Below are 57,474 nucleotides of genomic sequence, written 5' to 3'. Positions count from 1 at the left end.
AGCTGCTCGGCCTCGGCCTCATACCGCTCAGCATGCGCCGTGTAGCGACGGCGCTCAGCCAGCAACGCCTGTCGCTGCTTTTCGAGAAACGCATCGCCGAAGCGGGGCTTTGGAGACTTGCGGCGGGGTGCGGCCTTCTTCGCAGATGCCTTCTTGGCCGTGCTCGCCTTCTTTGCTGCGGTGTTCTTTGCTGCGGTCCTCTTCGCAGCACCTGCCTTCTTCGCGGCGGTCTTGGTCTTCGAGGAATTCGCTGCCCGCTTCCGTGCGGGAGCCTTCTTCGCAGCAGCCTTTCGGGCGGAAGCCTTCTTCGCAGTGGCCATGGCTCCTCCCCACAGAAGCGACGCGGCAGTCTAGGTCGCCGATTTCGACTGCGTTTGGCAGCTCGCAACTCCGTTGATTTCCCTGCCTCAGGGGTACCCTCGCTGTCTCGTGGACTGGCTCGTGGGCTCGAGCGAGGCCCAGGAGGCGCTGGTGAAGCGAGAGCCGACCGAGACCGTGTACCCACGTGTACCTGCGCAAGCAGACTTCCCGCAGATCGAGGAACGGATCCTTGTGCGCTGGCACGAGCAGAGCACCTTTGAGACGTCGATCGCCAACAGGTCCGCGGACGACGAGTTTGTCTTCTACGACGGTCCTCCCTTTGCGAACGGACTGCCGCACCACGGCCACCTGCTGACCGGTTACGTCAAGGATGTGGTCCCTCGGTACCAGACGATGCGTGGCCACCGCGTCAACCGCCGCTTCGGCTGGGACTGCCATGGCCTGCCTGCCGAGATGGAAACCGAACGTGAGCTCGGCGTGAGCGGACGCGCTGCGATCACGGAATTCGGCATCGAACGCTTCAACGCCCAGTGTCGTGATTCAGTGCTGCGGTACACGGCGGAGTGGCGCAAGACCGTCACCCGCCAAGCACGATGGGTCGACTTCGACGACGACTACAAGACGATGGACCTGCCCTACATGGAATCGGTCATGTGGGCGTTCAAGCAGCTCTGGGACCGCGGTCTCGTCTACCAGGCGTTCCGGGTCATGCCCTACTCGTGGGGCGCGGAGACTCCTCTGTCAAACTTTGAGATCAGGCTCGACGACGCCACGAGACCTCGTCAGGATCCTGCCATCACGGTCTGGTTTGAACTAGCGGACACCGATGAGCCAACCGGCGCAGGCAGCACGGCTGGCACAGGCGGTCCGTTGCGACTGCTCGCTTGGACCACAACGCCGTGGACCCTGCCGTCCAATCTCGCGGTGGCCGTCGGCGAGGAGATCGCCTATGCCGTCGTGCAGTCGGAGGTGCTCGGTGCTGGCCGCTACGTCCTCGCGTCGGACTGTCTCGAGCATTACGCAGCAGACCTCGAGCCGTACACCGTCGTGGGCACGATGAGCGGCGCTGAGCTCGCCGGCCGCCGCTACTCGCCCATGTTCGACTTCTTCGCTCATCGCACCGAGGCGTTCCGGGTGCTCGCCGGCGATTTTGTGGACACCGCCGAAGGCACCGGTGTGGTTCACCTGGCGCCCGGCTTCGGCGAGGAGGATCAGCTTCTCTGCGAGGCCCACGGCATCGAGATCGCCGATGCAGTACCGGTGGATGACCGGGGTTGTTTCACGCAACCGATCACACCGTGGGCCGACCTCAACGTCTTCGAGGCAAACTCGCAGATCATCGCCGAGCTCAAGCGACGCGACAGGGTGCTGCGCCACGACAGCTACGAGCACAACTATCCGCACTGCTGGCGCACGGACACGCCGATCATCTACAAGGCCATCAGCTCGTGGTACGTGAAGGTCACCGAGATCTCCGATCTCCTGGCCGAGACCAACCAGCAGATCAACTGGGTGCCCGGCCATGTACGCGATGGCCGGTTCGGCCAATGGCTGGCAGGTGCCCGTGACTGGTCCATCAGTCGCAACCGATTCTGGGGCTCGCCTATCCCGATCTGGGTCAGCGACAACCCTGACTACCCCCGAATCGATGTCTACGGCAGTCTCGACGAGATCGAGGGCGATTTCGGCGTGCGCCCGACGGATCTGCACCGGCCGTTCATCGACGAGCTGACTCGCCCCAACCCGGACGACCCCACGGGCCGCTCGACCATGCGGCGTGTGCCCGAAGTGCTCGACTGCTGGTTCGAGTCGGGGTCCATGCCCTTCGCGCAGGTGCACTACCCGTTCGAGAACTCCGAGTGGTTCGAGAAGAACTTCCCGGCCGATTTCATCGTGGAGTACATCAACCAGACCCGCGGCTGGTTCTACACGCTCCACGTTCTGGCGGGAGCACTGTTCTCCCAGCCGGCGTTCCAGAACGTGATCTGCCATGGCGTGCTGTTGGCCGCCGACGGCAACAAGCTGTCCAAGCGGCTGCGGAACTACACCGAGCCCACCGACATCTTCGCCAACCAAGGCTCCGATGCACTTCGGTGGTACCTCATGGCGACGAACATTGTCCGGGGCGGCGATACGCGCATTTCCGACAACGGCATCGACGAGGTCGCCCGGCAGGTGCTGATCCCGATCTGGAACTCATACGCCTTCTTCACGCTGTACGCGAATGCCGATGGCTACGAGGCCAAGGTGCGAACCGACTCTCCTCATGTGCTCGATCGCTACTTGCTAGCCAAGACCAGGGCCACGCTGGAATCAGTGACGGCAAGTTTCGAGGCCTACGACTTGCCGGGGGCCGCCGCCGAGCTGCAGTCATTCATCGACGCGCTCAACAACTGGTACATCCGCCGCAGCCGGACACGCTTTTGGGGCGAGTTCACCCGCGTCCTGTCCGCCGAAGGCGGGACCACGGGCGAACCTGACGCTTTCGACACGCTGTACACGGTGCTGAGGATCTTTGCGGCCATGGCGGCCCCGCTGCTGCCGATGATCACCGAAGAGATCTACAGCGGGCTGACCGGCGGTGACAGCGTGCACCTAAGCGACTGGCCTGACCCTGAGATGCTCCCGCTGGATCCTGATCTCGTTGAACACATGGATGCTGTTCGAGCTGCGGCCTCCGCAGCGCTGCGAGTGCGCGAGGACGCCGGCTTGCGCGTCCGGCTGCCGCTGCACAGCGTGACCGTGGCCGGCGCCGGTGCCGAGCTGCTCGAACCGTTCGCCCCGCTTCTTGCTGATGAGATCAACGTCCGGGAGGTGAAGCTCCGAGATGAGCTCGGCGACCTCGCGACCCACGTGCTGCGCCCAGACGGCTCGGTGCTGGGGCCGCGGTTGGGCGCCGCTGTTCAGGAAGTCTTCATGGCCGCCCGAAGGGGCGACTGGAACGTCACTGCCGAAGGCGGGGTGGTGGCCGGAAGCCACGAACTGCGCGACGGCGAATACCAGCTCACCCTGCAACCATCGGACCCGGCTACGACTTCGGTGCTGGAAGACCAGCAACTGGTCGTGACGCTGGATGCCACGGTCACACCCGAGCTGGAGGCCGAAGGTGCAGCTCGCGATCTGATTCGCCACATCCAGCAAACGCGCAAGGAGCACGGTCTCGAGGTCACCGACCGCATCAATCTGACGATCCGCTGGAGTCCGCCGAATCTGGCTGCGATCCGTCAGCATGAGCCATTGGTGGAAGCCGCCGTGTTAGCGGAGGAGATCCACTGGCTCGACGGCAGCGACGAGCCCGACCTCGATCTGGCGGTCTGCTCGCGGGCGGCTGTCTAAGCAGACAGCGGTTCCTTGCGGATCAGCGCATCAAGGAAGGGATCATCGAGTTCGTCGAGTGCGAGCGGTGCCCGATCCGCGTCGATGAGATCACCGTCGGCCTCATCGGTGTCGTCGTCACCAGTGTCGCCCTCCGAGCCGGACCCGATTGATTCGTACGCGGCGTCAACCCGATCCGCTGCGGCCAAGGGCGCGACGATCGACGGCATGGCAGCAGCATCTGGCCCAGAGCGAACGGAGGCCGCAATCGGTTCTGGCTCGGTCAGCTCATCCAGGTCGTTCTCGGCGGCAGCATCGGAGCCTGTGCCGTCCTCGAACGGCTCATCGTCGATGTCAGATTCAGCGACCTCGGTGACCTCGACGGTGTAACCGGCGTCAGTCAGCGTCCTCGATATCTCGGACCGCACGAGACCGGACAGCGCCTCGGTGAGGTCGTCGCTCGCCGTCTTGAACGCTTCGTCCAGTGCCTGGCTGCCGGCCGCCTGCAGTGCTGCGAGTGCATCGGCAATCTGCGCCACCGTCTCGGGCGATAGCCGTACTTCCACCGGTTGTGATGGCGCTCCCGATTCCACGCTGCTCATTCGCTGGTCGATCTCGGACACTTGCGCCGCGAGCGTCGCAAGCTGCGCGCCGATGGTTTCGAGCAAGCCCTCGCCCTCGGTATCGGAGGGTTCGACGGGAGGAGAATCAGGACTCGCCATGGCGCGGAATGTACCAGCGTCTCAGCATCCCAGCAGCATGCCCGCCACGAAGACCTGCAGTCCGATGATCAGCACGATCGGTGACAGGTCGAGCGCCACCCGGCCCAGTCGCACCGCGGGCAGTGCTCGCCGCAATGGACCCATGACAGGTTCAGTAATGCGCACCAGCCAAGTTCGCACAACCATGACCGGGCTCTCTGGAGCAAGCGGGATCCAGCTGAACAGCACACGCGCAAAGATGGCGAACACGTAGAGCGATATCAGCGTGCACAGCATTTCATCGCTCCGGTTGGTGGTCCGCGCCGGAGCGTCTCAGCGGCCGACGTCTTGCACGGAAGCGTCCTGTGCAGCAACTGCATGATGCTCGCTGTCGGTGACCACGACATTTGCCGGCACGAGCATGTACACGGCGTTTGCGACCTTGCGCATCTCGCCGTCGCGGGCATAGCACAGCCCGCTGGCGAAATCGAGGAGCCGGCGAGCGGTATCGCGATCGAGGCCCTGCAAGTTCAAGATGATCGGCTGATCGCGCTTGAAGCGATCTCCGATCTGCTGTGCATCATCGAACATCCGCGGCATCAGTACGAACGGCTGCGCTGTCGATGTGGCGACACGGCGCACGGCCGACGTCGGTGCGCCGGATGCAGCTTGCGGCGTCGCCGCCGCTGGCCGTTCAACCACGGTGACACCGCTCTGGCTGGTCTGGTCGGCGAAGGCCTCAGCCGCGGGCATCTCGCCCGGCATGGCGCGTTCGGGCGGCGGGGCATAGCTGTCATCCGGACCCAAGCCCAGATAGCTCATTGCCTGCTTCATGAACGATGCCATGCAGAACCTCAGTGACAACAGTCCCGATCAGAAAACTGCCTCAATCGCACAGGGTACCGACTTGTCAAGTTGCGGTCAGGCACCCCGCGTGGAGATATTTCGCGGCGGGCGATTGCCGAAGAGGGCAGTCCCGATGCGTACCATCGTCGAGCCAGCTCTGATCGCCGCCTCGAGATCCGCACTCATCCCCATGCAGCGGTGCTCGAGCTCATGGCGATCTGCGAATCGGGCAACCTCGCCGAAAGCCCGTTCGATCTCAGGCGGCGAACCCTGCGGGCCAATGGCCATGCAACCGGCTACATCGAGCCCCTCCCGACGGGCGGCAGCCACCAGTGACGAGGCCTCGTCGGGCGGACAACCGCCCTGCGTGGCACTGCCGCTTACATCGATCTGCACGAAGATGGCGGCACCCGGATCGTGGCGCGCTATCTCGGATACCAACCGCGACCGGTCCACGCTCTGCCACACGTCCACCAGTCCAGCCAGTTGCCGGACCTTGTTCGACTGCAGCCGCCCAATGAAGTGGACCTCCACAGCCGTCTTGGTCGCGGTGGCCATCTCGTTCCACTTGCCGTGCAGTTCCTGGGCGTAGTTCTCACCGATCATCGCCAAACCGGCATGAGCCGCAGCTTCGATTGCCGAGCTGTCGAAGCCCTTGGTCACTGCCACGATGCCGACGTGAGCAACATCGCCGCCGGCATCGGCTATCCGCTGCTTGACGCGCTGGGTGCGGCGGCGGACCTCCTCGGCGTCAATCATCGATCAGCACCCCTGCCCGCTCAGTCTCCAGGCCTACCAGCACCGCCGTCCGGCCCTGTTCGGCACGGGCTCGATGCGAGAAATAGCGCTCATCCGAAGCAGTGCAACGGCCGATCTCGCTGTCGATGACGGCCCCGTGCCGTCGCAGCTCCAGCCGCGTGGCCTCGCCGAGATCGAGCGACGGGGTGCCCCAGTGCGTCGTGCTCGACACCGAGGGCCCGAGTGCCGCGCTGGCAGTCTCCAGTTGGTCGGCGCCGAATTCGTACTGCAGCGGGCCGATGTGGGGCCCGACGATGGCTCGGGTGTGACGGATCCCGTGACGGCCGAGTTCGGCGAGGGTCGCCGCGATGACGCCGTCGAGCAGGCCTCGCCATCCTGCGTGGATGGCTGCGACAGCCGCACAGTCCGCTCCATCGGTGCCGTACAGGGCAATCGGCACGCAGTCGGCGGTTCTCACAGCCAGTGTGGCCCGTGGTATCGATGTCCACGCGGCGTCCGCGCAGGCACCCCGATGCTCTCCTGGTCGCCCGACCTCGACAACTCGCGTGCCATGGACCTGCCGTAGGACGGTCACGTTGCTGGGGGCGGATCCGTCGATGGGAGCGCAGTCGCCGTCGGAGCGCTCAGTAACCGAGATCCGCACCAAGCTGTTCCCGCAGCGGCGGCGCAGGGTCAGCATCCGAAGCGCCCGCCGGTGTGGCTTGTCGAGCCGTGCAGCCCCGCTGGGAGTCCGCGACCGGCGTCGATGTGCAGCAGTCTGGAGTGATTGCGACGTAACCCAGGCGTCACCGCAGGAAGCTGGGCACGTCGAACGACTCGTCGTCCTCGTCGAGGTCGCCGAACGGGTCAGCCACATCGCCGGACTCCTCCGAGGCTGCGTAGTCGCCCAGCGCAGCACCTCCAGAGCGACCCGGTCCATATCGGTCGAATCCTGCAGCGATGACCGTTACACGGATCTCTTCCCCGAGTGAATCGTCGATCACCGTGCCGAAGATGATGTTGGCCTCGGCATGCGCCACTTCGCGGATGACTTCCGCCGCTTCATTGACTTCGAACAGCCCGAGCTCCGGCCCCGCGGCAATGTTCAGCAGGATGCCGCGGGCACCGTCGATGGACTCCTCGAGCAGCGACGACGAGACTGCCTGCCGGGCCGCATTCTTGGAGCGGTTCTCGCCATGGGCACGACCGATCCCCATCAGGGCGGTGCCAGCGCTCGACATGATCGCCTTGACGTCGGCGAAGTCGGTATTGATGAGTCCTGGCGTGGTGATCAGTCCCGAGATGCCGGACACGCCCTCGCGCAGCACGTCGTCCGCCATGCGGAAGGCATCGATGATCGACGTGTGCTCGCTCGCCACCGTCAGCAGCCGATCATTCGGGATCACGATCAGCGTGTCGACGCGCTCCTTCAGCCGCTCGATGCCCTGTTCGGCCTGGATCTGCCGACGCTTGCCTTCGAACGCAAACGGGCGCGTGACCACTCCGATCGTCAGCGCTCCTACCTCTTTGGAGACTTCTGCCACCACCGGAGCGCCTCCGGTGCCGGTGCCGCCGCCTTCCCCGGCCGTAATGAACACCATGTCGGCACCCTGCAGTGCTTCGGCGATCTCGTCACGGTGCTCTTCTGCGGCTCGAGTGCCGATTTCAGGATCGCTGCCGGCGCCGAGCCCGCGCGTCAGCTGGCGGCCGATGTCCAGCTTGACGTCGGCGTCGCTCAACAGCAGGGCTTGGGCGTCGGTATTGACGGCGATGAACTCGACCCCGCCCAAACCGAAATCGATCATGCGGTTAACGGCATTCGAGCCGCCGCCCCCGACGCCCACCACCTTGATGACTGCCACGTAGTTCTGTGGTGAGGCCACAGGGCTCCTTGTGTTCACTGGCCGGCCGCGACATCAGACGTGCCGCCGACGGGCACCTTCTACGGGAAAATAGCGCAATTGACGACAGTACTGATGCCTCTGTCAATCGGCAAGACCCTGCGCTCAGCCTCTCAACCCGACGGGCGGAGCACCGGCAGGTGCGGAACCGACACATCCAAGATGGCATCAGAGGCCGTCATCTCTCCGATGACCGCGGCAATCGCCGCCGTCTTGGCCCCGATCGCCGACTCGTCCCCCAGCGCGACTTCCAGCACAAGATCTCCTGGCTGTTGCCGTACGCGCGCACGCAGGTCACCGCGCCTGTCCCGCCACAGCGCAGCAACCTCGAACTCCGGCTGCCCTTGCGCTGCACTCAACGCGGCGAGCAGCGCATTCGCATCGCTTGCGAGGAAAGCACCCGGTTCTGGCGCAGCAGCAATGCCTGACAGGCGCGGCAGCTCAGGCACGACAGTGAGCGGCGAAGTGAGGATCCGACCTTCGATGTCCAAGAGAACCCAGCTGCTGGGAGCGGCGAGCGCAACCGCCGCTGGGGCGCGCTCGACGACATCCACGTCCACCGTTGCAGGCCATCGACGTCGGACACGCGCGTCGGCGACCCAAGGCAGGCTCTCGAGTGACCGTTCTGCTCCGCCGGTGTCGAGTGTTCCCATGAAGTCCCCAGGACGGATGCCGGCGGCTTCGTATGCCTCGTCGTAACTCACGCGATGCAGGCCGCTGAAGTGGATCCGGTCGGTCTCGAAGGTGCCTGCTGCGAGAAGGATCGTCGCGACTGCTGCGGCAACCGCAGCAAGCGCCGTCACGGTCAGCCACCGGCGCCGGCGTTGCTGATCGGCAGACTTCGTATCCCCCCTCGACATCATTCAAGACGGTGTCGGCGTCGCCTCGAAGCCGACCATGCGGACTTCGGGCTGCAGCACGATGCCGGTCGACTCGGCGACACGGCGCCGGATTTCGGCCATGAGTGCGACGACATCGGCCGCCGTGCCGCCGGGATCCGAGACGATGAAGTTTGCGTGCAGGCGTGACACCTCGGCAGTGCCCATGCGCAATCCGCGAAGACCTGTCTGGTCGATATGGGCTCCTGCGGACACTGTTCCAGTCGAGGTCAGGGGCGGGTTCATGAAGACCGAACCGGAGTTCTGCCCGCCGGGCTGGTGTTCTCTGCGCCAACGGACGATGTCCGCTATCTGATCCGTCACCGTCGAAGGGGGCGCTTGCCGCCCGCTCAACCGCGCACGAACCACGACGTGACGGTTCTGGAGGCCGCTGCTGCGGTACTTCAGGTTCAGCGCGCTGACATCGTGGACAGCTCCGGTCCCGGCTTCCAGATCGACGATGTCAGCGTCGATCAAGCACGACGCCATATCGCTGCCGTGCCCCCCTGCGTTCATGCGCACGGCTCCGCCCACGGAACCCGGCACACCAACAGCCCATTCCAGGCCGCCGAGCCCTGCCGCGGCACACTGGCGTGCGAGCACTGGCAGCGCCACAGATGCGCCCGCAGTGACCGTGGCGTCCGCGCTGTCGAATTCGACTTTTGCATAGGCATCGCCGAGAAAGAGTGCGATGCCCTCGAATCCTCGGTCTGCCACCAGCAGGTTCGATCCTCGCCCGACGACGAGTATCTCCAGCCCGGATGCTGCTGCGGCCTCAGCCGCGCGTTGCAGGTCGGGCATGCCGTTTGCCACATAGGCCACCGCTGCCGGGCCGCCGACTCTTGAGGTGGTCAACGCTCCCAGCGGCGCATCGACGCGGGCTGCATCGCCCAGCACTGCCACCGCACGTTGGACTGCATCGGGGTTCGACCATGGCCCCGGAGAGCGGCATTCAGGCGACATGCAGCAGCTCGTCTGGGAGCGTCGTCAGGTCGCCGGCGCCCAACGTGAGGCACAGGTCGCCGGGCCGCAAGTTGGTGCGCAGGTACGAGCGCAGTTCAGTCCGGCCCGGAAGATAAGCCACAGACGCATATGGATGGGAGTCGAGCAGGGCGCCGAGCACCAGCTCGGCGGACACGCCGGGCAGAGCCAGCTCGCCGGCACCGTAGATGCCGGTGAGCACCACCTGGTCGGCATCTGCGAAGGAGTCCGCAAAGTCCTGCCAGAGTGCTGCGGTCCGCGAGTAGCGGTGCGGCTGGAAAACGGCGACTATCCGCTTCCAGCCTCCGCTGCGAGCAGCGGCAATCGCAGCGGCCACCTCGGTGGGCAGATGCGCGTAGTCGTCGATGAACGACACCCCGTCGCGCTCGCCGCGTCGTTCGAACCGCCGGGACACGCCGGCAAATCGACCGAGGGCGTCGATCATCGGTGTGGCTGCGGCCCCGAGCTCGAGCGCTGCCGCAAGAGCACCTGCCGCATTCGTCACGTTGTGCAGCCCGGGCAGCGGCAGCTCGCAACGGCCGATCGACGTGGTGCCGTTGCTCAATTCGAAGCCGGCGCCGGTGCGCGAGCTGTGCATGTCGGTGATCCGGTAGTCAGCGTGGGGGACCGTCCCATAGGTCACGCAGCCACCGACGCGCTCGGCCATGGCGGCCGCTCGCTGGTCATCGGCACACACGATGCGCGGCCCTCCAGCGTTGCCGGCGAAGGCTTCGAATGCGGCTGCGAGCTCGTCGAAGCTCCCGTAGTGGTCGAGATGGTCGGGTTCGATGTTCGTCACGACCACCGCATCGGCGCCCAGTGCCAGGAACGTCCCGTCGGATTCGTCTGCTTCGACAACGAACCACTCCCCTGCTGTGTCCCAGACGGCGCCGGAGCCGATCTCGTTCACCTCGCCGCCTACGAGGAATGAGGGGTGTTCGCCGGCCGCGACCAGGCACAGCGCCAGCATCGACGAAGTGGTCGTCTTGCCATGGGTTCCGCCGACCGCCAGCGTCTGCTTGCACCGGCAGATCCCTGAGAGCAGCTCAGCCCGGCTGAGCACCGGAATGCCCCGGCGGCGGGCCTCGACGAGCTCCACATTGCCTTGGGGCACCGCACTCGAATGGGCCACGATGTCTGCCGAGCCGATGTTGGCGGCGTCGTGGCCGATCATGACCTGGGCACCGTGAGCTGCGAGCCGAGTCATGCCGGGGCCCGCCCTCAGGTCGCTGCCGCTGACGCCGTGGCCCATCTCGGCGAGCACCAGCCCGATGGCATTCATGCCCGCGCCACCGGCACCCACCAGGTGGATGCTGCGAGGCTCCTCAAGATCGGGTGACCGGCCCGACGGCCCCTGGGTCAGGAGCGCTGGCTCGATGGACGGCGAAATGGTCACGTTGTGTGCTTTCTCGGTGCAGGATCCGCGTGCCTCACTGAGCCAGGAACCGCTGAACTGTGCTGTATCACGAGCTCTGCGACCCGTTGAGCGGAGTCTTGGCGACCGAAGGTCGCTTCGGGGAGACGCCCGGCCGACGCCCGGTGCTGCCATCCCAGCATCTGATCAAGCTCGGCGAGCATTCGGCCCCCGTCGAACTCGGCATCGACGACGACACGTGCCCCGCCCATTGCCACCAGCTCTTCCGCATTGCGACGCTGGTGGTCATTGGTCGCTATCGGCAAGGGCACGAGCACTGCCGGCGTGCCGATGACCGACAGCTCTGCCACCGTCGATGCACCGGCGCGGCAGATCGCCAAATCGGCTGCGGCCAATGCCACGGGCAGCTGCTCATCGAACGGCACGGCCCGGTACCAATCGCGCACCCGCGAACCGTCGGGGCGCGGAGGCGGCGGCGATGGACGCTCGTCCCAGTCGCGCTTGCCCACCACGTGGTATATGAACAGGCCGTCGCGGTCGCGCAGCGACGCCAACGCCATCCAGACAGCGGTGTTGATCCGGCGCGAGCCCAGCGAACCACCGAATACGACCACGGCGGTGGCGTCCGAGGGCCAGCCGAGCCGGGTGCGGGCATCTGCCGCTTCGTGTGCAGCCTCGACGACTTCCGGGCGCACTGGATTCCCGGTCACCACCTCCCGGTGCAGCCCTGTCCCGCGGACCGGTACGGCCGCAGCACGTGCAAATCGGCCCAGCAGGCGGTTCGTTGCCGATGCCACTGCGTTCTGCTCGGCGATCACCAACGGCACCCGCCAGATCACCGCTCCCACCGTCGCGGGAAGCGCGGCGTAGCCGCCCAGCGACAGCACCGCGGCTGGACGCCGCCGTCTCACGAGCGCGATGCCGCGCACTGTGGCCCACGCCAAGCTCGCTGCAGCGCGCGCGTTGGTCAGGTTCACCCGGCGTGCAGTGAGGCCACGACCTCCCAGCAAGGTCACGCCGAAGCCGGCGTCCGGCACGATCTGCGAATCGATGCCACGGGCGCTGCCGACGAAGTGGATGCGCTCTGCGGGCCAGCCGCGCTCAGTCAGCGCGGAAGCCACCGCCAGGCCAGGCATCAGGTGCCCCGCGGTTCCGCCTCCCGCGATCAGGAGGCTGGGGGCGCTGCCGGGTGTGGCCACGGCTCAGCCGGATCGCCGCGTCACATTCAGCAGCAAACCGGCGGCCGCTGCCGTCACCACCAGCGACGAACCGCCGAAGGACAGGAACGGCAGAGTCACACCAGTCACCGGAAGCAATCCAACCACACCGCCGACGTTCACCAGCGTCTGGAGCACGAACCAGATGGCGATGCCGGCTGCGAGCAGCGAACCGAACAGCTCTGGCGCTTTCTGGCTCGTCCGGAGCCCCCCGATGCCGACAACCCCCAGCAGCGTCAGGAGCCCGAGGGCGCCGAGGAGGCCCATCTCCTCTCCGACTATGACAAAAATGAAGTCGGTGGGTGCATTGGGCACCCAGCCCCACTTGGCCTGGCCTGCGCCCAACCCAGTGCCGCGCAGTCCTCCCTGCGCCAGACCCACCAGGCTCTGGAATGTCTGGTAGCCGCTCTCGGACCGTTCTGCGATCGGGTCCAGGAAGCCCGCCAGCCGCGCGCGGCGGTACGGCGCCGCATACGCCAGCAAGGGTGCCGCCACAACGACCATTGCCGCGATCTTCGCCAGATCGCGGCCTGGCAGGCCGGCGACGAAGAGCATGCCGACCCCGATGCCCGCCAGGATGAGGGTGGTTCCCAGGTCCGGCTGCAGCAATACCAGCGAGCACCCGGCGGTGAGCAGGAGCATGGCGGGCCGCAGGATCCGGTCGGGTCGCTCGATCTGATCCTGGCGGGCGTCGAGGAAAGCGGCCAACGCCACGATGAGCGCCAGTTTGGCTGTCTCCGATGGCTGAATGCTGAACTGGCCGATTTCAATCCAGCGTCGGGCGCCGCCGGTGCGTTGGCCCACCGCCAGCACGATGACCAACAAGCTCACGCTCGCAGCTGCGAGGGGCAATGCCATGCGCCGCCAGTGCCGGTAATCGACGCCAAGCGTGACGAGCAGCACGGCAACAGCGATCCCAACCGACCACAGGTGCCGGGTGAAGTACTGCAATGGACGGTCAGACGATTCGATTCCGGTCGCCGAGGTGGCCGACAGCACCAGCACAACACCGGTGAGCAGCAACAGGAACACCGCAGACAGGACGGCGGCATAGCGCACCGACGGACCTGAGCGAGCCCGTCCCGGTGGCGTGCGCGGAAGATCCAGCTTGCTCATTGCTTGTCACCCGTCGGAGCGTGCGAGCGCGTGCGCTCGGCGAGGCCGGCCACGGCCGTACTGAAGTGCTCCCCTCGCTGTCCATAGCTTGAGTACCAGTCGAACGAAGCGCACCCGGGCGACAGCACCACGTCGCGGTCGGGTTGCGCCATCCGGTGGGCAGCCTCCACAGCCTCGTGCATCGAGTCGGCCCGGACGAGCTCGATCTGGCCGCATGCAGGTTGGCTGAAGCAGTCGACAACCTCGCCGGCGGCCTCACCTATCGCCACGACGCCGTGAACGTGTGGGGCAACGGCGGCAAGCTCCCCGAGATCGAGACCCTTGTTCCGGCCGCCCGCGATCAGCACCGCGTCGGAGAAGCCGCGCAGCGCTGCCACCGTCGCGTGCGGCGCTGTGGCCTTACTGTCGTCGTAAAAGCTCACCTCGCCGACGCGACCTGCGAATGCCAGTCGGTGAGGCAGCCCATCGAATGACCGCAACTCCGTCGCCACCGCCTCGGCGGATGCACCCATCTCCAGCGCAACAGCCGTTGCAGCGGCGGCATTCGACAAGTCATGGGGACGCCGTCGGGGCAAGTCCGCCGCCGCCACGATGCTGTCGCCATGCGCGACCAAGACGCCGCGCTCGTAGTGCACATCGCACGGTGCCTCAAGTTGCTGGGGCGTCGCGAACGTCACGCGCCGTGAACGGATCCCGGACGTCCACGGTTCGATATCGGTGTCGCCTAGGGGAACCACTGCGACGTCGTCGGGACCCTGGGCCGCCCAGATCCTGGCTTTGGAAGCGGCGTAATCGCGCAGGTCAGGATGCCAGTCGAGATGATCGGGAGCCAGATTCAGCCACGCAGCGACAGCGGGAGCGAATCTGCGCGCCCGGTGCAGCCTGAATGACGATGCCTCCACTACGAACGTGGAGATCTCACGGTCAATAGCGTCCACCAGAGCGATATCTGTATTGCCGGCGCCGACAGCGGAGACTCCACTCCGGTTCAGCATTCGCTCAGTGAGGACCGTGACCGTCGTCTTGCCATTGGTGCCCGTGATTGCCGCGAGGGGTCGGCTGTCCCACTGCGCTGCCAGATCCAACTCGCTCACCACCGGCACTCCGGCCGCATCCGCCAGCGTGTAGCTGAGGTGTCGCGGCGGCACGCCCGGAGCGGGCACGACGGCCGCGGCGCCCGATACCAGCTTCCTGAGCAGGGTCGCATCGGTGGAATCGTGAATCTCGCCGAACGCAGCATCTGCGCCGACCCCTCTGCGCGCCGCTTCGCCTGGTCGGTCGTCCGCCGCGATCACCTCATGACCGCGCGCCGCGAGCGCGGAGGCCACTGCGCGTCCGGTCACTCCCATGCCCACCAAGACGACCGGCCCGTCTGCGGGCGTCAAGTCGTGGACGCTCACAACGAACCAACCGGCAGTCGGTAGCAGCAGCACAGCACTGAAGTCCACGAGAGAACGCATGTTGGCGGAGTCACAACGAACCAACCGGCAGTCGGTAGCAGCAGCACAGCACTGAAGGCCACGAGAGAACGCATGTTGGCGGAGTCACAACGAACCCGCCGGGATTTCGACGAGATCCAGGCTCAGAAAGTCCGCGTAGTACATGCCCAATGCCAGCGCGACGAGCAGGCTGTTCACGACCCAGAGACGGATGAGCACGGTGGTTTCCGGCCATCCGCCCAGCTCGAGGTGGTGGTGCATCGGCGCCATCCGGAACAAGCGGCGGCCGAAGAGCCGGAATGAGCCCACCTGGATGATCACCGATGCGGTCTCGATGACGTAGAGGCCACCGATCACAGGGAGCAGGAGATCGACGTGCAACAGCATTGCGAGCCCAGCCATCGCAGTGCCGATGGCCAGCGAACCTGTATCGCCCATGAAGATCCGCGCCGGGGGCGCGTTCCACCACAGGAATCCTGCACAGGCACCGGCCATGGCGGCGGCGATGATGGCGAGGTCCAGCGGGTGCTTGACGTCGTAGGAGATGGGGTGACGGAATGCCCAGTACCCGACAACCACGAAAGCCGCGAACGCCACTGCGGCAGCTCCGGCGGCGAGGCCGTCCAGCCCGTCTGTCAGGTTGACTGCGTTCGACGTACCGAGAACGATGATGACCGCCCACAGGATCCACACTGCGGCGGGAACCCGAAGTGCGTTGCCGTCCAGCCGTGTGAATGCGACAGCGGTATCGAGGTTCACCCACCACGCCGATGCGACGGCAAAGCCCGTGCCTACCGCGATCAGCCCGATCAGCTTGGCCCGCTTGTTCAATCCCAAGTTGCGCTCGCGGCTCACCTTGATCCAGTCGTCGGCCAAGCCCACGAGGCCTGCACCGCACACGGCTGCCAGCAGCACGATGCCCGACCGCGTGATGACCGTCTCCGCTCGCAGGTGGCTGACGACGTATCCCACGACGGCAGCGGCGACGACCGCAACGCCGCCCATGGTCGGCGTGCCCGCTTTGGTGATGTGACCTCGGGGGCCGTCGAGGCGGATCGGCTGGCCGACGCCTCGCGCCTGCAGCCACGGAATGAGGTAGCGAGTTCCCACGAGCGAAACGAACATCGCTGAGCTAGCGGCGATGAGGAGCGCGATCATCCCTGCGCACTCCTGCGCCGCCGCAAGTGCTCGGCAGCAACGACTGCGTCATCGAAGGGCACGGAATGCCCTGCACTCACCTGCGCTGTCTCGTGGCCCTTTCCGGCGACCACGATCACATCGCCCGCCTGAGCGTGCCGGACGGCGTACGAGATGGCGCTCGATCTGTCCAATTCGACGTGCAAGCTGTCGTCTGCGTCATGTCGACTGACCACGCCGGCTGCGATGCCGGCTGCGATCCGAGCAGGATCTTCGCTGCGCGGGTTGTCGGAGGTCAGGATGAGCACATCGGCATGGCGGTCCGCGGCGGCGCCCATGAGCGCCCGCTTCGACTGATCCCGATCGCCGCCCGCTCCGAACACTGCCCACAGACGGCCGCTCGCAGATCCGAGCTCACGCGCGCTGGCCAATGCGGCGGCAAGTGCATCTGGCTTGTGGGCGTAGTCGACCAAGACCGTGACGTCATCATCGGGACCGCTGACGGGCCACAGACGCCCTCGTACCGGGGACACAGCGGCGATCGCGTCGGCAATCGCGTCATCATCGAATCCGAGTGCGCTGGCCGTTGCCGCTGCGGCCGCCACGTTCGCAGCATTGAACCGGCCCAGCAGCCCACAGTGCACGGATCGGCCGCGCCAACGGCCGCTGATTCCCGCCGTGCTCACAACGATTCGGTCGATATCAGAAGGCTGCCACTCGACGACGTCGGCGGTTGTGCCGGCGGCCATCGATGCCAGGCGGCGACCCCACGTATCGGCAACGTTCAGCACCGCTATCTCGCTGCGACCGTCAAAGAGCCGCGCCTTGGCGTTGAAGTAATCCTCCATCGTCTCGTGGAAGTCGAGATGCTCATGGCCGAGGTTCGTGAACACGCCGGCAGCGAAGGAGGCACCGTCAACCCTGCCTTGGGCGAGCGCGTGAGACGACACCTCCAGCACCACCATCCCGGCGCCCGCATCGGCGGCCTGGCTGAGACGTCGGCACAGGTCGGGTGCCTCGGGCGTGGTGTGCGATCCGTCCAGCGTGCCCATGACCTCACAAGTGGTACCGCACGCGCTCGCAATGGCGGCGATTGCATGCGTGACCGTGGTCTTGCCCGCTGTCCCGGTGATGCCTACGACCTGGCAACGGTGCCATGGCTGCCCCCACACCGCAGCTGACGCCAGCCCGAGTACGTCTCGCACGTCGGGCACGACTATCTGGGGCACATCGACATCGAGGACCTGAGACACCAGCAACGCCGCAGCACCCGCATTCAACGCCTGAGCGGCAAAGTGGTGGCCGTCGTGGCGCTGCCCCACCACGCAGCCGAACAGCGCACCGGGCGTGACTGAACGGCTGTCGTGGGTGATGTCGCGCACGAGCAGCGCCGGTGCCGCGGACTGGTCGCTGCGCTGGCTCGGGGACCACACGCAGGTGCCGCCGATTGCCGCAGCCAACTCCTCCAGCGGTATCGGCTGGGCCGGCGCGCTGCCTCGCCGCTCAGGCATCTGGCGACACCTGGAGCATGCGCAGGGCGTACTCGGCGACTTCTGCGAAGACTGGTGCGGCCACGATGGCGGCCCGGTATTCGTCCGGCTCGTCAAGCACCACCACCACGGTGAGCTCAGGTCGGTCAGCAGGGAGGAACCCTGCGAAGGAGCTCGTGTAGGCCTCGGAGGAGTAACCGCCATCAGGGCTGGGTTTCTGCGCAGTGCCGGTCTTGCCCGCCACCTGGTAGCCGTCGATGGCGGCTCGCTTGCCCGTGCCCGAGCGAACGACGTCGGCCAGGATGGCCTGCATCTGCTGAGCAGTTTGCTCCGAGAGCACCCGGTGCGTCGGAACAGGGTCAGCAGGCCGCAGTGCGCCGTTGCTGCCCACGCTGCCCAGCACGAGGCGCGGTGTGACGTAGACACCGTCGTTGGCAATGGCGTTGTAGGCAGCAGCGAGCTGGATCGCCGTCATGGCGATGCCCTGGCCGAAGGCGATCGTGGCGAGGTCGGTGCCGCGCCATTGATTCGCGGCACGCAAGATGCCGCGGCTCTCGCCGGGCAGGGCCGGGGCCTCGTCGGCACCGGTCAGGCGGCCGAAGCCGAACGATCGCAGCGAACGCTGCAGCGCGGAGGCACCGATCCGCTCGGCAAGCTTGATCGTGCCGATGTTCGATGAATGAACGAGGATCTCCGAGGTCGTCATCTGGTCGCTGGGCTTGGAGTAGGGCTCGATGAACTCCTTGTCAGCGACGGTGTACCTGGCCGGCGTCGAGTGCAGTTCGACCGGCGTGGTGAGCCCTGCTTCCAGCGCTGTGGCGACGGTGAAGCTCTTCGCCACCGACCCCGGCTCGAAGGCGTCGGTGTACGCAGGGTTGTAGGCCACCGGCTTGACCTCGCCGGTCTCGGGGTCGCGGGCGACCGCCGCCAGCGCCAGCACGTCGCCGGTATCGGTCTGCATCACCACCACCATGCCGCCCTCGGCACTGGTCGCTCGGACCGCTTCGCTCACGGATCGCTCCGCCACCCATTGCATCTGGGTATGCAGTGTGAGCACCACATCGTCGCCATGGCTGACGGGCTCAAAGAGCTCGGTTCCTGTCGGCAACGGCATGCCGCTCTGGGCGATCCGTGCCACCTCACGGCCGTCTGTGCCGTCGAGCACCTCGGCGAATTGCTTCTCAGCGCCACCCAGCGGGTTCTGATCAATGTCGGTGGCGCCGAGCAGCCCGCGGGCGAAGTCGTCGCCGTTGGGCCGCAGTCGCGACGACTCCCCGCGTACGCCGATGCCGGCAAGCTGCAGTTCCTGCACCGCCAGCCCGTCTTCGGGGCTCACTTGACGCGCCACGTACACAAAATGCCGGTCGCTCGCGAGCCGTTCGGCGATGACGTCGGCGTCGACATCCAGCACCGACGCCAATATGGCAGCCGTTTGGTACGGGTCGGTCACCAGGCGAGGATCGGCCCAGACGGTGGGCAGGTTGTCCGATACCGCTAGCAGGTTCAGGTTCCGGTCGAGGATCGCCCCGCGCACCGATTCGAGCTCCCACTGTGCCGTGCCCTGACGCTCGCCCAGGGCGGCGTAGGTCTCGCGATCGAGCACCTGCACTTGCACCAAGCGAGCGCCCAGGGTGGCCAGTGCCACCGTGCTGGCGACGATCAGCAGCAGCGCCCGCCGGCGCGGCGGCCCGGCGCGAGCCGTGCGCTGGCGCGGCCTTCGGTCGGTCTGCTCTGCGGCAAGTGTCGACCTCGGTTCGCCAGGCGGTGTCTTCGCACCTGACGACGGGTGCCACCGGTGCGAGGTCGCCGCGTCAGGCCGTCGGGTTGCCGTGCGTGCCGTCGATGATCGCAACCCCGGCGGGGCACCCATCGACGGGTGCCATGACGCCGGAGTTGTGCGGCGTTCGGCGTGCTCAAGAACGTCGGTCATGCGCTGTGGACGCGTCGGTCAGCAGCGTCTTGATCGAAAGCCAGTCTCCGCCTTCATGGATGCTTCGCTGCGGCGGGTCGACGGCGGCAATATGCCGCGGCTCGATCCGCACATCGATCGGATCCGTCGCGCTCACCAGGCCGAGCGCCCCTACCCCCATCAGTTCGATCTCGGCGGGACCATGGAGCATCTGCAGCTCGTAGCGAAGGTCGATCAGGCGCTCCCGCTCCGCCGTGATCTCCGACTCCAACTCCGACAGCCGGTATTGACCCGCTGCCAGCATCGAATGGAACACCGCAAGCCCGGCGAGCACGGTGATCGCAGCAGCCGCCAGCAGCGCAGTGACGCCGACGAGACGCAGCCCTACCGCGCGCCGCGTCGACACCCGTGCCGGCGGCGCATCCGCGAAAGTGAAGTGGGCGGCGGCGAGGGCCATCGGGCTACGTCTTGTTCTCTAGGGCCGCTGGGATCAGCGACGTGCAGGCTCGAGGCGTTCCGCCGCGCGCATCACGGCACTGGCGGCACGCGGGTTCCGTTCGACCTCAGCAGCGCTGGGCCGTGTGACCTTGCGACGCAGCAGGCGAACCGTTGGTGCCGCTCCGCAGATGCATGGCAACGTCGAAGGGCATTCGCACACCCCGTCGGCTGCTTCTCGCAGGATGATCTTCACGATGCTGTCTTCTCCTGAGTGATAGGCGAGCGTTGCGAGGCGCCCACGTGGTTGCAGGCGCGCGAGCGCCGCTCGCATTGCGGGTTCGATGAGGTTCAGTTCGTCATTCACTTCGATGCGGATCGCCGCGAACGTGCGCATCGCCGGATGGCGCCGGCCGCGCCGCGCTGCGGCCGGCACAGCAGCCTTGACGATGTCGGCCAGTTGGCGAGTGGTGCGCACCGGTCTGGCGGCCACAATCGCCGCGGCGATGCGCTGGGCGTAACGCTCGTCCGCGTGACGCCTCAATAGATCTCGCAGTTCAGCGAGCTCATAGGTGTTGACGACACATGCGGCATCGAGTTCCGAGCGGGAGTCCATGCGCATGTCCAGCTGGGCGTCGTGACGGTGGGAGAAACCGCGCTCGCCCGCATCCAGTTGATGACTGCTGACGCCGAAGTCGAACAGAACACCAGTGAGCGGGCCTCCGGCGGCCGCATCGACCAGCTCGCCGAGGCGGTCAAACCGCTCACAGCGCAGCGTGACTCGGTCCCCGAAGGCTGCAAGCCGTTCCTGCGCTGATGCGATTGCTTCGGGATCGCGATCGATACCGAGCAGCTGCCGCTCCGGATGCTGCCGCAGGAGCATCTCGGCGTGACCGCCTCCCCCCAACGTTGCGTCGACGAACAGCCCGCCAGCGACGGGTGCGAAGACTTCGGCGATCTCGTCAACCATGACGGGTTCGTGGAAGGAACGAGCAGCGGTGGACACGCTTACACCTGCTCCGCTGCCTCGATGCCGCTCTCGGGTGCCGCCAGGAGCGATTCGCCTTGGGCGTTCATCTCGTGCCAGCGCGCCGCGTCCCAGATCTCGACTTCATCAATCGCGCCGATCACGACACATTCGCGCTGCAGGCCGGCGAAGCGGCGCAGCTCCTCAGGAACCGCTATCCGGCCCTGTTTGTCCGGCAGGACCCGGGCGGCTCCCGCTCCGAATGAGCGCTTGGCTGCGCGGCCGTGCGGCCCGCCGGACTGGGAGCGCTCGGACATCCGGCCTGCGATCTCGCCGAACCGGTCCGGCGTCATGAGCGCGAGACAACCCTCGCTGTGCTTGATCAGGAAGCCGGACGGTTCGAAAGCGCTGCGAAAGCTCGCCGGCAGCACGATGCGGCCCTTTGCATCGAGCGAGTGCTCGTGCTGACCGACGAACAGACTCTCCACCGCAGGGCCTCCGCAGGGTCCGAATAGGAACCTGATCTGCTTGGGCATTTCTGCCCTTACAAACCACTTCGCACCACTTTATGGGCAAAACACCCACACTGTCCACCCCTGATGTGTTGCGCTCACCCGCAGAGGGTCCTGCAGCCTCCGCTGCTGTGTCCCGCGGGACGCTTGGCTGGCGCTAGTCAGCGTCGTGCGCGGCGATGAAACTCACCATTTGCTTGGCGATTTGGGTGGGTGAAGCTGTGATGCCGAGGTCGTCCCAGCCGACTGCTTGGTTGTGGACGCGGGCGGCGGTGGCGGAATCCAAGGCAGTTTCGAGGGGGCCGAGTTCGAAGCGTTCGTAAGCGATGCACTGGAAACGGCTGCCTTCGCGTGTGCGACGCTGGGAGATGCCGACGAGCTTCCGGCCGTCCACCATTACCTCGCCTGGGCCGAGTGACCCAAAACACACCAGACCATCGGACGGCCCGGCTTCGTAGGGGCCGGGATGCACGCTTGCGGGGACACCGGCATCAGCGAAAGCCGTGGCCAACGTGCGACCCAGCCAATGAAAGGCCTTGCTGATGTCTGCATGCCAGACCGGATCACCGGCGGGCACGAAGACATCTACCCACGCGCTTGTCTCAGGATCCAACCACACCAAACCCCCACCGCTGCGCCGCCGGACGAGATCAGTCCGTACCCCGTCGAAGGGGTCAGGACTTGCAGAACCCAGGATCAGTGCAGGTGCGGCCGGGCATAACCACGAGACGCGTCGTCGACCGTCGCTCGGCATTGGACGTGCATGCAGCAGTTCGGCGCTTGCGTGCCATTCGTCGCGTACCCACGCGGCCACAAGCACACGATGGCAGACAGCCGTCCGCGCTTTCGCACAGCGCGGTTCAGACGAGCTGGGGCCGTAGGTCGCCGAGGTAGTCGGTCCACTCGGTGGGAGTATCGCTGCGCATCGCCGCCACTACGGCGAGAGGCTCGGGGGCGTAGGGAGTCTGGCGAAGCCTGTACCGGCCTTCTGACAGCAACGAGTCTCCCTTGCCCACGTTGCAAGCCCGGCAGCAGGCCACCACGTTCTCCCACGTGTGTTCCCCACCGCGGCTGCGCGGGTGGACGTGGTCGATGCACTCGGCCCGGTTCCCGCAGTACTGGCAGCGGTAGGCATCGCGCGCGAACACGGCCCGTCGGTGAAGCGGGGCACGCCTCCGGTAGGGCATTCCCGTTGACGGCATCGGCGACTGGCTGGGGCGCGTACGCGACCGTTCGAACGGAAGTCATGTCACGGCCTCAGGAGTGCCGGCTCAGGATCACGGGCTTCATGCGACGGGTGCACCGCAGCAGCGGCAGGCCAGTGTCGGCACCATTCCAGCCATTGGATCAGATCAGCGGGTTCGGCGGCAACACTGCTGTCAGGACCCACGGCGGTCAACAGCCGGAATCGCACATAGTCGCGGTGCGGCACCGGCAGGAACGGCGGGCGAACCCACCAGCGCGATGGGATCAGCCGCCTCATGGCTCGTCCAGCAGTGAGCCACAACCGCGGGCGCATCGCCACGGCGGCGAGCGCCGCCCCGATGCGGTGGCCGCGTGGAGTCCGTGTTCGGCGCACCGGGCCACTCTAGAAGCGGCAGCGGGGGGCGACGGTGACGGTGAAGCGATGCTGAGTAGCCTCACAGCGTTCTCCGAGTCCCGGCCGAGATGCCGGCTACACGGAATCTTCCAGCCCCGAAAGCCAGACGCCGTGCGCAATCACACTCCCCCGCAAACGCACGTGGCCGACGCCGAGACATTCCGGCAGACGTTCGAGCGCATCGCTGCGAATGTGGAGCGGGTCATTCGAGGCAAGCCCGACGCGGTCGGGCTCTCGCTGCTGTGCTTGCTGTGCGATGGACACTTGCTGATCGAAGACGTACCGGGGGTCGGCAAAACCAGCCTCGCCAAATCGCTCGCAGCCTCGATTGACGCACCGTTCGGCCGGATCCAATTCACCCCGGATGTGCTGCCATCGGACGTCATCGGCGTCAATGTCTGGGATGAGCGCGAGCGCACTTTCGAGTTCCGTCCTGGCGCACTCTTCTCCAGCATCGTGCTGGTCGACGAGATCAACCGGGCTTCGCCGAAGACGCAGGCGGCTCTGCTCGAAGCAATGCAGGAACGCCAGGTCACGACCGACCGCACAACACGGCCGCTCGGTCAGCCATTCATGGTGATTGCCACACAGAATCCGATCGAGCACGAGGGCACCTACCCATTGCCCGAGTCTCAGCTCGACCGGTTCCTGATGCGCGTGAGCATCGGCTACCCGGATGCGGATTCGGCCGTCGAGGTGCTCGATCTCCACGACGGCACCACGGAGATCACGCTTGAACCCGTTGCCACCGCCGGCGAGGTGTTGGCGATGACCCGTACCGTGACCGAAGTCCACGTTGCGCCGGTGCTGCGCCGCTACATCGTCGCCGTTGCCGATGCTTCTCGACAGCGCGGCACAATCACGCTGGGCATCAGCCCGCGGGCCACGCTCGACCTGCAGCGAGTGGCACAGGCGCGCGCACTCGCCGCCGGTCGGAACTACGTAGTGCCCGACGATGTGAAGGCTGTCGCTGAACCGGTGCTCGGTCACCGGATCCGCCTGAGCGCCGATGCGCAACTGCAGGGCTTGACACCCCAGACTGCCCTGCGCGACGTCTTCGGCGCTGTCGCTGTCCCCACCGCTGGCTAAGAGGCTGGGCTGCATGCTGACGCGGCGGGGCACCTCCGTCGGGATCGGCTCGGCAGTGGCCGCCGGCGCCGGTCGGCTGTTCGGCATGGGCGAGCTCTTGGTGCTCGCGTTGGCGGGGATCGCACTGATCTCGGGGTCGGTGGTGTGGACCCGGACGCGCCGGATCCGTCTCAGGATCCAGCGTTCGGTCCAACCTGCGCGCGTCCACGCCGGAGGCAAGGCACGAGTGCAACTCGTCCTCACGAACTTAGGCGGCCATGCCCCCCTGCTCCAGCTCACCGACCCGGTGACCGGCACCCTCGGCGCGCGCTTGGGGGTCGGCCCGCTGCTCGCCGCCGAGCGTCTGAGCACCTCGTACCTGCTGCCGACTCAACGCCGGGGTCGTTTGGAAATCGGACCAGCGGAGGTCGATGTCGTCGATCCGCTGGGCCTGGCCCGCACCCGGGTCGGCGAAGGCCCGCGGACGATGCTGGTCGTCTATCCGGCAACGCAGACACTGGCGCCGCCTCGCCTGGCTCGCGGGCCTGAACCGCTGGGCCTTGCTGCTGACGTCCACACCTTGCAACGCATCGGCGAGGATTTCTACGCGCTGCGCGATTACACCGCCGGCGACGATGTCCGTCGCATCCACTGGCCCTCGACGGCGCGTCTCGGCCGCCCGATGGTGCGAGAAGACGAAGTGCCCCGCCGGAGCCGGGTCACGGTGGTGCTCGACACTCGCAGCACCGCTTTTGATGCTGGCCCGCTCATCGACGAGCGCTTCGAGCTTGCCGTATCTGCTGCAGCGAGCGTCGTGCTCGCCAGTGCAACTCGGCATGACCCGCTGCGACTGCTGACGGTGGCGGGTGCAGATACCGGCTTCGTGACCTCGGGCGAAGGCTTGGCCCAAGTCTTCGATCATCTCGCCGACGTCTCCACATCGGCGCAGGGATCCCTGCGCAGCACGCTCGCTGCGGCCGCGGCAACAGCCGTCGGTGCAGTGGTCGTGGTGCTCGGGGGCACCGTATTCGATGCGGCGAGAGATGCCGAAGCAATCTCGGCAGCGGGGTCGCGCACTTCGTCTATGACCGTCATCCGCGTGTGCAGACCTGGTGATGCCCTGCCGGCGGGCGGTCCGGGAGTTGTCGACATCAGCACGCTCGCCGAGCTGGGACCCAAGTGGGCTGCAGCCCAGACATCGTCTCAAGCGAACGCGGTGAGTACATGAAAGGGCGGAGCCTGTGGCAGGTGGAGGTTTCGCTCTGGCTGCTGACGCTGCTCTCGGTTCTCACCGCCCGCCGCCTGTTCGACAGCTGGGAATTCGCGCCGCTGTGGCTCATCATGGCGTTGGGCGGCCATGCCTCGGCTGCGGTCACACGGCGCCAGCGCTGGCCCCTTGCGGCGGCCGCGACGGCATCGGCGGTGATGCTGATCATCGTCGAAGGACTGGCCCTGTACTCCGACACACTCTGGCTGCGCTTGCTTCCCACCGCCGAGACGCTGCGGCAAGCGGCCGCCGACGTGACCGCGGCCTGGGACGCCTTCGGCATCGTAGAAGCGCCGACGCCTGCCACCGCAGGCTTCCTGCTTGTCGGCGGTGCCGTCATCTGGCTAGCGGCCTTTGCCGCCGACGCACTGGCGTTGCGTACGCGCTCGGTAGGGCAAGGGCTGCTTCCCGCTTTCTGCGTGCTCGCCTTCGTGGGGGCATTGGGTACCGATGCATGGCGAATCCGCAGTGCCGCTGCGATGGTCGTCTGTGCAGCAGCGTTCGTGGCCGCACACGGCATCCACCACACCGGGGACCGGACACCGGTGGGCGCGTCCGACCGGCGGCGTGCAACCGTGCCCATGCGCACGGCACTGCGCCTGGGCATCCCCGCCGCGCTCGTTGCTGCACTGCTGGTGCCCTTGCTGCCAGGCAGCGACGCTCCTGCAATCGTCTCATGGAAGGATCTCGATGGCAGTGCCCCGGCGTCGAGGGTGACGATCAGCCCTCTGGTCAATGCCCAAGGCCGCCTGGTGGGTACCTCCGGTGCCGAGCTGTTCCGGGTTGAGGCAGATGCGCCTGCGTATTGGAGGGTTTCGGGCCTCAGCCGCTTCGACGGGACGTTCTGGGGATCCGAGCAGCTCTACGGGGATGCGTCCCGGCACTTGGACGGACGAACCAGCGACGAGCTGCTCACCCAGCAGGTCACCATCGCCGCGCTCGACAGCATCTGGCTGCCAGCCGCATACGAACCGGTCGCCTACGACGGCCCCGAGGCGCTGTACGACCCGGAGACGGGCACTTTGGTCACCGAGCACAGCAGCGAGCTGGAATCGGGCATGACCTACACGGTCAGCTCGAGCGTCGACGTTCCCTCCGTCGCAGGGCTGGTGGCCGCCAGCGGAGACGTGCCAGCGGACATCGCTCAGAAGTACCTGGACTTGCCAGACAACTTCAACCGGCGCGTGGCCGGCCTCGCTGCTGACATCACGGCCGACGCTTCCGGCCCGTACGCGAAGGCCCTGGCGTTGCAGAACTTCTTCCTCGAGAACTTCGTCTACGCGTTGAGAGTGCCGAGCGGGCACGACGCTGAGCGCATGGAACAGTTCCTGTTCTCCGAGCGGCGCGGCTATTGCGAGCAATTCGCCGGTACCTATGCAGCGATGGCCCGGGCGATCGGCTTGCCCTCGCGAGTCGCGGTCGGCTTCACCCCCGGCGAACTGATCGACGGCGTCTACGTGGTCAGGGGTGAGCACTATCACGCGTGGCCCGAGGTCTGGATTGCGGGACGCTGGGTGTACTTCGAGCCGACCCCGGGGCGGGGCGCCCCTGGGGCGGTCGTCTACACCGGTGTGGCGCCCCAGCAAGTGGTGCCAGGCGATCCTGAAGCGGCCGGCGAAGCGGGCTCGGGGTTCATCGGCGAACTGGGCCTCGAAGATCTGGAAGGCCTCTCAGGCGATCTCGAAGGCTTCGTGGACGTCCTCGACTTCGAGGGCTCGCAGGCCCCGACGGGAAGCTGGTCGGAGTGGCTCGTCGTTCCGTTCTATGCAGTGCTGGCGGTCGGGATCGGCTGGCTCATCATCGTGCCGTCGGCCGTGCGGGTTCGCCGGGCGCTGCACCATCGCCGCGCCCGTCACGATGCACGCGCTGCGATCGGTGCCGCATGGGATGACGTGGCTGAGACGCTGTTCAATCTCGGCATTGACAGGCGTACGGTCGAGACGCACGCCGAATTCGCCGATCGCGTCGATCGCCGGCTGCGCATCGATTCAGGCGAGCTGCGCTCGTTGGCGGCTGCCGCTCAGGAGGCTGCGTACGCGGCTGAGCCCCCGCCACCGCAGACGGTCACCGAGGCCAGGCTGGATGCACAGCATCTCGAAGCGCGTATCCGCTCTGCGCGCAGCCGCTGGGATCGCATCGGGACTGCATGCCGGCCTTCCGCGCTGACGGCAGGGCCCCGTTCCCGCCGCCGGAACCGAGCAGCCGTCAACGGCAGGGTTTAGCTGGGGTCGTTGCGGAAGCGGCGTCGCATGCGGTCCCCGAAGGAATCCGGATTGCTCGGCCGCGATCGCTTGGCGATCGAATCGGAGACCTTCTCGATCCCCAGCCTGCCCATCTTGCGGACGTTGCGCTCGATCACCACTGCGCTGCCAAACACCACCAGGAACGCGACGAACGACAGCGCGAAGTGCACCTGCAGACCCAGGCCGACGCCGACCAGACCCAAGACGCCACCGAGCACTGCCCAGCGGATGTTGCGCAACGCGTGGCGAGTCAGCGTGGTTTCTGACACCTCCCGCGCGAACTCGGGATCGGTGTCGTAGAAGTCCTTCTCGATCTCGAGCAGGATGCGTTGTTCGTCTTCCGAAAGCGGCACGCACAGGCTCCAAATGCTGTATTGCCGATGTTGCTGCCAGTGTAGGACCGCGCCCGGCCCTACTTCCACGCACCCTTGAGGTGCCATGTGCTCAGCGGCCCCAGCGACGCTCGCCTGGCGTGCCATCACGCAGAGCTGCTGAGCCGTGGGCAATGACAGAGCGGCCAAAACGGTTTCGGATGGCATCAAGGGCATCTGCCAGCCTGAGGTCAAGCTCGGTGTCACCGGTCGGTCCCTGAATTGTCTCGCCATCACGCTCAGTCGCGGCATCGGGCAGCGGATCCAAGTCGAGTGCCATCTGATGAGGCTGCGCTGCGGCCGCCTCGCTCTCGTCGAGTGACCTTGTCGCGGGCTCCATCTCTGCAGACGCCGTTTCTTCCAGGTTCGATACGGCAACGCCCAGCAAGCGGATTCCACTGTGGAGATCGAGCGTGCCGATCAGCTGCTGCGCAACATGGGCAAGCGCATGTCCGGTCTGGATCGGCTCGGGGAGCGTGCGTGCTCGTGTCCGCAACGAGAAGTCGGGATGCTTGATCTTTACGGTCACGGTTCGCCCCGACAGCCCGTTGGCGCGCAGGCGTGATGCGACGGCATCGGCGAGGCGTACCGCTTCGCCCCGGACGCGCTCGGCACCGGTCAGATCGGTCTCGAACGTCTGCTCGTGACTCACCGAACGCGGGAGTCCGCCCCGATGGACCGGCCGGTCGTCGATTCCCTGCGCCAGCGCTGCGAGATGCACGCCGTGCGCTGCGCCGACAGTCGATACCAGCCGATTCAGCGGCACAGCCGCCAGGTCGCCCACGGTGTAGACATCGATCTTGTTCAGTCGACGGAGCGTCACAGGGCCGACTCCCCACAACGCCTCCACACGATGAGCCTGCAGGAAGTCCAGCTCCTCCGCGACGCTGACCACACAGACGCCGAGCCCTGGCCGGGGTCCATCGGGGTGCACGGCCGGCTTTGCTGCGACCGACGCGAGCTTTGCCAGCGTCTTGTTCGACGCGACGCCGACAGAACAGTCCAGCGTCACCGCTTCCCGTACGGCGTCGCGCAGGTGCCAGGCGATCTCTGACGATGAACCAAACAAACGGTGGGCACCGGAGACATCCAAGAAGGCCTCATCCAGCGCGATGGGCTCCACGTGGGGTGTGACCGACTCGAAGACCTCCGCAATCGCCGATGAGGCTTCGATATAGCCGGAGAAGTCCGACGTGACCACGATGGCGGACGGACAGAGCCGACGTGCTTGCGCGGTCGGCATGGCTGCGTGCACGCCTGTTGCCCGGGCTTCGTAGCTGGCGGATGCAACCACGCCTCTCCTGCCGGATCCCCCGACAATCACGGGTCGCCCGATCAGCGATGGATCGCGCATGCGCTCGACTTCCACGTAGAACGCGTCCATGTCGACATGAAGGATCGGCAGCTCACCGGTTTCAAGCTCGTCCGACGGTCGGCGCTGTGGCTGGCTCATGAGGTGGCCGGCGTCACCACCAATCCGTCGCGATGGTCCCCGGTCACCGTGTACCGGAACACGTGGCCTCGCGGAGCGCTGCCTGCGAGGTACTTCAGCAATGGCTCAGCCATCCATGCGTACTGGCCGGTAAGCAGATCTTCGAGTTCGCCGACGCGTACCCACCGGGCATCGAAGACGATGCCATCGGGATCAGCGATGTCCAGATCGCCGCTCCATTGCTCGGCGCCGTGCACCTCGACCGTCAGGAACCAGCCGGGTCCGTCGCTTCCATCTGCCTCGACGGTGTACAGCGGGCCGTCCCAGGCCGATACCTGCAGACCGGTTTCTTCGGCTACTTCACGCGTCAATGCTCCGAGCACGGTCTCGCCCGGATCGACCACACCGCCCGGCGTGCTCCAGTCAGTGCTGCCGTTGCGTCGACGGTTGTTGACCATGAGCACGGCATCACCATGCGCGAGGATGCCGCCGGCGACAGCCCATCGATGCACGTCAGGCGACATTGGCGCAGTCTGCCACGCAAGGCGCGAGGCTGAGCCCCGGGCCCGAGCGGCCCGTGAGCCCGTGTCCAATCGAGACTGGGAACATGAGCGGGAAGAAAAGGGGCAATTGACGACGTGCTGCACGCACGGCCGTACCATGGCGCGGGTGAGCATGCACGACGACGGCGACGGCATTGGGCTCACTGCGGCGCCCACCGCGCTGCCGTCGGTGTTAGCCAGGGCCTTGGCATTCGGAGCGATTGTCGTTGCGGCTGTGTGCGGTGGCCTCGCGGGATATGCGACGAGTGCTCTGCAGTGCAGCGGAGGATGCGTCGGCCCGGCGCTGGGCGGAACGGCGATCGGCGCCCTCGCTGCCGCGGCCGGGGTGGCTGCGCTCGCGGCCCTCGTGCTGCGTTCCATGAGCGAGTGGGCCGACCAAGCCTCGGTACAGCTCCGCAGGAAGGGAGCACAGCGTTGACTACCAACGTTCTCGCAGTCGAAGACGACGAGCGGATCCGTACGGCGCTGCGTCTCGCGCTGGAGGACGAAGGCTGGCAGGTCAGCGAGGCCGAGTCGTGCGAGGAGGCCCTCGAGCGATTCACACCCGAGGGCACCGACGTCGTGCTCGTCGACATCATGCTGCCCGGTCTCGACGGGTTCGAGCTGTGCCGCTCCATCAGGCGGATCAGCCACGTGCCGATCATCATGGTGACCGCTCGCGACGACACGCACGATGTCGTTGCGGGGCTCGAAGCCGGTGCCGACGACTATCTCACCAAACCCTTCGCCCCGAAGGAGTTGTCGGCACGCATCAGGGCCCTGCTGAGGCGAAGCCGGACCGTGGACGGCAGTGACCTGCCACGAACCGTCGGCGACCTCGAGATCTATCCCGACGAGGGCGTCGTGACCAAGGGCGGCGACGAGTTGCACCTGACCAAGACCGAATTCCGGCTGCTCTGCGAACTGTCCGACAATCCCGGCAAGGTGCTGAGCCGCGAGCAGCTGCTCGAACGAGTCTGGGGCTACGACTACTTCGGCGACGGTCGCTTGGTGGACGTGCATGTTCGCCGGCTGCGCCTCAAGATCGAGGACGATCCAGCCAGCCCGCGCTACGTCGCAACAGCTCGCGGCCTGGGTTACAAACTGCGGGCGTGACGTGAGGCTGCGCTGGCCGCGGCCCCTGCGCCGGTTGCCGCTTCGCGCCCGCGTGGTCGGGGCATTCACCCTGGGCGCGTTGCTGGCAGCCTTCCTGCTCGTGGTGATGACCTACAGCCTCTCCCGAGGCTCAATGCTGGGTCTGCGCCAAGATTCCTCTGAGGCTCAGTTCTTCGCAAACGCCACCCAGGTGCAGGGCTCGCTACGAGCGGAGAGTCCTGACTTCGCAGTGCTGCTCGAATCGCTCCCGAGCCTCAGCGGCAGCCGTTCCATTGTCCGAACCGGGCCCGACATCTGGCGGTCACCTTCTCTCGTGCCCAGCGACCTTCCTGATGAACTCGTGGAGGCAGTCGAGCGATCCGATCAAGCCCACGCGATGCGGTACCGGCTCGACGGTGTCCCCCAGCTAGCGCTGGGCTTGCGGTTGCGCCCGGCTGCGGTATCGCAGCTCAGCGAGACGCTCTACTTCGAGGTCGTCCCCCTCTCGGAGATCGAAGCCACACTTGCGAGCCTGCGCCTGATTCTGGGTGTCGGAGCGGCCCTGACGGTGCTGATCGGCGTTGCCGTCGGGGCCTGGGCCGGCGGGCGATTGCTGCGGCCGCTCGCAACCGTGTCCGACGCCGCGAACTCGATCGCGCACGGTCGATTCGACACGCGAGTTGAACGCAGCGACGATCCCGACCTCGCCGTGATCGTCGAGTCGTTCAACGACATGGCAGATGCCATGGAGCGCCGCATTGCGCGCGATGCGAGGTTCGCGTCCGATGTGAGCCATGAGCTGCGATCGCCGTTGCAGACCCTGCGAAGTTCGATCGACTATCTGAACGGCCACCGCGATGAGCTGTCCGCTCAAGGGGCAACGGCACTGGACCTGCTCGCAGCCGAAGTCGACAGATTCCAGCAGCTCGTGCAGGACCTCTTGGAGATCTCCCGACCTGACGCCGACGGATCGGTCTTCGAGCGAGGTCTCGTCAACATCACAGAACTGGTGCAACATCGCGTCGGCACACTCGGGCCCGATGTAGAGCTGAACATCACCGCTGCTGCCACGAATGCTGTGGTGATCGGCGACAAGCGAGGGCTCGCACAGGTCTTCGACAACCTGCTGCGCAATGCCGAAAAGCACGGGGGCGGTGTCACCCGGGTGGGGATCTCACGACCCGGCAACCTGGTGCGCGTCGCCGTCGAAGACGACGGGCCGGGCGTCACGCCCTCCGAGCGTGATCTGGTCTTCGAGCGCTTTACACGCGGCGCCGCGGCGCGCAAGCGAGGCGCGGGCACTGGTGCTGGTCTTGGTCTGGCCCTGGTGTACGAGCACACCCGGCGTCACGGCGGCTCAGTGCGCGTCGAGTCACGGCCTGACGGCGAGCGCGGCGCCCGCTTCGTCGTCGAGCTTCCCATTGCGGGGCACCGGTGAGACGGACCCGCTGCAAGCGAAGCAGGCGCGTGCTGAGAAGGCCAGTGCTGAGATGCATCTGCGTGTCGATGATGTGGGCGCTCGCGGCCGCTGCGTGCGGTCTGCCGACCGATGACGCTCCGACTCACATCGAAGTGCCGGCAGGTGTGTTTCCCGACCGGAACGAACCGGTGGTCGGTGCGGGACCTGACACTCCCACCACGTCATTGCATGCTGTCTATTTCCTGCGTGACGGCTTGCTCGTGGAGCTGCAGCGACCGCTCGCCGCCCCTGTCTTCCTCGATGCTCCGCTCAACAACCTGCTGGCCGGTCCGACACCGACCGAAGCCGAGAACGGGCTGGAGTCGGCGATCCCGGCCGGCACCGAGGTGGTGGACGTGCAGCTCCTGCGCAACAACGTCGTGTCGATCCACCTCAATGAGGTCTTCTTCGAAGTCGAAGGCGCTCAGCGAGTACGCGCAGTGGCTCAGCTCGTGCTCACCGCCTCGGCGCTCGCACGTGACAGCCAGGGCGTGCTGTTCTTTCTCGACGGGGTGGCACAATCGCTTCCCGACGGCGCCGGCACGATTGCTCAAGTGCGGCCCGGTGAACTGCCCCGCGTGCTGCGGGTTGACGACTTCAGCGAGCTGATGCCGCTGACCCCGCTGCGCTCAGTCTCGTCATGATCAACCTCTCTGACGTGCCGGGAGCCGTGTGAGCCGGCGGGGTCCGCGTGTGGCGGTCGGTCGCTGGTACCGCGAGCGGGTGCCGGCACGCACCGCCGCCACGAACATCAGCATCGTGGGGAACACCTCGAGCCGGCCGAACAGCATGAGCACCATCATCACCGGCCGCGATGCACGTTCGAACGCAAGCGCTGAACTCGTCGGCCCTGCCTCGCCCAGCGCTGGGCCCACCGTGCCGATGGCGGAGACTGCACCGGAGAATCCCGTCTCGAGATCGTTGCCCAGCGCAGTCATCAGCACGCCGCCTGCCAGAGCAAGGCCCAGATACAGCAGCACAAAGCCCAGAGCCCGCGCCGCGACGTCCTCGGCCACGGTGGTGTCGCCCAGGCGCATCGGCAGCACAGCCCTGCGGTGGCGTGCGCGGATGACCTCCCGGATCGCGTAGCGGGCCACAATCTGCAGACGCAGCACTTTGATGCCGCCCGCGGTCGAGCCTGTCATGCCGCCGACCACGAACAGTGCCAGCAGCACCAGCTGCGCCGAGGGTGTCCAGAATTGCTCGTGCGCATAATCGGTAAGGCCGTAGCCGGTATTCGACCCCAGCGAGGCTGCGTAGAACGCTGCCTCCCGGAGGTTGTCGACGAGGCTGAGCTTGCCCGAATTCAGCACCAGCAGGGCAATGGCGGCACCGCCGATGAGCCCCAGGTACCAGCGCAGTTCCGAGTAGCCCCGCCGCTGCGAGGGGGTGCGCGTGATCAGGTGCCAATGGATCGAAAAGCTCGCGCCGCAGGTGATCATGCCAGCGATCAACACCAGCTCGACAGCCACCGACTCGAACTCGGCAATCGAATCCGAGTGCGTCGAGAAGCCGCCGGTAGCCACGGTGGTGAAGGCATGCGCCACCGCGTCGAACAGGCTGGTTCCCGCTGCCAGCAAAGCGAGCATCACCGCCAGCGTGAACGCCCCGTACAGCATCCACAGCCGGCGGGCCGTGGCGGCGATCCGCGGCGTGAAGCGATCAGCTGTGGGGCCGGGTGCCTCGTTGGCGATCAGCTCCAAGCCGCCCACCTTCAGTGCGGGCAGCACGCTCACCGCGAGCACGATCAAGCCCATGCCGCCGAACCACTGGGTCATGCTGCGGAAGAAGAGGACGCCGTGTGGAACGCCGTCGATGTCGGCCAGGATCGTGGCGCCGGTACAGGTGAAGCCCGAGATGGACTCGAACAACGCGTTGTCGGCCTCGCTCCATCCGATCACGTCACTGAACAGGTACGGCATCGTGCCGGCTATCGAGACCGCCAGCCATGCCCATGCCACCGAGGCAAACGCCAGCGGCGAGTCTGCCCGGCCCGACGCCGTCGTGCTGCGGTTCATGGCGCTGCCCACGCCTGCGGTGATCGCTGCCGACACCCCCAGCGCGAGCGCACCTCCGCCACCGTCGATGAGCGCGACGCCGGCGGAGATCGCCATGCCGATCCCCACGAACATCAGTGCCACCCCGCTGATGTGCACTGGGGTGGACGCGAAGCGTCGTCGCCCTAGGCCGTTCACCGCACTCTCACTCCGTGAGGCCTGCGTCGACGCCACTGCCCGTGTCGAACCGCAGCCACCGCCGGATAGACAGCGACGCTCAGCGCCACAGCCGCGGCGGTCACCGACATGCGCCCGCACATCATGAGCAGCCCGGCCGTGATGCGACCTAGCCAGTTGACCGCGTCGAGGTGGCCGGTCGATCCCTCGACGGCCAGGTGCCCGGTCGAGTCCGCGGCGGCCATCGCAGGCCCGACGTTCGACAGCGCGGACACGGCATAGGTCAGCGCATCGACGATGTTCAGCCCGCTGGCACCCAGCAGTACGGCGGCAGGGATGATCAGCAGCGCTGCAAGCAGCAGCTCGCCGGTGATGCGGCCGATCGTCGTTTCGGAGATAGTCGAGCGGCCCAGACGCAGCCGTTCGGCGAGCGACGGGTAGATGGCACGACGCAGTTCGCGTCCGATGAACGACGCCAGTGTCAGCAGCCGCACCACCTTGAATCCGCCGGCCATCGACGCGCTCATGCCGCCGATCAGCATGAGCACCATCAGCAGCGCTTGGCTGCCCGTCGACAGATCAACGAGCGATGTGGTCTGGAAGCCGGTAGTTGAGATCACCGACACCACCGCAAACAGCGATTCACGGATGTGTTCGCGGCCGAGAATGTGCGTCCAGTCGACACCGTCGCGTGGCAACAGCGCCACCGCCACCGTGGCGAAGATGATCAGCGTGATGTACAGCCTGAATTCGTAGCTGCGAATGAACCGGGCCGGGTCACGGCGCCGGATCGCCAAGAACATGAGCGGCAGGCTCACGCCTCCTGCCGCCATGCCGAAGATCGCCACCCACTCAACGGCAGCCGAGTCGAATGTGCCCAGCGAGGCCGCCTGAGTGGAGAAGCCGCCGGTGGAGGCCGTAGTCAGCGCATGCAGACCGCTCTGCAGCAGCGGCATGCCCGCCAGTGCGTAGCCGACGGCGACCAGCACAGTGAGCGCGCCGTACAGCAGGAGCAGGCGACCCATCGTGCCGGCGCTGCGGGGTGCCAGCCTGCGAGCCGAACGAGTCGCCACTCCCCCGTCGGTGTCCAGGCCGCCGACGCCGAGGTGGGGCAGCACGCGAACGAGCACCACGATGAATGCGGCCCCGCCCAGCCACTGTCCCACCGCTCGCAGGGCCAGCATGCCGCCGCCGAGATCAGCCCCCGAGATCGTCGTGCTGTTGGTGCCGGTGACCGTCGCCGCTGCCTCGGCAAATGCGGTCGCCAAGCCACCGGGCTCCACTGCGCCGGTCGCGAGATGTGCAATCGCGACGGCGGTCACCGCTGCGAACGATCCGAGCACCAGCCCCGTCAGGGTCTGGCGCTCGGTGATGCGCCGCTCGAATCGGCACAGTCGCAACAGTCCCAGAGCGAACACGGCGACGGCAGCGCCGGCAACCAGCAGCGGGACGGCATCGGTCCCAGACTCGCCGCTCGCAGCAACCCGTCCTCCGAACAGCCAGTCGAACGCCGCGCATATTGCGAACACCGGCGAGGCGGCGGCCAGCACGACCAAAGCCGTGATGGCAAGTGTCGACTCGTACGGTCCGCGTGCCCACCTGTGCAGAGCGCCGTCGGCGCCTCGCACCGCTCGCACCACCAAACGGCGAAGCCTCTCGCGCTCCCGAGCCCGGCGTACCGGACGGGGTGTCACCGAAAGGCCTGCTTGACCTCGTCCACGCAGTCAGGCGTCACAAAGGCGACCACGTGGTCCCGCGCCCTCAGCTCGCTCCGGCCCCGGGCAATGCGGGCCTTGCCGTCCCGCACGATCGCTGCGAGCAGCATCTGGCCAGGAAGGTGAAGTTCGCGCACGAACGAACCGTCGGCGCTCGAACCCGCACCCACTTCGAATTGGAGTACTTCGACATCGCCTTCGAGGAAGGTCGCCACGGCAGTGACGTCTCCGCGCACCATCCGCAGGACCATGTTGGCGCTGGCCGTGCGGGGCGACAGCGCTGCGTCGATGCCTACCTGCTCCAGCAAGGGCAGCAAGGACAGGCGATGCACGACGGCGATGGTCTCGGTGGCCCCTTCAGATTTGGCATACAGACAGGCCAAGACGTTGGCATCGTCTTCTCCGGTCACGGCCACCACAGCGTCGAAGGTGCCGACGCCCTCGCGCGCGAGCACGTCGATGTCGGTGATGTCGCCATGCAGCACGAGTGCGCCGGCGTGGCGCTCGCTGAGCTCGAGACAGCGGTCGTGGTGCTGCTCGATGATGACGACTTCAATGTGACGCTCAAGCAGCCGACCGGCCAGCAAGGCGGCTGTGCGCCCCCCGCCCAGGATCATGACGCGGCGCACGTCTGAGCGGCTCAACCCCATGATCTCCATGAGCTCACGTCGCCCCTGGCGCCGGCACACCACTCGGAGCAAGTCGTGCGGCTGCAGCGTGGTCTCGCGGCGCATGACGGTGACCTCGCCGTCGCGCGACAGCGCGCCGAAGATGAAGTCCCATTCCGGCTCGTAGTACGCGCCGATCTCGGCCATGGTCTTGCCGACCAGCGGGGCATCTTCCGCCAGGCGTGCTCCCACCACCAGCACTTCGCCGTTCGCGAGCTCGTTGATGTCGGACACGCCGTGGTACACGAGCAAGTCCATGATGGCGTCGGCGGTCTGCTCATCGGGATCGAGCACCAGGTCGACGCCAATTGCGTTTCGAAGGCTGCGACCCGGCGTGCCGCGCAAGTCGCCGTCCTGCAGCCGTGCGACGGTCGCTGGTACGCCTGCCTGCTTCGCCTGCATGCACACGAGCAGGTTGACCTCGTCGGAATCGGTGACGGCCACCACGACTTCAGCGCGTTCAAGGCCGGCTTCTGCCAGCACGCTGGGATTGGTGCCGCTCCCGTTCACGGTGAGCAGGTCGACCTCGGAGGCGAGCGCGTCGAGACGCCGCGAGTGCTGGTCGATGACGATGACATCGTTGCCCTCACGGCTGAGGCGTCCGGCGATGTAGCTTCCGACCTCGCCGGCCCCCACCACGAGAATCCTCACAATGGGCGACCCTACTTCGGGCTGTTGGAATACGAAGTCATCATGACGCGGGAGGCGCCATGGCGCTCGTGATAGCAATCGATGCAGGCACCACGGGCGTGCGCTCGATGGCGGCGGACGAGACTGGCGGCGAGGTGGCGTACGCCTACCGGCCGTTCCCTCAGCACTATCCGGGCCCCGGCCTGGTGGAGCACGACCCGAACGAGATCTGGGATGCAACAGTCGCCACCCTCGACGAGCTCTGCGCCAGCCTCCGCGCGCTCGAAGACGGGCGGATGCCTCCGGTGGCAGCGATTGGCATCACCAACCAGCGCGAGACCATCGTGGCGTGGGATCGTCGCTCATCCCAGCCGCTTGCACGATCTCTCGTCTGGCAGGACGTGCGCACGGCGTCACGCTGCGAGGAGCTGCAGGCCGCCGGTCACCTGCCAGAGGTGCGGCAGCGGACCGGCCTCGTGCTCAGCCCCTATTTCAGCGGCACCAAGGCTGAGTGGCTCTTGCGTGATGGCGGCGTTTCGGCAAATGCATCCCTGGCTCTGGGGACCGTCGACAGCTGGCTGATGTGGAAGCTCAGCGGGGGCGCCGCGTTCGTCACCGACCCGACCAATGCCTCGCGCACGCTGCTCTACGACATCAACGACGGTGACTGGTCCGAGCCAATGTGCGACCTGCTCTCGGTGCCCAAAGGGGCGCTGGCGGAGATACGCCCCTCGGCCGGACGCTTCTGCGTGACGGCGGACACCACGGCGCTGGGACCGGGCATCGCCGTCAGCGGTGTCGCGGGAGACCAGCAGGCTGCGCTGTTCGGACAGGGCTGTCACGACGTCGGGATGGCCAAGAACACCTACGGAACGGGCTCGTTCGTCCTGATGAACGTCGGAGGCGAGTGTCCCGAACCGGTCGACGGGCTGCTCACGACCGTGGCCTGGGATCTGGGGTCCGGACCGACGTTCGCGCTCGAAGGGTCGATCTTCGCAACAGGCTCCGCCGTGGGCTGGCTCACCGACGTCCTGCACGGGGCCAGCGATGCCGCAGCGATCGAGACGCTGGCCGAAAGCGTGCCCGACAGCGCGGGTGTCGTCGTAGTGCCGGCGTTCGCCGGCCTCGGCAGCCCGTGGTGGGACCCATCAGCTCGGGGAGCGATCATGGGTCTGACGTTCGCGTCCACGCCAGCGCACATCGCTCGAGCCACGATCGAGTCCATGGCACTGCAGACCCGCGACGTCGTCCAGACGATGAGTGCTGCCGCCGGGCGCGAAATCGCCGAACTCAGGATCGATGGCGGTGCAGCGGTGAACAACTTGCTGTGCAGCATCCAGGCCGACCAGCTGGGCGCGCCGGTCAGCCGGCCGATCGTGACGGAAACCACCGCCCTGGGTGCGGCGATGCTGGCCGGGCTGGCGGGGGGCGTGTGGGCTTCACCGGTCGAGGCAGCGTCGGTGTGGCGGCTGGACCGGCGTTTCGAACCCTCAGACGACCAAGCCACCCGCGACATCGCCGACCGTCTCTATGCGCTCTGGCGGCAAGCACTCGAACGCACGCTGCGCTGGCGGCCCGACGAAGGCAACCAGTAAGCCTCAGTCGGGCTGTGTCAGCTGGTCGAGAGCACCGCGGAGCTGGCTGATGGCCTGGCGGATCCGATGCTCGTTCTCGACCAGAGCGAAACGCACGTGTCCCTCGCCGCCAGGGCCGAAACCGACTCCCGGCGACAGCGCCACATTCGCTTCGTTCACGAGCAGCTTGCAGAACTCGACCGACCCCATGTGCCGGTACGGTTCGGGGATCTCGGCCCAGGCGAACATTGTGCCCTTCGGCGGTGCAAGCTCCCAGCCGATGCGGCCCAGCCCGCGCACCAGCACATCGCGCCGGTTGCAGTAGGTCTCGCGTATCTCGCTGGGATAGTCCTGCTCCTCGTTCATGACCACCGTCGCCGCGATCTGAATCGGCTGGAACGTGCCGTAGTCGAGATAGCTCTTGAGCTTGGCGAGCGCTGCGATCACCTCGGCATTGCCCAGGCAGAACGCAACCCGCCAGCCCGCCATCGAGAACGATTTCGTGAGGCTGTAGAACTCGACGGCCACATCCTTCGCTCCCTCGGCCTGCAGGATCGACGGCGGTTCGTAGCCGTCGAATCCCAGATCCGCGTAGGCAAAATCGTGAACGAGCATCACCTCGCGTTCACGCGCGAAATCCACGATGCGCTGCATGAACTCCAGATCCACGCAGGCGGTCGTGGGGTTGTGTGGGAATGACAGCACGATCACTCGTGGCCGCGGCCAGGAGTACTCGAAACGTTCCACTAGGCGCTCGAAGAAGGTATCGCCGGTGTCGAGCGGCACTTCTCGCACACTGGCGCCCGTAAAGAGCGGGCCGAAGATGTGAATCGGGTACGACGGCGCCGGCACCAGGCAGGCATCCCCAGGCGCCAGCAAGGTCCACATCAAGTGCGAGAAGCCCTCCTTCGCGCCGATCGTGTTGATGATCTCGGTGTTGGGATCGAGCTCGACGTTCCATTTGCGCCGGTACAGGTCGCCGACCGCGGCGCGCAGCTTCGGGATGCCCCGGCTGGCGGAGTACCGGTGGTTGCGGGCGTTGAGAGCAGCCTCCGCCAGCTTCTTCACGGCACGTTCGGGCGACGGCAGATCGGGGTTGCCGAAACCCAGGTCGATGACGTCGGCGCCGGCGCGCCGGCGCTCGATCTTCAGTGTGTCGATGATGGTGAACACATACGGCGGCAGGCCACCGATCCGTCGGAATTCCATGGCGCTGGCAGCGACCCTCGGGGCCCTAGTTCGCGGGACCCGACTCGAGACGCGCCGCGAAGTCGGCCAGCGCGGTATGAGCGATGCGTCGTTCCGCGCGGCGCTTGACGAAACCGGGAAGCGGCACCGCCAGCTCCAAGGCGAGCTGGTAGAGCACCTCGGTGCGACCAGGCTCTGTCGCCGGGTTGAACTCGTACCTCCCGTCGAGCTGCTTGACGACATCACCGTCGACGAGCTTCCACGAGAGGCGGTGGGGTGCCCCGCCATGGTCGTAGGCGAGGGTGTATCTCGCAGACCTTCCCAGTGCCTCCACGCGGAATGAGGCCTGCGCGGTTCGCCCGTCCGGATCGCTCTCGATCACCGTCGCCGAAGAGACATCAGTTGCCCATTCGGGATACCGCTCGATATCGGAGATCAGCGCGTAGCAGTCTTCAGGCGACGCGGTCACGACCGTGGTCATCGTCATCTCGTCGATCATCGTTGCGTTCTGTGTCCTGTGTGATGGGTCCGTGGTGCTGGTTGATTCCATTGTCTCAGGATCACGGCCGGCAGTGGCTCATATTCGCAGCATCTTCACGGATCTGACATCCGCGGTTTGCGCTGCCGGGACCTGTCATCTAGCACAGGGCAGCTTCGAGCCTGGCTGCCAGCCCGTCATAGGAGAATCGCAGTTCCGACTCTCGCCGCGCCGCTGCTCCCATGGCTGCCCGTCCGCGCTCTGAGGACAACAGGTCATCGATGGCGGCAGCGACTTCGCCTGCGTCCGCGGGCCGTTCCACCACCAACCCGGTCCGGCCGTGGACTACCGCTTCGTGGCTGCCGCCTGATCGACCGGCGACCGCAGGAACGCCGCATGCGGCGGCCTCCACGAACACGATGCCGAATCCCTCTTGCTCAAGTCCCGCCCACCTGCTGCGGCACGGCGCTGCGAAGACGTCACCCATGGCAATGAACAGGGGAACGTCGTCACCGCTGATGCGGCCCAGGAAAACGACCGGGACGCCGAGGCGCTGGGCAAGCCGCTCCAGCCGACGCCGGTCGCGCCCGGCACCTGCCATCGCCAACTGCAATCCGGGATGGGTTGACCTCAGACGCGATATGGCGTCGATGACTGCATCGAAGCCCTTACGCGGGACCAGCCTGCTCAGACAGACCACCAGCGGTCCCCCATCCAGGCCGAACCTGTGGCGGGCGCGCAGCCGGGCCTCGGCTCCGAGCGGCACAAACCGGTCGGTGTCCACCCCGGGAGGCACCTCGATGACGGGCAACTCACGAGATGCGCATCGTTCCGCCTCGCCAGCTGCGTACCCGCCGGCTGAGATCACTATCGAGGCATCTCGAAGCACCCGTGACAGCAGTGCAGACAGGCCGGGCAATCGTGCTGGCACCGTCACTTCTGCGCCGTGGAGCACCACGCCGTAGGGAACGCCAAGCCGTGGACCCACCGCTCCGAGTGGCAATGCCGGGTCGAGCAGCACGATCTCGGCACCGACCTCATTGGCCAGGCCTCGGATCCGTCTGGCCAAGCCCGGATGCGGCAACAGCACACGATCCTGGGTTCTCACAATTCGCATCGGTTGAGCGGCATCAAACGCGGCGGCGCCGCGGTGAGGCGTAGTGAGCACCGTGGTGGCATCAGGCGGCAGGCGGCGCCACAGCTCCCACAGGTAGCTCTGGATGCCGCCGATCTTCGGCGGGAAGTCGTTGGTGACCAAGAGGTGACGGCGCATCAGCCCGCTGTCTGCCGCCGGGGCACCGGTATGGCGAGTTCAGCCGCCACCAGGCCGTCCGGGTCGTGATTTCCGAGCCCTGCGGATTGTGCCTCGGCGACCAGTTCGTCCCGTCCCAGCCGGCGCGCCGCCCACACCGCATGCGCTGCGACCACGTCCGACGCAGACGAGAGCGACCTGCGCAGTATCTCCTCGACGGCCGGCGAATCGGGATCGCCCACGTTGCCGAGCACAACAAGGGCATTGCGTCGCAGGTACTCGGGACGCCGCCTGGGGATGTACCAGTGTCCGAATGCGGCCATGAGGTCGTCGTCGGTCATCCTGAGCAATTCGGCGACATCAACAGAGTTACCACGGGCCGCACCGTTGCTGCGCAAGCCGAGGTCGACGGGCTGACCGCGCGCCGGCGTGACTGCGGTGTCGTTGAAGGGGCAAACGGTCTGGCAGTCGTCGCAGCCGTAGAGACGATCGCCGAGGGCGATGCGGTGTTCAGGCGGGAAGACTCCGGGAGCCTGGACCAGCCACGCCAAGCACCGGTTTGCATCGAGCACCCCCGCTGTGTCCAGCGCGCCCGTCGGGCAGGCCGTCTGGCAGCGACGGCAGGTGCCACAGCCATCGGACTGGGCTTGGTCTGGAGCCGGCAGCTCGGCAGTGGTGACCACCGAACCCAGCACCGTCCACGAGCCAAGCTCTCGCGACAGCAGCATGGTGTTGCGGCCCAGCCATCCCAGTCCGGCGCGGGCTGCAGCAGCTCGATCGACCAGGCGGTTGTCATCGCAGACGGTCACGGCCTCGAAACCACTGCGCTGCAGGACCTCGCAGATTCGCTCGAGGCCGGCCCGCAACGCCCCGTACGCATCGCTCGCCACATATGCCGCCACGGTCCCGCTGCCGCCGGCGGCGCTCGCAGGCCCCTCGGGCGTGTGAGGATTCGGCGGTTCGTAGTTGCGAGCGCACACCACGATGCTGCGAGCGCCCGTCAGGATGTTCGCGGGAGTCGTCGAGCGCTCGGGCCGTCCGTAGGTGAACCACATGCCGGCGTGCAGGCCAGCCGCCTTTCGCTCATCGATCGCTCGCCGCGCCTGCGTGAACGGCGCTGTGTTCGTGACGCCGACCGCATCGAGGCCTGCGCTCGTGGCAGCGTGCTGGATCTGTTCGAGCAGCATTCGGCTTGCGCCCGCAGTCATCACCCAAGTGTGCCGTGACGATGAGGCTCACTTGTTCTGCGTCGTTTTATGCTGGAAGCGGCGCTCGAGCCGCGGCCGGTGCAATGTACGAAGACCAAATTGACGTCTGGGTTGGCCGCCAATACGGCCCGTACAAGATCACCGGGGTGTTAGGCCGCGGCACCGTGGCGCACTGTTACCGCGCCACGACGCTGAGGGGCGACGAAATCGGTCTCAAGGTGCTGACGCCGTTCGCGGAAGCACGGGCCGAGATCCGCTCGCTCTTCGAGCAGGAATACGAGCTCATGGCGCGGCTGGGTCATCCGAACGTCCTCGCCGTCCACGGTGCAGGCGTCATCGGCGGGGCCCACTTCATGGAGATGGAGATCGTGGAGGGCGAGACCTTGGCCGACCGATGCGGCAGCCGCCACCCGCCGAGCCTTGCCGAGAGCATTGCCATCGTCCAGCAGATCTGCGCAGCGCTCGACCACGTCCACGAGCACCGGATCATTCATCGCGACGTCAAGCCGTCGAACGTCATGCTCGATGCTCAACCTGACGGCGGCGATCGGGCGGTGCTCTTCGACTTCGGCTTGGCGCACGATCTCGACGGGCCCCCGTCTCCACCGGGTCGCGTCTATGGATCACCGATGTACCTGTCGCCTGAGCAGGCACTCGCGCAGCCGGTGGATGCTCGCACCGACATCTACGGTCTGGGGTCGACGCTGTACGTGCTCGCCGTGGGCTCAGCGCCGTTCTACGGCGAAAGGAACGACCTGCTGCACGCACATGTCCGTACGCCGCCGCCAGATCCAGCGGAACGGGGCGTGTCGTCCGAACTGTCCGAGATCATCCTGACTGCCATGGCCAAAGCCCCCGAAGAACGCTTCGCAAGCGGAGCCGACCTCGCCGCCGCCCTGGCAACCGTAGAAATCCCCACCCACGAAAACGAACGACGCCGAGGTCTGCTGCGCCGACTGACCAGCCGAACCTGAGGCTCAGACGCCGTGGCGGTAGCGCTCGACAACTTCAGCTTCGTCGACGCCATACACCAGAACTGTCTCGGCCGGCCCATCTTCGAAGGCCACAATCGCCATCACTCGCCGATCCCCCGGGCGCACGCCGACGACGGTGCCGGTTGTGCCCACTAGCGACGTGCGGTGGTCGTCCGACGTGTTCGCCAAGCGGATGATGTCACCGACGCCAAACGGCAAGGAGAGTCCGACAACCACGTCAGGACGCAGAACTGGCGGCCAGTTCGTTCGTGAGCCTGACGGCCGCTTCGAGCTTTGCCGCAGCACGTCCGTCAGCCACCGCGTCACGGGCCATCTCGAATCCCTCGGCGAAGTTCTCCGCCAGCCCTGCGACGACCAAGCCGGCACCGGCGTTGAGCTCCACGATCTGAGCTCGGGGCCCGGTCTCGTCCCCGGAAACGATCCTGTGCAGGATTTCGGCATTTTGCAGCGGGCTCCCGCCCCACAGCTCTGCTCGATTCACCCGCTCCAGCCCGATCGACGTGGGATCGAACTGGTACTCGTTCGCGATCTCGCCATTGCGCACTTCGTAGATGCGCGTGAGATCGGTCAGCGTGATCTCGTCCAGCCGGTCGGCGCCGTGCACGACCAGTGAGCGTTCCGAGCCGCGGGCCGCGAGTACGCCGGCAACCCGCGGCGCCATGACCGGGTCGCTCACCCCCAGCACTTGCCGTTTGACGCGCGCCGGGTTCGACAGCGGCCCGAGAAAATTGAACGTCGTGGGCACGCCGAGCTCGCTGCGCACGGGTCCCGCAAAGCGCATGGCCGGATGGAATTTCTTGGCGAAAGCGAATCCCAGTCCGATATCAGCAATGCATCGTTCTACGTCCGGTCCATCGAGGTCGATCACCAAGCCGAGCGCTCCGAGTGTGTCGAACGAGCCTGACGATGAGGTGGCTGCGACGGATCCGTGCTTGCAGATCACGGCGCCTGCTGCCGCGGCCACGAAGGCCGCCATGGTGGACACGCTGAGCGCGTGCCGCTGCCGGACTGGCGCCCCGCCGCTCCCCACGATGTCGATTGCGCCATCGGGGGCCGTCAGGGGAACCGCCGCATCGTGCATGGCATCCACGAGGCCCGTGAGCTCGGGGACCGAACCGCCCTTCATGCCTAAGGCAATGATGAAACCAGCCAGCTGGGCGTCAGTTGCGCGTTCGCTGAGGATGCTGCCCAGCGCCGCCCGCGCCACTTCGGGGCTCAAGTCGATGCCTGCAACCAGATCCGTGAGGACTGATTTCCAGCCGCCGTAGTGCTCGAGGGGGTGAGCCTCGTCAGGCTCAGAGTTGCCCATCAGTTCGATGAAGCAGCCGCCTGCGCGTTACGGGCGCGTGCAGCGGCGCGGCGCCGACGCCGGATGATGCGCACACGCTCGGCTGCGGTCTGCCCGCCCCAGACACCTTCCTTCTCCCGCACTGCGATGGCGTATTCCAGGCACTCGCCCGATACAGCACAAGCTGCGCAGACCGCCTTCGCCTCGAATGCGGCCTCGTCATCGCCGGTGTCGTCGCTGTCGGGTGGGTAGAAGATCTCGGCTTCGAGACCCCGGCACGCCGCATGACGCTGCCAGGCAAGCAGATCCGTGGAGAGACCACCGTGCTGGTCCACGATGACCCGGATGGGGTCAACTGCCGCCGAACGTGAACTCGCGGTCTGCGTGGAGGACGGTGCCGGTGCTGTGACGGGAGGCATCTGACGCGCAATCTTGCCGATGCGATGCTGTTTGTCAAGGCCTTATTGAGCGTTCAGTATGGAGCGTCATGCGCAGCCTGTTGCAGATCTTTGGTCGTACTGTCGAGCGGCGGGCTGTCTTCAGCGGCGCGCTGGTGTCCACCGGAACAGCACTGGTAGTGGGTGTCGTGGCCGGGAGCTGGGTGGCGGAGCGAACCGCTGCGGCGTATGCAGTCAACGGCCTGCTGTTCGGGGGAATGATCGCCGGGGGCGCGATAGCTGCGGCCAAGGCAACTGAACACCAACTGCTGTCTGCCGTCCTGAGCTCAGGCCCGGTGATGGTCCTCGCCGTGGTGGTGCAGCTGATCCGCAGATTCGGCTCCGGCGACGCGGTGGCACCGCTCGGCCTCCCGCTGGTCATGCTGCTGGCAGCGTCGCTGGCCACGCTGGGCGGCATCCTGGCCGGCATCGCCCAGCGGCGACGGCGGTCGCTGCTGGATGTCGACAAGCCGCGTCGCCGCCGGCCCTGACCGGGCATTTCGCTGCTTCGCCTCTGGGTAGCATTCGGGCCTGCGGTGAGTCGGCCGGGTGGCCGCGGATTGAGCTGCTTCGGCGGTCCGCAGTCTGCGGAGCAGCACGAAAGGCGCAATTCGAGGAAGGTCGGGACTCCACAGGGCAGGGAGCTGGCTCACAACCAGGCGCCGCGAGGCGACGGAAAGTGCAGCAGAGAGCAGACCGCCGATGGGCCGGGCTCGGTGCCCGGTCACAGGCAAGGGTGAAACGGTGCGGTAAGAGCGCACCATCGCCGGGGGCGACTCCGGCGGATCGGCAAACCCCTCCCGGAGCAAGGCCAAGCAGGGATCGGGCGGCCCGTCCGATGATCCCGGGTAGGCCGCTCAGATGGATGGCCACCCCGGCGGCAGCAGCCGACGGACAGAATCCCGCCTACAGGCCGGCTCACCGCCCTGCTTCACGGGCTGAGGTGGGATGTGTCGTTGTAGGACGCGAGCCTTGGCATCGGTCCCCGGAAGCCGATGCTGGTGATCTGTGCCTGCGAGACGTGCAGGTGCCAGGAGATCTCGTCAGCGGTTCCGAGCGCCCACCGCACTGCCGACTTGATTGGCGAGACGTGTGTGAAGACAGCAACGTTCTGATCTGCGGCCGCTGCGGTCAGCTCATCGCAGGCCGCACTGACGCGGCTGTTGAGCTGTGCCAGCGACTCGCCTCCGGGCGGTGCGAATCCGGTGTCGGCTCGCCAGCGCTGCCAGTCAGAGGCTCGTACTTCCGAGATGGGGATCCCGTCCCACTCGCCGTAGTCGAGTTCGGCCCAGCGGCCGTCGATGGAGATGTCCAAGCCCGTGAGTTCTGCGGTGGCTTGGGCTGTCTGGCGTGCCCGCAGCAGCGGTGAAGAGATGATCCGGTCGGGTCGCTGGTCGGCTCGGGATAGTGCTGCGGCGATCTGGTTCGCTTGCTGCATACCGACTTCGTCGAGCTCGTTGTCGACGCGTCCCTGCAGCAAGCCTGCCGCGTTCGCCATCGTGCGCCCGTGGCGCACGAGCATCAACATGGGCGCCCGTGGCGCACGAGGATCAGCATGGCTGGCTGTGGCTCATGGGGATCATGAAGAATCGTCTCCGCCCGCTCCGCGCCGGTAGCGCGGCCCTGAACGGTAGGCCAAGCGGCCTGTGCGCACGAAGCCAGCTCGCGCCGTCGAGTCGTGCGCCATGCCCGAGGAACGCCAGACCCACCAGCAGCCAAGCAGACCTGCCAGTTCCATAGCGCAGATCAGCCAGATGCCCCGGGTGGCCAGCGGAAGCGTTGCATCGGCGGCATCGCCGGCGAAAGGCCACCAGAACAGCGCCGGCTGCGTCCATGCACCGTCGAACACCTGGTGCCAGAAAACACCGATTGGCAACGCCAGCCACCTGCGCCGTGCGCGCCGACGCCCGACGGTCAGCAGCATCACCGCAACGAGGCCGCACACGGGCAACGCCAGCGAGTGAGCCAGCGGTGCGCCACCAGTGACGGCATGCAGCACGTCGGGCAGGAGGGCACCAGCCACGATGAGCCGATGATCGATCGCGGGATCTCCGAAGCACCAGCGCATCGCCACGAGCGAGGTCGCCACAAACCACAGCAGCATCAGCCCGGCCCCCTGCGCCAGCGCACCGGCGGATCCAACAGATCAGCGCACAAGCAGTGCCCCGCAATGGGGGCACTCGGCAAGTTCGTCGGGATCGAGGTTGGTGATGCGTTCGTATTCGACCGAGGGAATTTCGAGATGGCACGCGCTGCAGGTCAGGCCGATGAGCCGGCCGAGCACAGGTGTGCCTCGAGCAGCAGCCCGGCGGTCCTCGTAGATCGACACCAGCGCAGGATCGGCTGAGGCAACGAGCGCCGCCCGCTCGTCGAGCACCTCGTCACGTTCGCCGCCCGCCTCGCCCTCAGCTGCCCCGATTGCGGCGCCCACGGCGGCCATCCGCTCGGCGGCTTCCGATTGGCGCTGCGCGAGGTCGGCCCGAGCGTCAGTGAGCGGCTCCAGCTCCTCCATCAGATCGAGGATCTGATCCTCGATCTCGGTTTGGTGCCGCCCGAGGGCGTCTGCCTCGGCCGTGAGCGCTTCGGCTTCCTTGGGTGACGTCAGGTGGCTGTCGTATAGCCGCTCGGAATTGTGGGCGCGTTTGGCCTCGATGCGTGCAACCTCGTCTTCGTGCCTGCGCTGCTGGCGCTCCAGACCTGCGATCTGGGCGTCGAGCACCTTGGCTTCGGATGCCAGCACGCCGAGTTCGGCCTCGATACCTGCCCGGATCTCGCGTTCCGGCAGGTTTCGGACGTGATGGATGATCTGATCCAGCCGTATGTCGAGATCGCCGATCTGGGCAAGAATTTCGAGCGGGCTCGGCCCGGGCACCTCGTCGCCAACAACGGGGCCGGGCGCAGAAGCGTCGGATTCCGGCGTCATCGCTGCCGGTCCGTCCAGTGAATGTGTATCGGGGTCAGGTTTGGTCCTCTTCAGTGCTGTCCGCGCCGCTGTCCTCACCGGCGCCATCTGAGCTGTCGGGCGGTGGCGACTCGCCAGTATCGCCCACCGGTTCGGTCGCTCGCGCTCCGAGCACAGTGGCGATCTGGGTGCAGCGGAGCCACTCAAACCTCGACTCGCCGCTGGTGTCGGGTACCGCCGCCTTGCACAGCGCATCGGGCAGGGGCTCGAACTCATTGTCATCGGTCGGGCGGACCATGCTGCATGGCAGGTCGAACTCCAGCGGGGGCTCCGACGGCGACACGGCGACAGCAATCGAGCAGGTGTCCCCCGACAGGAAGAGGTACTGGCTGGCCCGTGGTGGCGGCGGCGCGGGCGCGAACACTCGCAATGGCTCGTCCTCCAGCGCCCGCCCCATGTGGGCCGACCAGATGCGTGCCGGGATCCAACCGCCAGTTGCCCGTCGTTCCTGTATTTCGCCCATCGGCACTTGCTCGTCGGGATGGCCCATCCATACCGCGGTCGACATGTGCGGCGTGAAGCCCACGAACCAAGCGTCGTGGAATTGCTGGGTGGTCCCCGTTTTGCCCGCCGAGACCTGACCGCTCTCGAGCGTCGATCTCGTGCCGGTGCCCGTTCGCACGTTCTCTTCCAGCACCGAGGTCACCCAGTCGGCCGTGGTTTGCGACACCACCCGCCTGCCGTGCGGCACATGCTCGTAGAGCACCTCGCCGAAGTTGTTCTCGATGCGAGTGACATAGAACGGCTCCATCCGCACGCCGCCATTGGCGAACGTGCCGTACGCCACAGCTTGCTCAAGCGGGGTGATCTCCTGCGCGCCCAGCGAGATGGAGGGGTACGGCAGGTAGCTGTCTGCGTCGGATCGGCCAATCAGCCGGTTCGCCATGCCGACCACCTCGTCCAGACCGGTGATCAAGCCCAGCCGAACGAAGGCGCAGTTCGAGCTGGCCGTTGCCTGTTCCTCCAGCGTGGCCACGCGACCGGGACTGTTGGCAAAGTTGCTCACCTCGTAGTCGTCGAGGGGCGGATTGGGAAACACGCACGGGCCCTGACCGCTGATGGTGTCGAACGGGTACAGACCGGCCCGTTCAATCGCCGCAGCGAGCACATACGTCTTGAACGACGACCCTGGCTGGCGCCGACCTTGAGTGGCGAGGTTGAACTCCGAGTCGCTGAAGGCCGGGCCGCCGATGAACGCATGCACTGCCCCAGTCGTCGGATCCACGCTGACGATCGACACCTCGAACTCACCCGTGCCTTCCGGCAGCACTTCTGCCACCGATGTGCGCATGGCCCGCTGCAACTCGGGACGCAGCGTTGTCCACACCCGCAAGCCCCCGCCGAACACCTGACTGAAACGAGCCTGGTAGGTGTCCCCGAGTGCCGGGTTTGCCAGCAGCGATCGTCGCACCTCCACCAGGAAATAGTCACGCCGGAGCGCAACGTCGGTTCGGCGCGGTGACAGGTTGCGGCTCGGCAGCGGTCTCCGCTCGAAGGCGTCCCGCTGGGCCTCGGTGATGATCCCCGCGTCAACAGCCTGCTGCAGCGACCTGCTGCGGCGCCGCGTCATCGTGTCGATGTTCTGGTCAAACCCGTCAAACAAGCCGGGACTGCGAATCAAGCTCGCGAGGAAAGCTGCATCACCGACATCGAGCGCCGAGACATCCTTGCCGAAGTAGGTCTCGGCACCGGCCTGCAGGCCGTACGCCCCGTTCCCGAGATATACCTCGTTGACGTAGAACTCGAGGATCTCCTCCTTGGTGAAATCCTCCTCGAGTCGGGCGGCGATGACCGCCTCGCGGATCTTGCGGTTGAAACTGCGCTCACTGCCCACCACACGCAGCTTCACGATCTGCTGGGTGATCGTGGAGCCGCCCGATGCAATCCCACCAGCGGACACGTTCGAGACCAGGGCGCGTGCTGTCGCCCGCAGATCTACACCGTTGTGAAGCCAGAACTTGCTGTCCTCCACCGCCACGATCGTGGCAATCACGTCATCGGGCACCTGGTCCAGCGTGATGATCTCGCGGTCGACGTCGTTCACTAGGATGCCGATCGGACTGCCGTCGGAGTCGAACACCTGGGTTCGCTGGGCACCGGGACGCAGATCGATGGTGATGTGATCTCGGTCTCGTTCGACCGCATCGAGCGTGCGCGCTGCGTGCGGCGCCGAGGCGCGGGCACCGATCGTCACGACGGCTGCGCAGACCGCGATCATCACGGCCAGCAGGGGCAGCCGGGCGAGCCGGCGGGCGAGGTCCACGTTGAACTGCAAGGTACCGGCCCCCGCAGGGCAGGAATGTGCGCCCGCCGCATCCGCCGCTATGGCATGTCTGCCTCGCCGCTGGGCATCACACTGGTGTCGTGAACGCGGATGTGTCCGGCGGGGGGCAGCTTGATGCTCGTTGCGTCTGGATCGTCGATGGAGGTCCTCGTGCACCGCGCCGGCTGCCGCCCGGCGAGCCGTCATGCGTCATCGCCGTGGACCGCGGCTTGGCGCACACGCTGCAGTTGGGACTGCGTCCCCATGTCGTCGTTGGCGATTTCGACTCAGTCGACGCCGCGATGCTGGAGCGGACACGCGACCAGTGGCCTGATCTCGTGGTCCAGCGGCACGATCGGCACAAGGCGCACAGCGACTTGGACTTGGCGCTGAGCTTCGCGTGGGGGCTGGACCCTGCCGAGATCGCGTTGCTCGGCGGCGGGGGCGGCAGGCTCGACCACATGATGATCTCGGTGACGATGCTGGCACGGCCGTACTACGCCGCACTGCCGCTCGCCGCCTACATCGGTGCGAGCGTCGTTCGGGCGGCAACTGCGGGCTTCCGCTTGCAGCTGCCGATTGACGACGGGAACCTGCTGACACTGCTGGCCGTAGGCGGCACTGCCAGCCTGCACACGAGCGGCCTGCGATGGAACCTGACCGGGGCGACCCCGCTGGCGAGTGGGGCATCGCTCGGCCTGAGCAACGAACTCACTGAACCCGAGGCCCACGTCAGGGTCCAAGCCGGCACTGTGCTGGCAATACAGACACATGGCAAGCCGCTTCCCTGAGCGGGCGCGCCGGCGTGCTCGGCATGCCCGGGCTTTTGCCGCTGCCGTGTGTGCGGTTGCCGCCCTGGCCGCCGCGTGTGCCGAGACTGGACAGGGATCGGCCGCGGTACGCATCCTGACTCATCGTGACTTCCACCTGCCTGCCGACGCACTGGAAGCATTCACCGCCGAGACGGGCATCGAGATTGTGGTGTTCCGGGAAGACACGCCCGACGACGTGATCGACCTGCTCGAACGCAGCCGAGCGCACCCGGTCGCAGACGTGGTTGTCGGCGTCGACACGTTGGACCTTCAACACGTCATCGACACCGGGCTCACTGAACCGTACGTGCCGCTTACGCCCGGTCCGCTGGTCGAGGATCTGGCGGTGGGCGATCATGCGATGACGCCCATCAGCTACATCGATGCCTGCCTCAACTACCTGCCGTCGTTCTACGTGGTGCCAGAACGGCGCATCGATGAGCTGCCTGACGCCGAGTTCCTGCCGCCGCCGGTGCCCGGCGGCCTGGCCGCACTCTGGGACCCGGCTCATGGAGGCACCGTCGTAATCCCGGATGCGGCAACGAGCAGGATGGGCGTGTACCTGCTGGTGGCACTCGAGCGACTGCATCCCGAGCGCAATGACGACGAAGCGATGCCGTGGCCCCAGGTGCTCGACCAGATGCTGAGGTGGAACGTCGAACTTGCTCCCAGCTGGGAGATTGCGACGTTCGAGCGCTTCGCCGGCGGGGAGCCGCCCCCAGAACGGCCGATCAGCCAGGACGAGCCGGATCCGGTGACGTTGCAGTCGCTGCGCGGACGCCTGCCGATGACCTGGGGCACAACCGGTCTGCCGTCGGTGTACGCCGAGTATCAACCCGGCCTGCCCCCGTCACTGGACATAGCAGTGGTAACCGATGATTGCGTCCGCATCGGGTTCTATGCGGGGGTGGTAGCGGGAGCGCAGAACGCTTCACTCGGAGGTCGGCTCATCGACGCCATGGGTGAGCCCCTGTTCCAGTTCGGCATCAGCGATCGCTTCGGTTCGAGACCGGCTCGCAGCGACATTGTCAGCACGCCCGAGTGGAACGAGTTCGGGGTGGCGGTGCACCCATACCGTCCCGATCCTGCCTACGTCGGTGCCCACTGGAAGGAGTGGCAGCTCACCTGGAGCCAAGTGGTGCGGAACTTCGAAACTGGCCCCCCGCCTCCCGAGCCCGAAGTGACCGTAACCCTGCCGTGAAGCTGACCAGCAGATTGCGCGCCGCTGCCGCCTCAACAGCTATGACATCCGCGCCTCAGCGACCGACCAGCGTCGGGTCGTACAGCACCTGGCGGCCGAGACCGTCGCGGCCGACGAGTGCGCATGCGTAGACGCCTTTGGCTCGGAACACGTTGGTTGCCGCGGCGTCGATGCGATCCAGGCTCAATCGCCCCTCAGTAACTGCCGTCTCGATCTCAGCAAAGGCTGCGTCGGCATCCTCCAGGCCGCCGACGAGCGCAAGATCCGCGCCTGCACTCACCGCCAGCAGTGCCGCTTCGCTCACCGACCACTGGCTGCGAATCGCACCCATGATCAGAGAGTCGGTCACGACCAGCCCAGAGTGGCCGAGTTCGTTCCGAAGTACCCCGTCGATCGCCGCAGCCGACAGCGAGGCAGGCAGTCCCCCGGTCAAGCCGGGGACGCTCAGATGCCCCACCATGACCGCCGCGTCAGTAGCCCCGATGACAGCTGCAAAGGGGATCAGGTCGCGCTGGCGCAGCTCGTCGAGGGGGGCCGTGGACGCCAATCGGTCGTGGGTATCCGCAGTGGCCGCGCCGTGGCCCGGGAAGTGCTTCACCACCGGCACCACTCCCCCGGCGCTCAGACCCTCCACGGTCGCCATGCCGTACTCGGTGACTGTGGCCGGGTCGTTACCGAATGAGCGATCCCCGATGCCCTCTCCTGCGCCGACATCGATGACCGGCGCGAAGTTCATGGTGAAACCAAGTCGGTACATCTTGCGAGCATGATCCGCGGTCACCTCAGCTACCTCAGCGGGCGACCTGGCGGTCTGGGCCGATGCCGAGGGCAAGCGCCCCACCACCGCGGCCAGCCGCTGCACCCGACCGCCTTCCTCGTCGACGGCGAAAATCAGCGGGATACGACCCGCAAAATCCTGCAGCTCGGCGATGCGGCGCCAGACATGCTCGGTCACCGGCCCTTGCACCAAGATGCCGGCGATCCGACGGTCGCGTGCCTCCTCGACAGCGAATCCGAGCGAACGCTCGCCGAGGGCCGTCATGATCGTCTGTCCGATCCGCACCGGCAGCGACAACTCGCTGGTGCACCACCGATCGACATCGGTCCACCACGCACCTGAGAGCAGCTGACGAACCGCGACTCCCGAGAGCCAACCCAAGGGCCGCTCCTCTCCGGTCAAGACTGTCGGTCCCGGATCGCCGATGGCCACCTCCGAGTCGTCCGCTAGCTGTAGCCAGACGCCGAGCGCCCCGGGCGCCCCGAGGCGAGCTCCGACAACCTGCGTGGTCAATTGAGGCGGTTCGCTCACGATCGGCAGGATCGAAGTACCGACCGGCTCGATCGTGCCGTCCGCTCCGATCACCCAGTAGCCGACGCCGCCCGGACCGCGTAGCACGGCCACGATCCGGGGCGCGGACGGTGCTCCCTCCGATCCCTCGGGTTCCCCGTCGGGCGCGACGGTGACCAACGAAGGGGTCTCCGACTCGCTCGACGTCTGGGCTGCGGCGTCCGGCAGCACGGCGAACCAGCCGACCGCAGCCAGCAACGCCATCGCGGCCGAGACAATGCGCTTGATTCGTGATCGCCCATACCGGAGCGGCGCGCTCGGCGGCGGCTCATGCGAGCAGCCGAAGTCGGGCGTCAACCCGTTCCCAGGCGTTGTTCCAGCTCCTCAGCAGCCAGCAGTTGGTGCGTGAGCCGGATGCTGCTCCCACCGGCGGGGTCGATCTCGATGGGCGCGATGAAGTTCACGTCGCGGATCAGGCAGAAGGTCTCGTCGACCGCCGGGCAGTAGAACACCACTGCAGTGGCCGTCAGAACCGCTGTGCCGCTGTCGGCGCCCACGGTGCCAGTCAGCCGTACCGGCATTTCCGGACCTCGGGCCTCGTAGCGGGCCGCGTCGCGCGGACTCAGCAAATCGCCCTCGGCAGACCACTCGAATTCGAACAGCCCGTCGGTGTTGAACTTGTACCCCTCAGGCACCTTGAGGTCCAGGACGATCTCGACACTGCCGGGGGCAACTCGCTGGGGCAGGAGCACGACATTGTCGTCGATCACGCCGGCCATCGTCACCGTGGCGATCTCGAGATTCGACAGCGCCAGCGTGGTCAGCTCACCGGTGGCGAGATCCAACGTACGGATGCGGTGATTGTTCGTATCGGCCACATACAGCGTGCCGGTCGTGGCACTGAGACCGCTCGGCTCGGCCAGCAGGGCGTCAGTTCCGAAGCCGTCCTGCAGTCCGGGCGTGCCGCCGCCCACCAGCACCGATGACGTCTTCGTGTCGAGGTCGAGCACCTTGATCCGGTGGTTATACGTGTCTGCTACGTACAACAACCCGGTGCCCTGCGAGCCAGGGACGAACTCGATGCCCACGGCGTGCTGCAACAGCGTGTCGTCGAAGCTGCCCACTTCGTCGCCCCACACGAACAGGTGCTTGCCCACCAGCGTGTCGAGCCGGCCGTCGAGGCCGAGCGAGACCTGCCGCACGGCGCTGGCCTCGGGATCGGTGAAGTAGAGCACGCCGTACCCGGCCGCAAGCCCGGAAGGCTGCGAAAGCGTGGCGTCGAGGCGGTGGCCGTCATCGAGGCCCTCGGCGCCGGTTCCGGCGAAGAAGTCGAGCACTCCGCTCTCGGTGTTCATCAGCCAGAGCTGATGGCGGCCGGCTCCCGCGATGTACAGCACTTCGCCTTCGAGATGCAGGTCCCACGGCGAGGCGATGGCGGTCTGTGCAGCCGGTCCGCGATGGAACACCGTGACCGGTTCGCCGGTTCCGGCGATGGTGGTCACCTCGCGGGCGCGCAGATCAGCAGCTCGAATGAGGTGGTTCTCGCGGTCGGCGATGTACAGGGTGTTGCCGTCACGCGCCAGGGCCATGCCCTGCGGGCGCCGGAACGACGCCTCGGCGAACCCGCCGTCGGTCCAACCTTCCGCTCCGGTGCCGATCACGTCAACCAGCTCGCCCTCGAGAGTGGCCACGAGCACCCGGTGACGGCCGGTATCAGCGATGAAGAGCCGGTCACCTGCCTCGTCGGCCAGCACCTTGCCGGGAAAGCTCAGCACGGTCGGCAGCGCCGGCTCGATCTCAAGGAGCTCACCGAGCGGCGTTGGATCGATGAGGCCGTTGTGGCCGTACTCATCAGCCATGACGCCGATCGCTGGTGCCAGCCGTTCGTATACGCCCTCGCCTGCGATGGGACCCAACACCCGGCCCAATGGGTCGATGGCGACAACGGTCGGCCAGGCGTTGATGCCGTAGGCCCGGCGCAGCAGTTCTTGATCGTCGTTCACGATCGGGTGTTGGCGGCCGTACCGGATCGATGCCTCTCGCACCGCTTCGGACTCGCGCTCACTGGGGAACTTGGCCCAGTGCACCGCGATCACCACCACTTCGTCGGGATACTCCTGCTCCAGCCGGTGAAGATCCGGGATGATGTGGATGCAGTTGATGCAGCCTTGGGTCCAGAAGTCGAGCAGCACGATCTTGCCGCGCAGATCGCCGCTCATCGACAAGGGCCGGCTGACGTTGAACCAGTCGTAGCCGGCAGGGAACTCTGGGGCCGCCGGGCCGCCCTCGAAGGTCAACTCGACCGGATCGGTGGCAGTGCCCGCGCTGTCTGCAGCTCCATCGGTTGTCGCGGCATGGCCGTCGTCGGGGGTGGCCGCGGCCGTCTGCGCAGGATCAGCGTCGGCCACTGCCGCCTCACTCGTCGCGGACGCCGGCTCGCTCACCTCGGGCGAAGAGCAGGCAGTCGCCAGCAGCAGTGCCACGAGCAGGCCGAACCCGCATCGCCGCCGCCGGCCGATTCCCCGCTCGAAGGCTCGCATCGGTACCGGCCTGTCGCCGGCTAGCGAATGCCCACGCTGCGGCGCGAGTCCACGACGCCTGTGTCGAACCCGGCCAGGTGCAGGCCGCCATGGAACCTGGCGTGCTCGATCTTCAGGCAGCGGTCCATCACCACATCAAGGCCCGCGTCGTGGGCGAGCTTGGCGGCCTCAGGGCTCCACAGTCCTAGCTGCACCCAGAGTGCCTGCGCCCCGATGTCGATGGTCTCGGCTGCCACGCCGGGCAGGTCGTCCGGCCGCCGGAACACGTCCACGAGATCGGGCACCACCGGCAGATCGGCGAGACTCGGGTAGCACGGCTGGCCCAGAATCTCCTCGACCACAGGGTTCACGAAGTACACGTCGAAGTCTGTGCTCGAGCTCAGCAGGTAGGTCGCCACAAAGTTCGACGGTCGGGCCGGGTTGGCGGAGACGCCCACCATCGCCAC

General features: G+C 66.7%; 56 protein-coding genes and 1 other RNA gene (1 of these 57 only partly in view). 15 read left to right on the top strand and 42 right to left on the bottom strand.

Annotation, left to right across the window (positions count from 1 at the left end):
- On the bottom strand, positions 1-65 hold the beginning of the coding sequence (locus tag VI480_RS12610) for a TraR/DksA family transcriptional regulator (protein WP_323673203.1). The gene continues 277 nt to the left of window position 1, outside the view; the window shows 65 of its 342 coding nt (coding positions 1-65); it begins with the start codon at positions 63-65; its stop codon lies off the left edge, out of view.
- Positions 66-117: 52 nt separating this feature from the next.
- Between VI480_RS12610 and VI480_RS12605 the strand changes: the two genes are divergently transcribed.
- Positions 118-354 (top strand): hypothetical protein, encoded by a 237-nt coding sequence (locus tag VI480_RS12605; RefSeq protein ID WP_323673202.1) that lies wholly within the window; start codon positions 118-120, stop codon positions 352-354.
- 117 nt (positions 355-471) lie between these two features.
- Positions 472-3,657 carry an isoleucine--tRNA ligase gene (gene ileS / locus VI480_RS12600; RefSeq protein ID WP_416246694.1) on the top strand — a complete coding sequence of 1,062 codons (3,186 nt, stop codon included), beginning with the start codon at positions 472-474 and terminating at the stop codon, positions 3,655-3,657.
- Here the strand turns inward: ileS and VI480_RS12595 are convergent.
- The 21 genes from VI480_RS12595 to VI480_RS12495 form a co-directional block, all read right to left on the bottom strand.
- Complete coding sequence (locus tag VI480_RS12595; protein ID WP_323673200.1) at positions 3,654-4,358, bottom strand: hypothetical protein; 705 nt, start codon at positions 4,356-4,358, stop codon at positions 3,654-3,656. The genes ileS and VI480_RS12595 overlap by 4 nt on opposite strands.
- A gap of 21 nt (positions 4,359-4,379) precedes the next feature.
- Entirely contained in the window at positions 4,380-4,634 is a 255-nt protein-coding gene (locus VI480_RS12590) for a YggT family protein (protein WP_323673199.1), read from the bottom strand.
- A gap of 36 nt (positions 4,635-4,670) precedes the next feature.
- Entirely contained in the window at positions 4,671-5,183 is a 513-nt protein-coding gene (locus tag VI480_RS12585; RefSeq protein WP_323673198.1) for a cell division protein SepF, read from the bottom strand.
- A 75-nt stretch (positions 5,184-5,258) separates the two neighbouring features.
- Positions 5,259-5,942, bottom strand: coding sequence for a YggS family pyridoxal phosphate-dependent enzyme (locus tag VI480_RS12580; protein WP_323673197.1), 684 nt, complete (start codon positions 5,940-5,942; stop codon positions 5,259-5,261).
- Complete coding sequence (locus VI480_RS12575; protein WP_323673196.1) at positions 5,935-6,621, bottom strand: polyphenol oxidase family protein; 687 nt, start codon at positions 6,619-6,621, stop codon at positions 5,935-5,937. Before VI480_RS12575 ends, VI480_RS12580 begins: the two co-directional genes overlap by 8 nt.
- 106 nt (positions 6,622-6,727) lie before the next feature.
- The gene (gene ftsZ / locus VI480_RS12570; protein ID WP_323673195.1) at positions 6,728-7,804 is read right to left on the bottom strand and encodes a cell division protein FtsZ; all 1,077 of its coding nucleotides are present in this window, start codon (positions 7,802-7,804) and stop codon (positions 6,728-6,730) included.
- Positions 7,805-7,935: 131 nt separating this feature from the next.
- Complete coding sequence (locus tag VI480_RS12565) at positions 7,936-8,625, bottom strand: cell division protein FtsQ/DivIB (protein WP_323673194.1); 690 nt, start codon at positions 8,623-8,625, stop codon at positions 7,936-7,938.
- A gap of 60 nt (positions 8,626-8,685) precedes the next feature.
- Entirely contained in the window at positions 8,686-9,603 is a 918-nt protein-coding gene (gene murB / locus VI480_RS12560) for a UDP-N-acetylmuramate dehydrogenase (protein WP_323673193.1), read from the bottom strand.
- Positions 9,604-9,652: 49 nt separating this feature from the next.
- Positions 9,653-11,077 (bottom strand): UDP-N-acetylmuramate--L-alanine ligase, encoded by a 1,425-nt coding sequence (gene murC / locus VI480_RS12555; RefSeq protein WP_323673192.1) that lies wholly within the window; start codon positions 11,075-11,077, stop codon positions 9,653-9,655.
- Positions 11,074-12,255 (bottom strand): UDP-N-acetylglucosamine--N-acetylmuramyl-(pentapeptide) pyrophosphoryl-undecaprenol N-acetylglucosamine transferase, encoded by a 1,182-nt coding sequence (locus VI480_RS12550; protein ID WP_323673191.1) that lies wholly within the window; start codon positions 12,253-12,255, stop codon positions 11,074-11,076. Before VI480_RS12550 ends, murC begins: the two co-directional genes overlap by 4 nt.
- A 3-nt stretch (positions 12,256-12,258) precedes the next feature.
- Positions 12,259-13,389, bottom strand: a complete 1,131-nt coding sequence (ftsW, locus tag VI480_RS12545) for a putative lipid II flippase FtsW (protein WP_323673190.1) — start codon at positions 13,387-13,389, stop codon at positions 12,259-12,261.
- Positions 13,386-14,849 (bottom strand): UDP-N-acetylmuramoyl-L-alanine--D-glutamate ligase, encoded by a 1,464-nt coding sequence (gene murD / locus VI480_RS12540; protein ID WP_323673189.1) that lies wholly within the window; start codon positions 14,847-14,849, stop codon positions 13,386-13,388. The genes ftsW and murD overlap by 4 nt, the downstream gene beginning before the upstream one ends.
- An 84-nt stretch (positions 14,850-14,933) precedes the next feature.
- The gene (mraY, locus tag VI480_RS12535; protein WP_323673188.1) at positions 14,934-15,986 is read right to left on the bottom strand and encodes a phospho-N-acetylmuramoyl-pentapeptide-transferase; all 1,053 of its coding nucleotides are present in this window, start codon (positions 15,984-15,986) and stop codon (positions 14,934-14,936) included.
- Positions 15,983-17,476, bottom strand: coding sequence for a UDP-N-acetylmuramoyl-L-alanyl-D-glutamate--2,6-diaminopimelate ligase (locus VI480_RS12530; RefSeq protein WP_323673187.1), 1,494 nt, complete (start codon positions 17,474-17,476; stop codon positions 15,983-15,985). The genes mraY and VI480_RS12530 overlap by 4 nt, the downstream gene beginning before the upstream one ends.
- The gene (locus tag VI480_RS12525) at positions 17,469-19,100 is read right to left on the bottom strand and encodes a penicillin-binding protein 2 (protein WP_323673186.1); all 1,632 of its coding nucleotides are present in this window, start codon (positions 19,098-19,100) and stop codon (positions 17,469-17,471) included. The genes VI480_RS12530 and VI480_RS12525 overlap by 8 nt, the downstream gene beginning before the upstream one ends.
- Positions 19,101-19,368: 268 nt before the next feature.
- On the bottom strand, positions 19,369-19,821 hold the full coding sequence (locus VI480_RS12520; protein ID WP_323673185.1) for a hypothetical protein: 453 nt from the start codon (positions 19,819-19,821) through the stop codon (positions 19,369-19,371).
- A 33-nt stretch (positions 19,822-19,854) separates the two neighbouring features.
- Positions 19,855-20,805 carry a 16S rRNA (cytosine(1402)-N(4))-methyltransferase RsmH gene (rsmH, locus tag VI480_RS12515; RefSeq protein ID WP_323673184.1) on the bottom strand — a complete coding sequence of 317 codons (951 nt, stop codon included), beginning with the start codon at positions 20,803-20,805 and terminating at the stop codon, positions 19,855-19,857.
- Positions 20,806-20,807: 2 nt separating this feature from the next.
- The gene (locus VI480_RS12510; protein WP_323673183.1) at positions 20,808-21,254 is read right to left on the bottom strand and encodes a hypothetical protein; all 447 of its coding nucleotides are present in this window, start codon (positions 21,252-21,254) and stop codon (positions 20,808-20,810) included.
- Positions 21,255-21,435: 181 nt separating this feature from the next.
- Positions 21,436-22,032, bottom strand: a complete 597-nt coding sequence (locus VI480_RS12505) for a lipoyl protein ligase domain-containing protein (protein ID WP_323673182.1) — start codon at positions 22,030-22,032, stop codon at positions 21,436-21,438.
- 106 nt (positions 22,033-22,138) lie between these two features.
- Positions 22,139-22,426: an HNH endonuclease gene (locus VI480_RS12500; RefSeq protein WP_323673181.1), complete on the bottom strand. Its 288-nt coding sequence runs from the start codon at positions 22,424-22,426 to the stop codon at positions 22,139-22,141.
- A 101-nt stretch (positions 22,427-22,527) separates the two neighbouring features.
- Positions 22,528-22,857, bottom strand: a complete 330-nt coding sequence (locus VI480_RS12495; RefSeq protein WP_323673180.1) for a hypothetical protein — start codon at positions 22,855-22,857, stop codon at positions 22,528-22,530.
- 132 nt (positions 22,858-22,989) lie between these two features.
- Here VI480_RS12495 and VI480_RS12490 point away from each other — a divergent pair, with 132 nt between their 5' ends.
- The 3 genes from VI480_RS12490 to VI480_RS12480 are packed head-to-tail and all read left to right on the top strand — an operon-like array spanning position 22,990 to position 27,435.
- Complete coding sequence (locus VI480_RS12490) at positions 22,990-23,967, top strand: MoxR family ATPase (protein ID WP_323673179.1); 978 nt, start codon at positions 22,990-22,992, stop codon at positions 23,965-23,967.
- Between the two features lie 13 nt (positions 23,968-23,980).
- Complete coding sequence (locus VI480_RS12485) at positions 23,981-25,174, top strand: DUF58 domain-containing protein (protein WP_323673178.1); 1,194 nt, start codon at positions 23,981-23,983, stop codon at positions 25,172-25,174.
- Positions 25,171-27,435, top strand: a complete 2,265-nt coding sequence (locus tag VI480_RS12480) for a transglutaminaseTgpA domain-containing protein (protein ID WP_323673177.1) — start codon at positions 25,171-25,173, stop codon at positions 27,433-27,435. Before VI480_RS12485 ends, VI480_RS12480 begins: the two co-directional genes overlap by 4 nt.
- Here VI480_RS12480 and VI480_RS12475 read toward each other — a convergent pair.
- The 3 genes from VI480_RS12475 to VI480_RS12465 all read right to left on the bottom strand — a co-directional run bounded on the left by VI480_RS12475 (position 27,432) and on the right by VI480_RS12465 (position 29,783).
- Positions 27,432-27,809 (bottom strand): DUF3040 domain-containing protein, encoded by a 378-nt coding sequence (locus VI480_RS12475; protein ID WP_323673176.1) that lies wholly within the window; start codon positions 27,807-27,809, stop codon positions 27,432-27,434. The genes VI480_RS12480 and VI480_RS12475 overlap by 4 nt on opposite strands.
- Before the next feature lie 91 nt (positions 27,810-27,900).
- The gene (gene dinB, locus VI480_RS12470; RefSeq protein WP_323673175.1) at positions 27,901-29,280 is read right to left on the bottom strand and encodes a DNA polymerase IV; all 1,380 of its coding nucleotides are present in this window, start codon (positions 29,278-29,280) and stop codon (positions 27,901-27,903) included.
- Positions 29,277-29,783: an NUDIX hydrolase gene (locus VI480_RS12465; protein ID WP_323673174.1), complete on the bottom strand. Its 507-nt coding sequence runs from the start codon at positions 29,781-29,783 to the stop codon at positions 29,277-29,279. The genes dinB and VI480_RS12465 overlap by 4 nt, the downstream gene beginning before the upstream one ends.
- A gap of 145 nt (positions 29,784-29,928) precedes the next feature.
- On the opposite strand from VI480_RS12465, the gene VI480_RS12460 reads away from it, so the two are divergent.
- From VI480_RS12460 to VI480_RS12445, 4 genes are all read left to right on the top strand, one after another.
- Complete coding sequence (locus VI480_RS12460; RefSeq protein ID WP_323673173.1) at positions 29,929-30,240, top strand: hypothetical protein; 312 nt, start codon at positions 29,929-29,931, stop codon at positions 30,238-30,240.
- A complete protein-coding gene (locus tag VI480_RS12455) occupies positions 30,237-30,917 on the top strand; it encodes a response regulator transcription factor (RefSeq protein WP_323673172.1) in 681 nt (226 codons plus the stop codon). Before VI480_RS12460 ends, VI480_RS12455 begins: the two co-directional genes overlap by 4 nt.
- A gap of 1 nt (position 30,918) precedes the next feature.
- On the top strand, positions 30,919-32,334 hold the full coding sequence (locus VI480_RS12450; protein ID WP_323673171.1) for a HAMP domain-containing sensor histidine kinase: 1,416 nt from the start codon (positions 30,919-30,921) through the stop codon (positions 32,332-32,334).
- A 68-nt stretch (positions 32,335-32,402) separates the two neighbouring features.
- Positions 32,403-32,999, top strand: a complete 597-nt coding sequence (locus VI480_RS12445; RefSeq protein ID WP_323673261.1) for a GerMN domain-containing protein — start codon at positions 32,403-32,405, stop codon at positions 32,997-32,999.
- On the opposite strand, the gene VI480_RS12440 is transcribed toward VI480_RS12445, so the two are convergent.
- Genes VI480_RS12440 through trkA form a run of 3 tightly spaced genes read right to left on the bottom strand, consistent with a single transcriptional unit; the run spans position 33,000 to position 37,563 of the window.
- Complete coding sequence (locus VI480_RS12440; protein ID WP_323673170.1) at positions 33,000-34,550, bottom strand: TrkH family potassium uptake protein; 1,551 nt, start codon at positions 34,548-34,550, stop codon at positions 33,000-33,002. It abuts the gene before it with no gap.
- Positions 34,547-36,223 (bottom strand): TrkH family potassium uptake protein, encoded by a 1,677-nt coding sequence (locus VI480_RS12435; protein ID WP_323673169.1) that lies wholly within the window; start codon positions 36,221-36,223, stop codon positions 34,547-34,549. The genes VI480_RS12440 and VI480_RS12435 overlap by 4 nt, the downstream gene beginning before the upstream one ends.
- A complete protein-coding gene (trkA, locus tag VI480_RS12430; protein ID WP_323673168.1) occupies positions 36,220-37,563 on the bottom strand; it encodes a Trk system potassium transporter TrkA in 1,344 nt (447 codons plus the stop codon). The genes VI480_RS12435 and trkA overlap by 4 nt, the downstream gene beginning before the upstream one ends.
- Positions 37,564-37,622: 59 nt before the next feature.
- Here trkA and VI480_RS12425 point away from each other — a divergent pair, with 59 nt between their 5' ends.
- A complete protein-coding gene (locus VI480_RS12425) occupies positions 37,623-39,137 on the top strand; it encodes a glycerol kinase (protein WP_323673167.1) in 1,515 nt (504 codons plus the stop codon).
- A 3-nt stretch (positions 39,138-39,140) separates the two neighbouring features.
- Here the strand turns inward: VI480_RS12425 and VI480_RS12420 are convergent, their stop codons facing one another.
- The 4 genes from VI480_RS12420 to queG all read right to left on the bottom strand — a co-directional run bounded on the left by VI480_RS12420 (position 39,141) and on the right by queG (position 43,242).
- Positions 39,141-40,325 carry an aminotransferase class I/II-fold pyridoxal phosphate-dependent enzyme gene (locus VI480_RS12420; protein WP_323673166.1) on the bottom strand — a complete coding sequence of 395 codons (1,185 nt, stop codon included), beginning with the start codon at positions 40,323-40,325 and terminating at the stop codon, positions 39,141-39,143.
- A 25-nt stretch (positions 40,326-40,350) separates the two neighbouring features.
- On the bottom strand, positions 40,351-40,803 hold the full coding sequence (locus tag VI480_RS12415; RefSeq protein WP_323673165.1) for an SRPBCC family protein: 453 nt from the start codon (positions 40,801-40,803) through the stop codon (positions 40,351-40,353).
- A 139-nt stretch (positions 40,804-40,942) separates the two neighbouring features.
- Entirely contained in the window at positions 40,943-42,055 is a 1,113-nt protein-coding gene (locus tag VI480_RS12410) for a glycosyltransferase family 4 protein (RefSeq protein ID WP_323673164.1), read from the bottom strand.
- Positions 42,055-43,242 (bottom strand): tRNA epoxyqueuosine(34) reductase QueG, encoded by a 1,188-nt coding sequence (queG, locus tag VI480_RS12405; RefSeq protein WP_323673163.1) that lies wholly within the window; start codon positions 43,240-43,242, stop codon positions 42,055-42,057. Before queG ends, VI480_RS12410 begins: the two co-directional genes overlap by 1 nt.
- 83 nt (positions 43,243-43,325) lie before the next feature.
- On the opposite strand from queG, the gene VI480_RS12400 reads away from it, so the two are divergent.
- Positions 43,326-44,216, top strand: a complete 891-nt coding sequence (locus VI480_RS12400) for a serine/threonine-protein kinase (RefSeq protein WP_323673162.1) — start codon at positions 43,326-43,328, stop codon at positions 44,214-44,216.
- A gap of 3 nt (positions 44,217-44,219) precedes the next feature.
- Here VI480_RS12400 and VI480_RS12395 read toward each other — a convergent pair whose 3' ends face one another.
- From VI480_RS12395 to VI480_RS12385, 3 genes are read right to left on the bottom strand one after another with little or no spacing between them, the layout of a single operon-like run.
- The gene (locus tag VI480_RS12395) at positions 44,220-44,435 is read right to left on the bottom strand and encodes a hypothetical protein (protein ID WP_323673161.1); all 216 of its coding nucleotides are present in this window, start codon (positions 44,433-44,435) and stop codon (positions 44,220-44,222) included.
- 19 nt (positions 44,436-44,454) lie between these two features.
- Complete coding sequence (trpD, locus tag VI480_RS12390; RefSeq protein WP_323673160.1) at positions 44,455-45,546, bottom strand: anthranilate phosphoribosyltransferase; 1,092 nt, start codon at positions 45,544-45,546, stop codon at positions 44,455-44,457.
- On the bottom strand, positions 45,546-45,944 hold the full coding sequence (locus VI480_RS12385) for a WhiB family transcriptional regulator (RefSeq protein WP_323673159.1): 399 nt from the start codon (positions 45,942-45,944) through the stop codon (positions 45,546-45,548). Before VI480_RS12385 ends, trpD begins: the two co-directional genes overlap by 1 nt.
- 68 nt (positions 45,945-46,012) lie before the next feature.
- On the opposite strand from VI480_RS12385, the gene VI480_RS12380 reads away from it, so the two are divergent.
- Positions 46,013-46,453 (top strand): hypothetical protein, encoded by a 441-nt coding sequence (locus tag VI480_RS12380; protein WP_323673158.1) that lies wholly within the window; start codon positions 46,013-46,015, stop codon positions 46,451-46,453.
- Positions 46,454-46,499: 46 nt separating this feature from the next.
- Positions 46,500-46,887: RNase P RNA component class A (gene rnpB, locus VI480_RS12375), an RNA gene on the top strand.
- A 6-nt stretch (positions 46,888-46,893) separates the two neighbouring features.
- On the opposite strand, the gene VI480_RS12370 is transcribed toward rnpB, so the two are convergent.
- From VI480_RS12370 to VI480_RS12355, 4 genes are read right to left on the bottom strand one after another with little or no spacing between them, the layout of a single operon-like run.
- A complete protein-coding gene (locus tag VI480_RS12370; RefSeq protein ID WP_323673260.1) occupies positions 46,894-47,484 on the bottom strand; it encodes a histidine phosphatase family protein in 591 nt (196 codons plus the stop codon).
- 57 nt (positions 47,485-47,541) lie between these two features.
- The gene (locus tag VI480_RS12365; protein WP_323673157.1) at positions 47,542-48,066 is read right to left on the bottom strand and encodes a hypothetical protein; all 525 of its coding nucleotides are present in this window, start codon (positions 48,064-48,066) and stop codon (positions 47,542-47,544) included.
- A 42-nt stretch (positions 48,067-48,108) separates the two neighbouring features.
- Positions 48,109-48,885, bottom strand: coding sequence for a zinc ribbon domain-containing protein (locus tag VI480_RS12360; RefSeq protein WP_323673156.1), 777 nt, complete (start codon positions 48,883-48,885; stop codon positions 48,109-48,111).
- A 34-nt stretch (positions 48,886-48,919) separates the two neighbouring features.
- Entirely contained in the window at positions 48,920-51,187 is a 2,268-nt protein-coding gene (locus tag VI480_RS12355; protein ID WP_323673155.1) for a transglycosylase domain-containing protein, read from the bottom strand.
- A 101-nt stretch (positions 51,188-51,288) separates the two neighbouring features.
- On the opposite strand from VI480_RS12355, the gene VI480_RS12350 reads away from it, so the two are divergent.
- Together VI480_RS12350 and VI480_RS12345 are read left to right on the top strand one after the other, a co-directional pair.
- The gene (locus VI480_RS12350) at positions 51,289-51,978 is read left to right on the top strand and encodes a thiamine diphosphokinase (protein ID WP_323673154.1); all 690 of its coding nucleotides are present in this window, start codon (positions 51,289-51,291) and stop codon (positions 51,976-51,978) included.
- Positions 51,959-53,200, top strand: coding sequence for a hypothetical protein (locus VI480_RS12345; RefSeq protein ID WP_323673153.1), 1,242 nt, complete (start codon positions 51,959-51,961; stop codon positions 53,198-53,200). Before VI480_RS12350 ends, VI480_RS12345 begins: the two co-directional genes overlap by 20 nt.
- Before the next feature lie 55 nt (positions 53,201-53,255).
- Here the strand turns inward: VI480_RS12345 and VI480_RS12340 are convergent, their stop codons facing one another.
- From VI480_RS12340 to VI480_RS12330, 3 genes are all read right to left on the bottom strand, one after another.
- Positions 53,256-54,752: a glycoside hydrolase family 3 protein gene (locus tag VI480_RS12340; RefSeq protein ID WP_323673152.1), complete on the bottom strand. Its 1,497-nt coding sequence runs from the start codon at positions 54,750-54,752 to the stop codon at positions 53,256-53,258.
- Positions 54,753-54,841: 89 nt separating this feature from the next.
- Positions 54,842-56,896, bottom strand: a complete 2,055-nt coding sequence (locus tag VI480_RS12335; RefSeq protein ID WP_323673151.1) for a thioredoxin-like domain-containing protein — start codon at positions 56,894-56,896, stop codon at positions 54,842-54,844.
- A gap of 152 nt (positions 56,897-57,048) precedes the next feature.
- Positions 57,049-57,474 (bottom strand): CoA-binding protein (locus VI480_RS12330; RefSeq protein ID WP_323673150.1); only part of this gene is annotated, 426 nt, incomplete at its 5' end.

This window comes from Candidatus Poriferisodalis multihospitum (genome assembly GCF_028283155.1).
Classification (GTDB): domain Bacteria; phylum Actinomycetota; class Acidimicrobiia; order Acidimicrobiales; family Poriferisodalaceae; genus Poriferisodalis; species Poriferisodalis multihospitum.
This window is presented reverse-complemented; position numbering and strand designations above follow the sequence as displayed.

Bases quoted from the DNA above. Each gene is read 5' to 3' on its own strand.
- queG (WP_323673163.1), bottom strand. From the start codon at position 43,242: ATGACTGCGGGCGCAAGCCGAATGCTGCTCGAACAGATCCAGCACGCT.
- VI480_RS12410 (WP_323673164.1), bottom strand. From the start codon at position 42,055: ATGCGCCGTCACCTCTTGGTCACCAACGACTTCCCGCCGAAGATCGGC.
- VI480_RS12590 (WP_323673199.1), bottom strand. From the start codon at position 4,634: ATGCTGTGCACGCTGATATCGCTCTACGTGTTCGCCATCTTTGCGCGT.
- VI480_RS12580 (WP_323673197.1), bottom strand. From the start codon at position 5,942: ATGATTGACGCCGAGGAGGTCCGCCGCCGCACCCAGCGCGTCAAGCAG.
- VI480_RS12385 (WP_323673159.1), bottom strand. From the start codon at position 45,944: ATGCCTCCCGTCACAGCACCGGCACCGTCCTCCACGCAGACCGCGAGT.
- dinB (WP_323673175.1), bottom strand. From the start codon at position 29,280: ATGAGCCAGCCACAGCGCCGACCGTCGGACGAGCTTGAAACCGGTGAG.
- VI480_RS12520 (WP_323673185.1), bottom strand. From the start codon at position 19,821: ATGGCCCTCGCCGCCGCCCACTTCACTTTCGCGGATGCGCCGCCGGCA.
- VI480_RS12365 (WP_323673157.1), bottom strand. From the start codon at position 48,066: ATGCTGCTGTGGTTTGTGGCGACCTCGCTCGTGGCGATGCGCTGGTGC.
- VI480_RS12595 (WP_323673200.1), bottom strand. From the start codon at position 4,358: ATGGCGAGTCCTGATTCTCCTCCCGTCGAACCCTCCGATACCGAGGGC.
- VI480_RS12530 (WP_323673187.1), bottom strand. From the start codon at position 17,476: ATGCCTGAGCGGCGAGGCAGCGCGCCGGCCCAGCCGATACCGCTGGAG.
- VI480_RS12400 (WP_323673162.1), top strand. From the start codon at position 43,326: ATGTACGAAGACCAAATTGACGTCTGGGTTGGCCGCCAATACGGCCCG.
- VI480_RS12585 (WP_323673198.1), bottom strand. From the start codon at position 5,183: ATGGCATCGTTCATGAAGCAGGCAATGAGCTATCTGGGCTTGGGTCCG.
- VI480_RS12420 (WP_323673166.1), bottom strand. From the start codon at position 40,325: ATGGAATTCCGACGGATCGGTGGCCTGCCGCCGTATGTGTTCACCATC.
- VI480_RS12415 (WP_323673165.1), bottom strand. From the start codon at position 40,803: ATGATCGACGAGATGACGATGACCACGGTCGTGACCGCGTCGCCTGAA.
- VI480_RS12360 (WP_323673156.1), bottom strand. From the start codon at position 48,885: ATGACGCCGGAATCCGACGCTTCTGCGCCCGGCCCCGTTGTTGGCGAC.
- VI480_RS12425 (WP_323673167.1), top strand. From the start codon at position 37,623: ATGGCGCTCGTGATAGCAATCGATGCAGGCACCACGGGCGTGCGCTCG.
- VI480_RS12465 (WP_323673174.1), bottom strand. From the start codon at position 29,783: ATGTCGCCTGACGTGCATCGATGGGCTGTCGCCGGCGGCATCCTCGCG.
- VI480_RS12485 (WP_323673178.1), top strand. From the start codon at position 23,981: ATGCTGACGCGGCGGGGCACCTCCGTCGGGATCGGCTCGGCAGTGGCC.
- ftsW (WP_323673190.1), bottom strand. From the start codon at position 13,389: ATGAGCAAGCTGGATCTTCCGCGCACGCCACCGGGACGGGCTCGCTCA.
- mraY (WP_323673188.1), bottom strand. From the start codon at position 15,986: ATGATCGCGCTCCTCATCGCCGCTAGCTCAGCGATGTTCGTTTCGCTC.
- VI480_RS12380 (WP_323673158.1), top strand. From the start codon at position 46,013: ATGCGCAGCCTGTTGCAGATCTTTGGTCGTACTGTCGAGCGGCGGGCT.
- VI480_RS12345 (WP_323673153.1), top strand. From the start codon at position 51,959: ATGGCAAGCCGCTTCCCTGAGCGGGCGCGCCGGCGTGCTCGGCATGCC.
- murD (WP_323673189.1), bottom strand. From the start codon at position 14,849: ATGCGTTCTCTCGTGGACTTCAGTGCTGTGCTGCTGCTACCGACTGCC.
- VI480_RS12370 (WP_323673260.1), bottom strand. From the start codon at position 47,484: ATGCTCGTGCGCCACGGGCGCACGATGGCGAACGCGGCAGGCTTGCTG.
- trpD (WP_323673160.1), bottom strand. From the start codon at position 45,546: ATGGGCAACTCTGAGCCTGACGAGGCTCACCCCCTCGAGCACTACGGC.
- VI480_RS12480 (WP_323673177.1), top strand. From the start codon at position 25,171: ATGAAAGGGCGGAGCCTGTGGCAGGTGGAGGTTTCGCTCTGGCTGCTG.
- VI480_RS12445 (WP_323673261.1), top strand. From the start codon at position 32,403: ATGATGTGGGCGCTCGCGGCCGCTGCGTGCGGTCTGCCGACCGATGAC.
- VI480_RS12340 (WP_323673152.1), bottom strand. From the start codon at position 54,752: ATGGCGTTGCTGGCTGCGGTCGGCTGGTTCGCCGTGCTGCCGGACGCC.
- VI480_RS12575 (WP_323673196.1), bottom strand. From the start codon at position 6,621: ATGCTGACCCTGCGCCGCCGCTGCGGGAACAGCTTGGTGCGGATCTCG.
- VI480_RS12505 (WP_323673182.1), bottom strand. From the start codon at position 22,032: ATGCCGAGCGACGGTCGACGACGCGTCTCGTGGTTATGCCCGGCCGCA.